Here is a 41,544-nt window from a genome sequence, read left to right as displayed (position 1 = left end):
GGCCTGCAGGAAACGCCTCAGCGATTTACAGCCGGACCAGGGTGTCGCTGTAAGCTATTCATTTTCCGGAAGCAACTTTTATCGCTTCCGGTTAATAAACTACATGAAATTCCTCAGTTAAGAGGGGAATGGAGGTCAGGCGATCGCGTTCTCTTCCAGCTGGCGCATAAAGTTACGCACCCAGTCCATACGGGTTTTGCGCTCCGTCAGCTCCTGGGTAAATTTCAGACGGGTTGGACCATCCAGACGGAAATGCTGCGGCTGTTTTTGCAGCAGGCCGATCAGCCACATCGGGTTGACGTGATTCTTCTCGGCGAATTCAATCACGCCGCCTTTTTCATTGCCTTCGAGCTTGCGGATCCCCAGCTTTTGCGCCTGCTGGCGCAACCTCGCGATATCCAGCAAATTTCTCGCCGGATCGGGCAGCAGGCCAAAGCGGTCAATCAGCTCCACCTTAATCTCTTCCAGCTCGTTCTCCTTCTTCGCGCTGGCGATGCGCTTGTAGAACGACAGTCGGGTATTCACGTCCGGAATAAAATCGTCCGGCAGCAGGGAAGGCATACGCAGCTCGACCTCGGTCTGCTGGCTGGTGAGATCTTCCAGCGACGGCTCGCGTCCGGCCTTCAGGGCATCAACCGCGTTTTCCAGCAGCTCCATATAGAGCGAGAAGCCGATGGTTTCCATGGAGCCGCTCTGGTCTTCACCCAGCAGCTCGCCGGCACCGCGGATCTCGAGATCGTGCGTGGCCAGCGCAAAGCCTGCGCCGAGGTCTTCCAGCGAGGCGATGGCTTCCAGACGCTTTTGCGCGTCGGTGGTCATCGCTTTCGGATGCGGCGTCAGTAGCCAGGCGTAGGCCTGATGGTGCGAACGCCCGACGCGGCCGCGCAGCTGGTGAAGCTGCGCCAGGCCAAAGTGATCCGCACGCTCAATGATGATGGTGTTTGCCGTCGGAATGTCGATCCCGGTTTCAATGATGGTGGTACACACCAGCACGTTAAAGCGCTGGTGGTGGAAGTCGTTCATTACCCGTTCCAGCTCGCGCTCGCGCATCTGCCCGTGACCGATAGCGATGCGCGCTTCCGGCACCAGCTCCGCCAGCCTGTCCGCCGCTTTCTGGATGTTTTCCACGTCATTGTAGAGATAGTAGACCTGACCTCCACGCAGCACCTCACGCAGAATGGCCTCCCGCACCACCAGATTATCGTACTCGCGGACAAAGGTTTTCACTGCCAGACGGCGCGCCGGCGGCGTAGCAATAATCGACAGATCGCGCATGCCGCTCATCGCCATGTTGAGTGTTCGCGGGATTGGCGTTGCGGTCAGGGTCAGGATATCGACGTCGGCGCGCATCGCTTTGATGCGCTCCTTATGACGTACCCCGAAGCGGTGCTCTTCGTCGACGATCAGTAGCCCCAGATCTTTCCACTTCACATCGCTTTGCAGCAGCTTGTGGGTGCCGATCAGAATATCGATTTTGCCTTCGCTTGCCTGTTCGAGGATCTGCGTCTGTTCTTTGGTACTGCGAAAACGCGAGAGCATCTCGATACGTACCGGCCAGTTGGCGAAACGGTCGCGGAAGTTGTCGAAGTGCTGCTGAGCGAGCAGGGTGGTCGGCACCAGCACCGCCACCTGCTTGTTGTTTTCCACCGCAAGGAAGGCGGCGCGCATCGCCACTTCGGTTTTACCGAAGCCGACGTCGCCGCAGACTAAGCGGTCCATAGCCAGCGGCTGGCACATGTCGCTCAGCACGGCGTTGATGGCCTGGGCCTGATCCGGCGTGGTTTCAAACGGGAAGCTGTCGCAGAACAGCTGGTACTGTTCTTTATCATGCTTAAAGGCAAAGCCCTGTTTAGCCGCGCGCTGGGCGTAGATATCCAGCAGCTCGGCCGCCACGTCGCGCACTTTTTCCGCCGCCTTCTGGCGCGCGCGCGCCCAGGCGTCGCCGCCCAGCTTGTGCAGCGGCGCATTCTCTTCGGCGCCGCCCGCGTAGCGGCTGATCAGATGCAGGGAGGAGACCGGGACATACAGTTTGGCGTCATTAGCATAGGTGAGCATCAGGTATTCACCTTTGATGCCGCCCGCTTCCAGCGTGGTCATCCCCTGATAGCGCCCAACGCCGTGCTCCAGGTGAACAATCGGCTGGCCCGGGTGCAGCTCGGCCAGGTTACGGATCAGCGTGTCCGGGTTGATGGTCCGACGGCTGTCCTGACGGCGGCGCGCGACGCGCTCGCCCAGCAGATCGCTTTCGCAAATCAGTGCCAGGTTGTTGAGCGTGTCGATGAACCCGTGCTCGGCGGCGCCAATCATCAGATAACGACCGTTTCCGGTCGCTTCGCTCAGGCGCAGGATGCGCTTCGGCGCCACCTTAATGCGTCCCAGCAGTTCACCTAACGCTTCACGGCGGCCTTCACTCTCAACGGAGAACACCACCGGGCCGGTGAAGGACTCCAGGAACTTGCGCAGATTATCCAGCGGGGATTTCTGCTGCGCCTGAACGGCCAGGTCCGGCAGCGTCCGGAAGGCGAGGTTGGTATTGGCGGCCTTATCGGCAAGCGAATCGGTTTTCAGCTGCATGCGCGGCCAGCGCTTCAGCTCGGCGTTGAGCTCGTCGGTGCGCAGCCACAGCGCTTCCGGCGGCAGCAGTGGACGCATAGGGTCAACGCCACGGTTTTCAAAGCGGGCGCGGGTTTCGCTCTCAAAGCGGCTGGCGCTGGCGTCGATATCCCCGGTGTTGACAATCAGCGTATTCGCCGGGAAGTAGCTGAACAGGGCAGGCAGCGGCTCGTTGAAGAACAGCGGCTGCCAGTATTCGATCCCGGCAGGAAGCGTGCCTTTACTGACCTGCTGATAAATATGTTCCGCGTCGCGCTTCACCTCGAACTTATCGCGCCACTGGCTGCGGAACAGCTCGATAGCGGTTTTGTCCGTGGGGAACTCATGCGCGGGCAGTAAATTGATGGACTCCACTTCTTCCAGCGTGCGCTGCGTGTCGGCGTCGAATACGCGCAGGCTGTCGATTTCATCATCAAAGAAATCCAGACGATACGGCTGGTCGCTGCCCATCGGGTAAAGGTCAAGCAGCGCGCCGCGGGTGGCGTATTCCCCGTGCTCCATCACCTGGTCGACGTGGCGATAGCCGGCACCGTCAAGCTGCGCGCGCAGGGCGTCACGGGACAGGCGCTGGCCTTTTTTCATCACCAGCGCGTGACCGTGCAGATAGCTGTGCGGACAGACGCGCTGCATCAGGGTGTTCACCGGCACAATCAGCACGCCGCGCTGCATGGTCGGCAGCTGATAGAGCGTCGACAGGCGCGAGGAGATGATCTCCTGATGCGGAGAGAAGCTGTCATACGGCAGCGTCTCCCAGTCGGCCAGGCTGAACACCAGGCTATCGGTGAACTGGCGAATTTCATCGTGCAGGCGCAGGGCGTTTTGCATATCCGGGGCAACCAGAATCACCGGGCCTGGATGACGCTCGGCGATTTCCGCCACCAGCGTGGCGCACGCCGCGCCCGTGAGTTCACCCAGCTGGCGCTGGTCGCCCGCTTTGACAGGCAAGGAATAACGATAGTGTTCAGGCATGGCTATGTCAGAGTCTCTTATGGATATACCAACAGTATTGGGGCATATCACTGATACGCAATGTCTTTATTATCCTCGATCGTTTTACATAAGCAAATCGTAACCGCACGGCAGGGCTAAACGCCCCCAAAACGGGGGCGGAGAGGGCATTAACGCGTTGAAGGTGACAGGGTCAGCGTAGACGGAGGAGAGAAGAAAACGTCCCCAAAAAGCGCGGTGGAGATCTTACGCACCCCGAGCCCGGCAAGGGTAAAGATAAACAGGCTGGCAAACGGATAGACCAGCACCAGGGTGAGCTCTGCCCAGACCGGCCACGAGGCAGCATTCATTTCGCCAATCAGGAACAGGCTAAAGGCCTCAATCAGGATGCGGTGGGTGGTATAAATCGCAATGGTATTTGAGCCAATCACGTTCAGCAGATTGTTTGGGTGAACGGCATAGCGCTGCTCAAGGCTGTAGAACAGCTTCATGATCAGCACAATCGACAGCAATGAGAGCAGCAGCGGAACGTTAGCAAACCACAGCACCACGGAGACGGCGGCGAAAGCCCCGGTTGCCAGCCAGATGCGGCGCAGGTTGACGCTTTTCATCCACGCCATCAGCTCTGCGCCATACCACGCGCCGAGGCTGTAGTAGATCATGTTGCGTACCACGCTGTTCATTCCCCACCACGGCAGCGGCAGGAAGTTAATCGCGATGCTTGCCAGCGCCAGCAGTCCCAGTACCGGCAGCTTCCAGCGGCTCAGCAGTTTACACAGCGTGAAGTAGACCACCAGAGCATACAGATACCACAAACTGGTGCTGGCGGTGATCATCCCCAGCACAAAGCCTGAGAACGAGTCGGCGTAGGCCGCGTTCGACGAGGTGGCAAGCTCACGCTCGGGCGCCAGCCAGGCGTTCAGGTGGGTCAACGCCTGCCATTGCAGGACGCCCCACAGCGCCAGGACCCAGACAATGCTCCAGATCCGTTTATCGAGACTGGTTCGCCAGTCCACTTCGTCAATATAACGACGGATCAGATAGCCGGAGATAAAGAAGAAGACCGGCATACGAAACGGTGCGAGATAGAGGTTAAAATAGACCCAGCATTTGGCGAGAAGGCCGGAGAGCGGGTGTTGTAGCCCGATCAGATGCGGATAAAACGTGATAACCGAATGATAGATAACCACCAGGCAGATACACAGCCCTTTTATCTGGTTAATCCATAATGCTTTTTGCTTCATTGTTCGCCACTACCTTATTGCCATAAACGAACGAGCAATTGTTGTAAAACGACACCAGGATGTAATGGGTAACAGTCTGTATCAGGAGGTTTTTCGGAAAAGGTGGAGGTTGCGAGGTGAGTATTCAGACAATAGCACCCTGATTTATCTGAATTTTTCGGAAAAATGATTACCAAAGCTTACTGTTTCAGTCATTTACGCTTAACGGATTCGCTTATATACTCGTGGGTCTGCTATCAGCAAACAGACGGATTTCATGTATCAACCTGTCGCACTCTTCATAGGCTTACGCTACATGCGTGGGCGCGCCGCGGACCGCTTCGGTCGCTTTGTCTCCTGGCTTTCGACTATTGGCATTACGCTTGGCGTGATGGCACTGGTGACGGTGCTTTCCGTCATGAATGGCTTTGAGCGCGAGCTGCAAAACAATATCCTGGGGCTGATGCCGCAGGCCGTTCTCTCATCCTCCAATGGTTCGGTTAACCCGCAACAGCTGCCGGAAAGCGCGGCGAAGTTACAGGGCGTCACGCGCGTAGCGCCGTTGACGACCGGCGACGTGGTGCTGCAAAGCGCCCGCAGCGTGGCGGTCGGCGTGATGCTGGGTATTGACCCGGCGCAAAACGATCCGCTGACGCCGTATCTGGTTAACGTGAAGCAGACCGATCTGGAAGCCGGGAAATACAACGTGATTCTGGGCGAACAGCTTGCCGGCCAGCTTGGCGTCAACCGTGGCGATCAGCTGCGCGTGATGGTGCCTTCTGCCAGCCAGTTTACGCCGATGGGGCGCCTGCCAAGCCAGCGCCTGTTCAACGTGATTGGTACCTTTGCCGCCAACAGCGAAGTCGATGGCTACCAGATGCTGGTGAACATTCAGGACGCTTCACGCCTGATGCGCTACCCGGCAGGGAATATCACCGGCTGGCGCCTGTGGCTCGATGCGCCGCTGAAGGTCGATACCCTCAGCCAGCAAAAACTGCCGGACGGCACCAAATGGCAGGACTGGCGCGAGCGCAAAGGCGAACTGTTCCAGGCCGTGCGGATGGAAAAAAACATGATGGGGCTGCTGCTGAGCCTGATCGTGGCCGTGGCCGCATTTAACATCATTACCTCGCTGGGCCTGATGGTGATGGAGAAGCAGGGCGAAGTCGCCATTCTGCAAACCCAGGGGCTCACGCCGCGCCAGATCATGGCGGTGTTTATGGTGCAGGGGGCCAGCGCAGGCATCATCGGCGCGCTGCTCGGCGCCGTGCTGGGGGCCTTGCTTGCCAGCCAGCTTAATAACTTAATGCCGATCATCGGCGCCCTGCTCGACGGCGCGGCGCTGCCGGTGGCTATCGAGCCGCTGCAGGTGGTCGGTATTGCGCTGGCCGCGATGGCCATTGCGCTGCTTTCTACGCTTTATCCTTCCTGGCGCGCTGCCGCCACTCAACCCGCTGAGGCTTTACGTTATGAATAAGATCCTGTTGCAATGCGACAACCTGTCCAAACGCTATCAGGAAGGCACTGTGCAAACCGACGTGCTGCACAATGTGAGCTTCAGCGTGGGCGAAGGCGAGATGATGGCGATTGTTGGCAGCTCCGGCTCGGGCAAAAGTACGCTGCTGCATCTGCTGGGCGGGCTGGATACGCCAACCGAAGGCGACGTGATTTTCTCCGGCCAGCCGATGAGCAAAATGTCCTCCGCGGCGAAGGCCGAGCTGCGCAACCGCGAGCTGGGCTTTATCTACCAGTTCCACCACCTGCTGCCGGATTTCACGGCGCTGGAAAACGTGGCGATGCCGCTGCTGATTGGTAAAAAGAAACCGGCAGAAATTAACGCCCGCGCCAGCGACATGCTGAAAGCGGTAGGCCTGGGCCATCGCGGTAACCATCGTCCCTCTGAGCTTTCCGGCGGCGAGCGCCAGCGCGTGGCGATTGCCCGCGCGCTGGTCAACAACCCGCGTCTGGTGCTGGCGGATGAGCCTACCGGTAACCTGGATGCCCGCAATGCGGACAGTATTTTCCAGCTTCTGGGCGAGCTGAACGCCTCGCAGGGCACCGCGTTTCTGGTCGTAACCCACGATCTGCAGCTGGCAAAACGCATGGGGCGTCAGCTTGAGATGCGCGACGGCCATCTGAACGCGGAACTGACCCTGATGGGAGCAGAGTAATGGCGTCACCGTTATCCTTACTCATCGGTTTACGTTTTAGCCGCGGCCGCCGTCGCGGCGGCATGGTGTCGCTGATCTCCGTCATCTCGACCATCGGCATTGCGCTCGGTGTGGCGGTGCTGATTGTGGGCCTGAGCGCCATGAACGGCTTTGAGCGCGAGCTGAATAACCGCATTCTGGCAGTGGTGCCGCACGGGGAGATCGAGCCGGTTAACCAGCCGTGGACGAACTGGAGCGATGCGCTCGCCAAAGTTGAAAAAGTGCCGGGCATCGTCGCGGCCGCGCCCTATATTAACTTTACCGGGCTGGTGGAGAGCGGGGTAAACCTGCGCGCCATTCAGGTGAAAGGGGTCAACCCCGTCCAGGAAGCGCGCCTCAGCGCGCTGCCAAACTATGTGCAGAACGGCGCGTGGGCCAACTTTAAGGCTGGCGAGCAGCAGATCATCATGGGTAAAGGCGTGGCCGATGCCCTGAAGGTGAAGCAGGGCGACTGGGTGTCGATCATGATCCCGAACGCCAGCGCCGACCACAAGCTGCAGCAGCCTAAGCGCGTGCGCCTGCACGTCACCGGTATTCTTCAGCTGAGCGGTCAGCTTGACCATAGTTTTGCGATGGTGCCGATGGAGGATGCGCGCCAGTATCTCGACATGGCTGACAGCGTGACGGGCATTGCCATTAAGGTGAACGACGTCTTTAACGCCAATAAGCTGGTACGCGACGCGGGCAGCGTGACCAATAACTATGTCTACATCAAAAGCTGGATCGGCACCTACGGATATATGTACCGTGATATCCAGATGATCCGCGCCATCATGTATCTGGCGATGGTGCTGGTGATTGGTGTGGCGTGCTTTAATATCGTCTCTACGCTGGTGATGGCGGTCAAGGACAAGAGCGGCGACATCGCCGTGCTGCGTACGCTGGGGGCGAAAGACGGTCTTATTCGCGCCATCTTCGTCTGGTACGGTTTGCTGGCGGGTCTGTTCGGCAGCCTGTGCGGCGTGGTGATTGGCGTGGTGGTTTCCCTGCAGCTGACCCCGATTATCAACGGGATCGAAAAGCTTATTGGTCACCAGTTCCTGTCGGGTGATATCTACTTTATTGACTTCCTGCCGTCTGAACTGCACTGGCTGGACGTTTTTTATGTGCTGGTTACAGCACTTTTACTGAGTCTGCTGGCAAGCTGGTACCCGGCGCGTCGCGCAAGCCGAATTGATCCGGCGAGGGTATTAAGTGGCCAGTAATTACGTCATGATCTAGCGGCTTTCTGGCCGCCAGGTTAAAAGAGGAATGCGTTATGTATTACGGATTTGATATTGGCGGCACCAAGATTGCGCTCGGCGCGTTTGATAAAGACCTCAAACTGCAGTGGGAAACCCGCGTTCCCACGCCGCGCGAAAGCTACGACGAATTTTTAACCGCGATTGCCGCGCTGGTGTCGCAGGCCGATGAACGCTTTGGCGGCAAAGGCAGCGTCGGCATCGGCATTCCGGGTATGCCCGAAACCGACGACGGCACGCTGTATGCCGCCAACGTGCCTGCCGCCAGCGGTAAACCGCTGCGCGCCGATCTCTCTGCTCTCCTTGAACGCGACGTGCGTTTAGACAATGATGCTAACTGCTTTGCGCTCTCCGAAGCCTGGGACGATGAGTTCCGTCAGTATCCGCTGGTGATGGGGCTGATCCTCGGTACCGGCGTCGGCGGGGGGATCGTCGTCAACGGTAAGCCAATCACCGGGCGCAGCTACATCACCGGCGAGTTTGGTCATATCCGCCTGCCGGTGGATGCTCTCGAGGTGGTGGGGCGCGATTTCCCGCTGACCCGCTGCGGCTGCGGCCAGCACGGCTGTATTGAGAACTACCTTTCCGGCCGCGGGTTTGCATGGCTTTACGAACACTTCTATCATCAGAAACTTGAGGCCCCTCAAATCATTACCCTGTGGGAGCAAGGGGATGCGCAGGCGCGTGAGCACGTCGAGCGCTATCTGGATCTGCTGGCGGTGTGTCTGGGAAATATTCTCACCATCGTCGACCCGGATCTGCTGGTGATCGGGGGAGGGCTGTCAAACTTTACCGCGATTACGGAACGGTTGTCCGGGCGTTTGCCCCGACATTTATTGCCGGTTGCCCGCGTGCCGCGTATTGAACGCGCGCGACACGGGGACGCAGGAGGCATGCGCGGAGCCGCATTCCTTCATCTCACCGATTAGTTTACGAGGTTTCTATGCTGTCGCGTCGCCAGGGTCGACTCAGCCGTTTTCGCAAAAACAAACGCCGCTTGCGTGAGCGCTTGCGCCAGCGGATCTTTTTCAGAGACAGAATGATGCCAGAAGCGATGGATAAACCCAGAGTGGTGGTGCTGACCGGGGCGGGGATCTCCGCCGAGTCAGGAATTCGAACCTTCCGCGCGGCGGACGGGCTGTGGGAAGAGCACCGCGTGGAGGATGTGGCCACGCCGGAAGGCTTTGCCCGCGATCCGGATCTCGTCCAGGCGTTTTACAACGCCCGCCGCCGTCAGCTTCAGCAGCCTGACGTTGCGCCGAATGCGGCGCATCTGGCGCTGGCGAAGCTGGAAGAGGCGCTCGGCGATCGTTTTCTGCTGGTAACGCAGAATATCGACAACCTGCACGAGCGGGCCGGTAACAAGAACATCATCCACATGCACGGCGAGCTGCTCAAGGTTCGCTGCGCCTGGAGCGGTCAGGTGCTGGACTGGCAAGAGGACGTGCTGCCTGAGGATAAGTGCCACTGCTGCCAGTTCCCGTCGCGCCTGCGTCCGCACGTGGTCTGGTTCGGTGAAATGCCGCTGGGAATGGATGATATCTACAGCGCGCTGGCGATGGCCGACGTATTTATCGCCATCGGCACATCCGGTCATGTTTACCCGGCGGCGGGGTTTGTCCACGAAGCGCGGCTGCACGGCGCGCATACGGTAGAACTCAATCTTGAGCCAAGCCAGGTGGGCAGCGAGTTTGAAGAGAAACACTACGGTCTGGCAAGCACGGTCGTCCCGGAGTTTGTCGACAAGCTGCTGAAAGGGCTGTAACGGCAATGGCGTGAAAAGGCACCCGTCCAGCGGGTGCCTTTTTATTTATGAATGGAAGAACGCCAGCGTCTTCTCGAGCGATTTAGCCTGCTCATCCAGCGAGAGCGCCGCCGCAGAGATCTGCTGAACCAGAGAGGCGTTCTGCTGGGTCGTGCTGTCCATCTGGTTAACGGCGGTGCTGACCTGGCTTATCCCGCGATTTTGCTCGTCCAGCGCCTGAACGATATCGTTGATGACCAGATGCACATGCGATACCGCTTCAATCACCTGTTTCATCATCACCCCGGTTTCATTGACCAGCTCAACGCCTTTGCTCACGCGCCCTGAGGACTCGGCAATCAGCTGAGAGATCTCTTTTGCCGCGTTAGCGCTTCGCTGGGCAAGATTGCGCACTTCCCCTGCGACGACCGCGAAGCCGCGCCCCTGTTCGCCAGCCCGTGCCGCTTCAACGGCAGCATTCAGCGCCAGGATATTGGTCTGGAAGGCGATGCCATCGACAATGCTGTTAATCTCGCCGATCTTACGCGCGCTCTCGTCAATCTCCCCGATCACCACGACCACGTCGTTTACCAGCGTTTCGCCATGCCCGGCGAGGCTTGCGGCGCGATCGGTCAGCGTGGTCGCCTTGTGGGCGTTGTCGGCGTTATTCTTCACCGTGACCGAAATCTCTTCCATGCTGGCTGCCGTTTCAACAATCGCAGCCGCCTGTTCCTCGGTTCGCGAGGCGAGGTCAAGGTTGCCCGCCGAAATTTCGCTGGTGCCGCCGTGCACGGAGTGGCTGGCTTCGCTGATATTGTCGACGATGCGCTTGAGCTGCATCTGCATGGTGTGCAGGGCATAAAAAATGCTGTGGGTATCTCCGGAACGAACCGGGATGGTGTTGTTCAGATCTCCCCGTGCAACGGCCAGGGCGATCCCGGCGGCCTCCGAAGGTTCGCCCCCAACCGGACGATCAACTTTACGGGTGAAGATCTGTGCCATGACCAGGCTAACCGCCACGATGCTTAACACCATCATGATGATGGCTTTCAGTAAAAATGCGCGCGCTTCGGCCATCACTTCGCTGACCGGCGTGATAATGGCGAGTTTCCACGGCGTCTGGCTGTTACCGACGGCGATGTCCTGCCAGGTGATGAACACGTCCTCCTTCAGCAGCGGATCGTTTACCCGGGTGACGTCATGACCGGCAATCTGACCGGCGTAAGGCTTGCCCGCCGCGCGCTTGTCCGGGCTGGACACCACGTTATTAGCTGCGGAGAGGAGCAGGGCGTAGCCTGTGCCGTTCCACGGTTTAATCGCGCCGATGGTCGATTGCAGCGTGGCGAGGGAGAAGTCAGAGGTGACCGAACCCAGAAACTGACCGTCGCGCATGATGGGGGCGGCAATCGAGGTGAGCATTACGTCCACGCCGTTGTAGGGATAGATATAGGGTTCGATGATCACATCTTTATGCCGTTGTTTCGGCAGCAGATAATAATCACCGCTGCCGGGCGTTTCGATGTCCGTCAGCAGGTGTAATGCCGGTTTGCCGGTGGCGTCCCGGTCAACGTAGCGGGCGTAGCGCCCGGCAGGATCTTCACCGCTCTGACCGGCCCAGACGGCATCTTTATCGTCGAACGCGTTAGGCTCAAAGGCCATCGACATGGAGAGAAACTGTGGGTGAGCCGAAAGGTAGTGGATGAGCAGCTGGTTCAGGCTCTGGCGTTCGGTCACGCCCGCCTCGCGCAGCGCCAGGGCGCTGTTGCCCATGTCCCGGGCGGCAGTCAGGGCAGAATCCAGCTGTTTGCTGACCAGCAACGCTTGCACCTCGGCAATCTGGCGGATATGTTTTTTGGCCAGAACCTCCTGCTGTGCCATCCACTGCCACATCATAAACCCGATCGTTGCCGTAAAGCCCACCGTTACGGTGAGGAAAATGGACAACAGCATCAACGTCTTGACGCTTATTTTTTTTCTTCGGACCATGGCGTCTTTCATTCTCATCTCCCGTAATATCGTGCATGTCGGGCAGGCACATATTCCTTATCGGATATTTTCTCCTCTTTCTGTAGAGCGCCAGGAATATTTAATTTAAATTTTGTTTCGTAAATCCAGTTAATTAGTGTGGATGCTTTTATTTTGTGCATTCAATCAAAATAGTGCTCGATAAAGCTCGTTATCGTCGTGTAGAAAGAGGATGCTAATTAATATAAAGTTGTAGAGGAGGATGGGATATGTACGGATTTATTGCGCGACAACCCATTTTTAACCCTGAGATGAAGACGGTGGCCTACGAGCTGCTCTTCAGAGATGGGATGACAAACCGTTTTCCGGATGTGTCGGCGGAATATGCCACCTCCAGGATGATCTCAGATCAGTTTTTATGCGTGCCGTCCCAGCGCATCGCCGGGGCACATACGTCGTTTATTAATTTCCCGTCGCGAATGGTCATAGACCGCAGTGGAGAAGCGCTGGATAAAGAAAGCGTTGTCATTGAGATCCTGGAAGATGCTGTGCCGGGAGCGGAGCTGTTGCAGGCTGTCAGGGAGATGAGTGCGGATGGTTATCAGTTTGCGCTTGATGATTTCACGCTTGCGCCAGAATGGGATGTTTTTTTACCCTATATTTCAATACTGAAGTTTGACGTCAGGAATTATACCTTAGCGCAAATTAAACAGTATCTGAAAGAGCGTAAACATTTAACCGGGCATATTAAATATCTCGCTGAAAAAATTGAGACTAAAGAGGAATTCAGCGAATACAGGGAAGAGGGATTCTCGCTGTTTCAGGGCTATTTTTTCTGCCGTCCGGAGGTTATTAAATATAAACGGCTATCGCAAAATCAGCTGGCGATTTTTCGGCTGCAAATGGAGGTCGGACGCAATAAACCCGATTTTCGGATCGTCGAGTCGTTGATTAAAACCGATCTCACGCTGTCCTATAAGATTATGCGCTACATGAAGCACACCGCATTTAAACATATCGGTGCCTGTAATTTCAGCAAGTTAACCCTGAGCGAAGTCCTCAGATACCTCGGGGAAAACCAGCTGAGACGGTTTGTTGCGGTCGTGGTCCTCGCCAGTGCGGGCAATGACACCGTCAGCGAGCTTTACCCGCTGAGCATGATGCGCGGCAAGTTCTGCGAACTGATCGCCGAGACGATGAACGAACCGATGCTGGCTGAAAATGCCTTCATGTGCGGCCTGTTTTCTCTGCTCGATACCCTCCTTGAGCTGCCGATGGCCGAGTTGATGAAGCAAATTGCGGTCCCGCAGAGCGTGAGCAATGCCCTGTGCCACCAGGAGGGACGGTTAGCCGATATGGTGAGCCTGTGCCGAAACTATGAACAGCAGCAGTGGGACGAGGCGACCCGGGTTCGTCAGGCGCTGGGTCTGTCGGATGAGGATGTGGTTGAGGCGATGAGAAAGGCGACAATCTGGGCAGGGGAGAATGCGGTCAGTTAATCCTCCTCACGCCGTCCGGGCGGCGTGAGGAAGAACGCGATACCGTTACCGGCCCGCTTTTAATTTCTGGTAATACTCTTCGTAGAGGCGGCTGGCGTCACCGACATCGTTCTGCCATTCACCTTTGCTGATGGTTTCGGCATCCGGATAGAGCGATTTATCGTTAGCTACCTCAGGCTTCAGCAGCTTGCGTGCGGCGAGGTTTGGCGTCGGGTAGCCAATCGTCTCGGCAACCTGTTTCGCTACGTCCGGACGCAGCAGGAAGTTAATCAGCTTGTGCGCCCCTTCAGCGTTTTTCGCGTTGGCGGGGATCGCAAGGCTGTCCATCCAGAAGATCCCGCCTTCTTTCGGCCAGACCACTTCAAGCGGCGTACCGGCCTGGCGGGCGACATACGCAGAGCCGTTCCACACCATCCCCAGATTCACTTCGCCTTCCATATACGGGTTTGCCGGGTTATCAGAGTTGAACGCCGCCACGTTAGGCATCAGCTTTTTCAGCTCGTTATACGCCGCTTCAATCTCTTTCGGATCCGTCGTGTTGCCCGAGTAGCCCAGCTTGCGCAGCGCGACCTGGAACACCTCACGCGCGTCGTCGGTTAACAGCAGGCTACCCTTGTACTCTGGTTTCCAGAGATCGGCCCAGCTTGTCACCGTTTTTGGATCGACGGCCTCGCTGTTCACGCCGATCGCGGTTGCCCCCCAGATATACGGAATGGAGTAGTCGTTATTCGGGTCGAACGGCTTGTTGAGCATCTCAGGATCGAGGTTTGCAAAATTGGTTAGCTTCGTTTTGTCGATCTTCTGGATCATGCCCTCTTTGCGCATTTTGTCGACAAAGTAGGTGGAAGGCACGACCAGATCGTACGCGCCGTCTTTGTAGGTTTTCAGCTTGGCGTACATGGTTTCATTCGACTCGTAGGTCGAGTAGATAACCTTGATGCCCGTTTCCTTTGTGAACTGTTCCAGCAGGCCCGGCGGCACGTACTCGGTCCAGTTGTAGAAGTAGAGCGTTTTGCTGTCATCAGCGTGCGCGGCACCCATGCCAAGCACCAGCGCCGCAGCGGCGAGCATTTTTTTCATTTCATTGTCCCCTGAGATTTTGTTTTATCACGAGCAATAACCTGGCTGGCAATCACCAGAACCAGCGAAAACACCAGCAGAATGGTCGCCAGCGCGTTCACCTCCGGTGAGACGCCGACTTTCACCATTGAATAGATCTTCAACGGCAGAATTTCATAGCTCGGACCGGTGACGAAGGAGGATACGACCACGTCATCCATCGACAGGGTGAAGCTAAGTAGCCATCCGGCCGCCACGGCGGGCATCGCCAGAGGCAGGATGATTTTGCGCAGGATGATCATCTCGCTGGCACCCAGATCTTTCGCCGCCTCCAGCATGCGCACGTCGAACCCTTTCAGGCGCGCGAAAACGGTCACCACCACAAACGGCAGGCAGAAGGTGATGTGCGAGAACAGCAGCGACCAGAAGCCAAGCTGTACGCCCAGCAGCATAAACAGCACCAGCAGCGAAATGGCCATCACGATGTCCGGCGACATCATCACCACAAACAGCATGCCGCTGACGAACGGTTTGCCGCGAAAGCGATAGCGGTAGAGCGCCACGGCGGTGAGCGAGCCAATCAGCGTCGCGAAGGTGGCGGAGAAGATCGCCATCGTCAGCGAGTGCTGCGCGGCCTGCAGCAGGCTATCGTTGTTCATCAGCAGGCTGTACCAGTTGGTGGTAAAGCCCTGCCAGTTAATCCCGAAGCGTGAGCTGTTAAACGAGTTCACGATCAAAATAACGATCGGGATATACAGGTAAGCGTAAATGGCGGTCATAAAACCGCCGCGAAGCAGTCGACCGATCATTCGAGTTCCACCTTCTTGTTCAGCAGCCGTGAAGCGCGCCAGTAGACCAGCAGCATCAGGCCCATGACCACCGTCAGCGTAATGCTCGTCGCGGACCCGAACGGCCAGTCGCGGATGTTCAGGAACTGGCTCTTGATTACGTTACCGATCAGCAGGTTTTTCGCGCCGCCCATCAGATCCGACACGTAGAACAAACCCATCGCCGGGAGCATTACCAGCAGACAGCCCGCGATAATGCCGGGCATGGTCAGCGGGATAATAATGCGGATGAAGGTCTGCAGCTTATTAGCGCCCAGATCTTTTGCCGCCTCCAGCAGCGGTTTATCCAGCTTCTCGATGCTGGAGTAGAGCGGCATCACCATAAACGGCAGCAGGATATAGACCAGGCCGACAATCACCGCGCTCGGGGTAAACATGATGCGGATCGGCGTATCAATCACTCCCAGCCACAGCAGAAACTCGTTGAGATAGCCTTTAGTGCTAAGGAAGATCTTCAGCCCGTAGATGCGGATTAACGAGTTGGTCCAGAAGGGAACAATCAGTAAAAACAGCAGCAGGGGCCGCACCTTTTGCGGCAGGCCCGCGAGGAACCATGCGAAAGGATACCCCAGCACCAGACAGGCAAGGGTGGCAATCAGCGCCATGTTGAGCGAGTGCAGCAGCACGTCAAAATAGAGCGGATCGAGCAGGCGCGCGTAGTTGTCCAGCGTAAAGACCAGCGAAACGAAGCTAGCGTCGTCGCGGGTCAGAAAGCTGGTGGCAACGATCATCAGGTTGGGCAAAAAGACAAACAGCACAAGCCAACCGACGATCGTGGCAATCACCACATTCTGGAATTTACTTGTGTTCTTCATCAGCCAGCACAACCTCCCAGCTTTCTACCCAGTTAATAACCATTTTCTGGTCGAGAGAGTGGTCGAAGTCAGGGTCGTCTTCGTTAAAGAACTCGCTGACCATCACCATTTTGCCGTTCTCCAGCTCGACAACGGACTCCAGCGTCATCCCTTTGTAGTTGCGCTCGCGGATATAGCCGATTAACCCTTCGGCCTCGGTATTGCCGTGAATTTCATCGACGCGCAGATCTTCCGGGCGCAGCAGAACGTTGAGCTTTTGTCCCTTTTCGACGGGGAAAGTCACCGTGATATTGCACTCGCGTCCTTCGACGCTGGCGCGCACGCGCTGGTCGTCCAGACGCTCAATCACCGTGGCGTCGAAGATATTGATCTCGCCAATGAAGCTGGCGACAAACAGATTCTTCGGCTCTTCGTAGATTTCGCGCGGCGTGCCGTCCTGCTCGATTTTGCCGTCGCGCATCACCACGATGCGGTCGGACATGGTCAGGGCCTCTTCCTGATCGTGGGTAACGAAGACAAAGGTAATGCCGAGCTTGCGCTGCAGGGCTTTTAGCTCATTCTGCATCTGCTTGCGCAGCTTGTAATCCAGCGCCGAGAGGGATTCATCCAGCAGGAGCAGGCGCGGCTTATTGACGACGGCGCGGGCGATGGCCACGCGCTGCTGCTGGCCGCCGGAAAGCTGATGGGGTTTACGCTGGGCAAACGTCTCAAGCTGCACCATGCGCAGGGCGTCGGTGACGCGCGGTTCGATCTCGTTCGCCGGCGTTTTTTGCATCCGCAGACCAAACGCCACGTTTTCAAACACGGTCATGTGCGGGAACAGGGCATAGCTCTGAAAGACGGTATTGACGTGGCGATCTTCGGCGGGAACCCGGGTGATGTCCTGGTTCTCAAGATGGATATGGCCGTTATCGACGCTTTCCAGCCCGGCGATAAGGCGCAGAACGGTTGTTTTGCCGCAGCCCGAGGGGCCAAGCAGCGTCAGAAACTCACCGTCATTGATGGTCAGAGTGAGGTCGGAAATAACGTCTTTACCATCAAAACTTTTACGAATTCGTTCCAGTTGCACCAGCGGTGAACGTGAACGGGGTTGTGTATTCAATTTTTGCGCTGTCCCATATAGACGCCTCAGGCAGCAGACTGAAGCGGGGTTTGTGTGTAACCACCTTGGTGACTCGTAATGAGGGCGGACATTCTACGGCAATCCCCTGCAATCGCCAATCCTTGCCACTGATTCATAAGCTACATTTACTAACGCATAACGATATAAACGGAAAATATTCTCGTTTGCGGGATAAAAGTGACCTGACGCAATATTTGCGTTTTGATGCTTATTGATAATGTTGTCACGAAAAGTGAGGGTGACTGCATGGATAAATTACTTGAGCGTTTTTTACAGTACGTTTCGCTGGATACCCAATCTAAGCCGGGTGTTCGCCAGGTGCCGAGCACCGAAGGCCAGTGGAAGTTGTTAAACCTGCTGAAAGAGCAGCTTGACGCCATGGGGCTGGTCAACGTCACGTTAAGCGAAAAAGGCACTGTGATGGGAACGCTGCCGGCGAATGTCCAGGGTGACATTCCGGCGATTGGCTTTATCTCCCATGTCGACACCTCTCCGGATTTTAGCGGCAAACATGTGAACCCGCAGATTGTGGAAAATTACCGCGGCGGCGACATTGCGCTGGGCATTGGTGACGAAGTGCTCTCGCCCGTAATGTTCCCCGTGCTGCACCAGCTGCTGGGCCAGACGCTGATCACCACCGACGGGAAGACGCTGCTGGGGGCAGATGACAAGGCGGGTATCGCGGAGATCATGACGGCGCTGGCGGTGCTGAAGGGCAAAAACATCCCGCACGGGGATATCCGCGTGGCCTTTACGCCGGATGAAGAGGTCGGCAAGGGCGCGAAGCATTTCGACGTGGAAGCCTTTAACGCGCAGTGGGCCTATACCGTCGACGGCGGCGGCGTCGGTGAACTGGAGTATGAAAACTTCAATGCCGCGTCCGTCACGATCAAAATTGTCGGCAACAACGTTCATCCTGGCTCGGCGAAAGGCGTTATGGTGAACGCGCTGTCGCTGGCGTCCAGAATTCATGCAGAAGTCCCGGCGGAAGAGAGCCCTGAACAGACCGAAGGGTATGAAGGTTTCTATCACCTGACCAGCATCAAAGGCACCGTGGACAGCGCGCAGATGCACTACATCATCCGCGATTTCGACCGCAAAGCCTTTGAGGCGCGCAAGCGCAAGATGATGGAGATCGCGAAGAAGGTCGGTAAAGGATTACACCCAGATTGCTATATTGAGCTGATCATTGAAGACAGCTATTACAACATGCGCGAGAAGGTGATGGCGCATCCGCATATTCTCGATATTGCCCAGCAGGCGATGCGCGACTGCGATATTGAACCGCAGCTGAAGCCGATTCGCGGCGGCACCGACGGTTCTCAGCTGTCGTTTATGGGGCTGCCGTGCCCGAACCTGTTTACCGGTGGCTACAACTACCATGGCAAGCATGAGTTTGTGACGCTGGAAGGGATGGAAAAAGCGGTGAAGGTGATAGTACGGATAGCGGAGTTGACCGCGAAGCGGTAAGAAAAAGCCCGGTGGCGAAGTGCTTACCGGGCATTAGAGCGACTCAGTCCTCAAAGAACCAGTACCCGCTGTTGACCAGCGCGGCCAGCATCGCGAGGAAGGAAGGATCTTCCAGCGCATCGCCAAAGGTGTCGGCAGTGAGCACCAGATGGCTGGCAATGGCTTCCAGCGCCGGGCGGTGCGGAGAGTCCAGCTTCTCGCCGTTGACGAACACCTCTTCACCAATGCGCAGCACGCGCAACCCGCCCAGACGCGTCAGCTTATCGCCCTGCTGAAGCGCATCATAAATCTCGTCAGCCTGATACGGCGGCTCCGGCGGCGCAACGTCCAGCTCATGACGAGACTGGCTGATAAACTCACCAAACCACTGTTTGAAGTGCTCCGGCTCGTTGATCAAATCCAGCATCATGCCGCGCAGCTTATCGAGTTCTTCTGGCAGAATATCCGCCGGATGCTCGCGCGCAGGCACATCAGGGTCGCTGTAACGATAGCTGCCCAGCTCGCGCTGCAGAACATAGTCGGCAAATCCGCTGATCATCTCGCGGCCGCTCGGCGCGCGGAACCCCACGGAATAGTTGAGTGAGTTTTCCAGGGAGTAGCCTTCGTGAGGGAATCCCGGCGGGATGTAGAGAATATCACCCGGCTCCAGCTCTTCGTCGATAATCCCTTCAAACGGGTCAACCTGAAGCAGGTCAGGATGCGGGCAGTGCTGCTTCATCGGCACTTTTTCGCCCACGCGCCAGCGGCGGCGGCCCGTACCCTGAATGATGAACACGTCGTACTGGTCAAGATGTGGACCTACGCCGCCGCCCGGCACGGAGAAGGAGATCATCAGATCGTCCATGCGCCAGTCGGGCAGGGCGCGGAACGGGCGCATTAATGCGGCAGTCGGCTCGTGCCAGTGGTTGACCGCCTGCACCAGCAGCGACCAGTTGTTTTCACCGAGGTGATCGTAGCTTTCGAAAGGTCCGTGGCTAACCTGCCATTTCCCGTCCTGGTGGCTGACCAGACGGCTGTCGACTTCGTTTTCCATAGCCAGACCTGCCAGCTCGTCAGGCGAGATAGGGTCGACAAAATTGCTGAATCCGCGTTTCAGAACCACCGGGCGTTTTTGCCAGTAACGTTCAATAAACTCGGGCCAGTTAAGCGTTAAGTGATAATCCATAATTTTTTTATTCCGCAGGCTCTTACTGACTCGGATTATAACGGAAGCTCAGTCCCCCGGCTGCGAGATCCTCGCATTTTTCACATAACGGGTTAACTATCGTTCAATGTGGGCTGCTGGCGACCAAAAATAACCTCCATTCTGGCGCCGCCCAGCAGGCTTTCACTGGTTTCTATTTTCCCGTCGTACTGGTCGACAATCTCACGGGCGACGGCCAATCCTACGCCCTGGCCAGGACGTAGCGTATCGGCGCGCTGACCGCGATCGAACACCACGTCACGCTTATTGCGCGGGATGCCCGGACCATCATCCTCAACGATAATATGCAGTTCGGTTTCCGTCTGACGCGCAGACACTTCCACGAACTCCAGGCAGTATTTGCAGGCGTTATCCAGCAGGTTACCCATCACTTCCATGAAGTCATTTTTTTCACCCACAAAGCTTATCTCTGGCGAGATATCGAGGCTGATGTTCACCCCTTTACGCTGATACACCTTGTTGAGGGCGGACGTGAGGTTATCCAGAAGCGGGGCTACCGGGTGCAGCTCGCGGCTCAGAAGCGCGCTGCCGGAACGCATGCTGGCGCGGTGCAGGTAATAGCCAATTTGCTGGGAAATACGGCTGATCTGCTCCAGCATCACCGGCTCGGCATCATCGACGCTCAGCTTCGAACTGCGCATTGAACGCAGGGTACTTTGCATGACGGCCAGCGGAGTTTTCAGGCTGTGGGTCAGGTCGGTAAGGGTGGTACGGTATTTATCGTAGCGTTCGCGTTCACTTTTAAGCAGGCGGTTGAGGTTACGCACCAGGCTGGTGAGCTCACGGGTGGTTTCCGGGTTCAGCTTCTCGCGATGATGTTCTTCCAGCTCACGAACCTCTTTCGCCAGTGATTCAATGGGGCGCAAGCTCCACCACGCCGCCACCCACAGCAGCGGGATCACCAGCAGGAGATTCGCAGCCAGAACGTAGATGAACCAGCTCCAGACCATATAAGAACGCTTCAGCTCGACCGGAATGGTGTCGATCACCACGATGGTCAGCTGCGGCATGTTCAGCGTCGCTGGATAGAGGTTAATCGCGACGGAGTGCGTCATCTCCGTCTCGGCGTTGTCGGCGCGGATCTCGTTCAGCTTTTGCTGCAGGGAGCGATCTTCATGGATCAGCGAGCTGGTGGTGTTGAGATCGGCTTCAATTTCGTGAAATCCGTTGGTTTTGAGCCATTCCGGACGAATGCTTTTGACCAGCCAGGGAATATCACGCTGCGCCCACAGTAATTTCCCCTTTTCGTTATAAATCAGGGCCAGCGTTGGACTCTGCTGGTTGAGGTTTTCCGGCATTTCGACGGTGATTTGGTTGTTTTCCCACTTCGCCAGGGTATAAAACAGATTGCTTTCGCCACGCAGCAGCCGAAAGGTGGTTTTATCAAAGCTGACGCTGTAGCCCACCAGGGCGACCATGCCGTAGGAGAGCGACAGCACCAGCACGACGGCAGCCGTGGCCAGTAAGAAACGAACCCGCAGCGAGAGGGGCAGTATGTGGCGTAAAATCCCTCTCATTTAGCGTAATTCGAACAGGTAGCCCTGGCCACGGACGGTGGTAATCACATCCTGCGGATACTGCGCCTGAATTTTCTTACGCAAACGCCCCATCAGCACGTCAATGGTATGGCTCTCGCGCAGTTCAGCATCAGGGTAAAGCTGGAGCATTAAGGAATCTTTGCTCACCACTTTGCCATTGTTACGGATCAGCGTTTCCATGATGGTGTATTCGAAGGCGGTGAGCTTAATCACTTCATCATTGATCGCTAATTCCCGGCGGGAGAGATCGACCTGGAATGGCGGGATGGAAATAACCTGTGAAGCCAGCCCGCTGTTGCGGCGTAACAGCGCCTGCATGCGCGCCGCCACCTCTTCAATATGAAACGGCTTGGTGACGTAATCGTCTGCACCCGCGCTGAGCACTTCAACCTTATCCTGCCAGCCTTCACGGGCGGTCAGAACCAGAACCGGCAGGGAGACATCGTGGCTGCGCCAGCGGCGAATTAGCGACAGACCGTCTTCGTCAGGCAACCCTAAATCGACAATGGCGATATCCGGCAGGTGTTCATTGAGATAATAATCGGCTTCTTTTGCATCTTCAGCATCGTCCACCTGATGTCCCATCTCCTGAAGCTGAACCTTCAGGTGATGGCGTAGTAATGCGTTATCCTCAACAACCAGTACGCGCATCATCTCTTCTCCCTAAAAAATTGGTATGAATAGTTTAACGCTGATTATGGAGTTTGAAACCAGCGCTATGAAATTAAATGACTTTTTTCATGCTCCCTATGCCTTGGGGGCGTCCTGGGGGCAAAGCTGTCGGCATCTGATTGTTCAGCATGTTGACCTGATCCTGGTTCATATCGCCAATCCACTTCGAATAAACCTCATACACCATACGAGCATCCTCATGGCCCATCTGGCTGGCGATAAAGGACGGGTTCGCGCCAGCCATAAGCGTCCAGCAGGCGTAAGTGTGCCGGGACTGATAAGGGTTTCTCTCACGAATACCTGAAAGTTTAGTTCCCTGTCGCCAGCCATACGAAATCGAATTTTTAGAAAAATAGCTCTCATTCACTGAAGATTTCTTTTCAGGCGAAAACACGAAACGCAGATTTTGTTGTTCGGTTTTGCCGATTTCGCGATGATGAAAAATAATCTTCTGGCGCGGGTTGTTGCCGGTGATTTCGTACTGCTCCAGCAGCGCATCATGCGCGGGCTTGAGCAACGTGATCGTTCTGATTCCCGCATCTGTTTTCGGCGGCACAAATACCCGTTTGTTTGTCAGACTCCTGGACACGTGAATCTCACCTTTTTTCAAATCAATGTCATCCCACGCCAGGGCGCAAATTTCGCCGGGCCTCATTCCCGTATGCACGGCAACGATGATGATCAAAGCCAGTTTGCGGGGAAGGGCTGCAATTAGCGCCTGGTACTCATGAAGTAGAAGCGGATCGGGGTCTGCCTTAGATAGCTTGAGCCTGGATACGCCCTCATAAGGAGCGTGTAATATAAACTTACTTCGATTAGCAAGCTTCAGCATTTCTGATAAAACAGCCATCTGTTTATTGACCGTTGAGGGCGCGCGCCCCTTTTTAACCAGGTTAGGCATAGAAGGGTTTAACACGCAGCCCGTCAGCAGCTCTTTGCGATAATGCAGTATGTCAGCGTGTTGAATATCAGCCAGGGGGGTATTTTCTCCCACTACACGCTTCAGGGTGTTAACTGCAGATGTGAGTGAATGCAGAGTAGCTCCTGACACCTCCAGTGCTTTTGTCTCGATGAAAAAATCGCTCAGCTCACTGAACGTCGCGATCCGCTTTGTTGATGAGAATTTTTTAAGGGCCTTTGACTCAGGGAAGCGCGCCGCATAGTCGAACTGGCCGAACTGGATCTCACTTACGATGACGGCGCGAAGGTTTCCCGCCTTCTTGATGTTGCTGCTGTTAACCACCCAGCCACGGAGAACTTCGCGGCAGCGAATGCCGCGATAGGTAAACGTGATCCTGATTTTTCCGTTATGAAGTTCAACGCCGGTTGGAAAGTTCATCATGCTTCCTGAATAAATCTATTAATCAGCGGAAAGTTGTACCAGACCAAAGCGCGTTTGCTTTCCCCACCGGGTACCGCGGGTACTCGCTTAAAATGAACCCCTTCAATCCAGCATCCGAGGCGATAAGCTTTTATTTGCCTGTCATCCAGCCCCGTTTTCTCAGTTAGCTTTCCCGCCACCATCCACTCTTCATCGAAAATGATTTGCGCCATGCTTAACTCCATGACGCCGCCACGATACCGTAGCGGCAGATAGTATATTGATTGTCAAAAATCACCGACCAAGGCCGGGGAGGCACTTAAGATGCCTGACACCGAGCATTGCCGTTGCCACGTAACTACGGGGGCGGTTAACAACCTCAACCGTAATTTTTCTCCCTTGGAACTTGATGGTGTAAAAAGTCTGTTTGTCGCTTCGACCATGCTCGCCGTATTTCTCAAAATGGCATTTGAGCGCTGCGGCGCATGCTGGCCCGCCGATGCTGTCTCCCTTGCTACGGTTAATCAGACGCACAGGAGTCTTCCTGATGGTTGATAACGCTGCGGGCAAGCCCGGCGGCCATAGCCGGTAATTCCTCATACTGATTGCAATATGCCGGGTTGGAACATAAGCCCTGCAGTGCTGCAATGGTCAGCTGCTGCAGGTAGGTAACAGAAGAAAGCGGAGCGTTTGTTTCAGGTGCTGGTTCAGGCCGTGCTTTCGGCTTTGCATTAACGGCCGGTGGATCGAGCACGACAGATTTTTGTGGTTCCGGACGGCGGTATTCAACGATCGCATCAAGCGCTATTTTCTGGCGTTCACTTTGATCATCAGACCATTTATCAAGGATGCAGGCTGCCACCATTTGAATTTCATCATTTTCAAGATCAGGAGAGAGGCAAAATTCAGTATCAGCAATATCTGTGATCATTAAATCTATGAGATGCGTGACCGGATGCCCTGTAAGCAATACATCACCTTCAGCTTCCTCAAGAGACAGTTCCCGGGTGCGACCCGACATCAGGTCGTTAAGGGCGCAGGCAATTTCGATTTCCCGCTCGCTCATTGCCGGACGATTTTCCGTTTTTTCGACCTCATTTGAGGGGGGATTATTAATCAGTGCATCAACAGAGAAGACTCCGCCGCCCAGGTTCTCCACCCGTGGTTGGTCACTCGCTTGCCCTTCTGGTGCTGGGTTCTGAGCGAATGCCTCGTTGAGTTCTTTGTCGAGCTGCGCAGCTTTGGCAGGGCAAACTGCTGGTAACTCAGTTTCGCCAGATAAAGACGGTTTGGTTTCATCATCTTCTTTCTTCTCCGAATTAGAGCGAGCTTTAGGGCGGCAGGCCAAATCAATCGTTTTCTGGTCAGGATGTGCATGATCAGATTCAACCAACTCGCGATTGATGTACTCACGCAATGCGATAGGATCCATCCAGAGGTCGTCCGGTGCGGATTTAATCAGAGCGATGATGGCAGCGCGGGAATAGTCCAGAATCCCGGGGGTAGAGCGTAATTTCTTCCACCAGGCAGTGAAGCGGGTGTCCTGCTCAGCTTCGGCCATGGCCTTGCCAGGAATGAAAAATTTGTTTGGAATTGAGTAAATATCGATTTCGTCGAAGGTGCTCAGAATCGCAACAGCAACCTCTATCTTGAGCGTGGACAGGTTGTGTACCAGATCCGGGCTGCGGTCTGTCTTGTTGCCGCCTCCTAAGGTTGAACTGGTGTCTGTGCGATTTTCTACGGTAGTGGTGGCAGCCTGCGGGCGCTTATCTGCTGGGGTATCAATCCATTTAGCGATCTGCTTTTTGATATCCGGCCACTGTGCTGAATCTTTTGTGTTCTCACGTACCCATACGAGCAGTTGCTCCTGCCGTTCCGGCGCCAGCGCCAGCGCGCGGGTTTCTTTTGCCAGCGCTTCTGCAAGCTCGCGGGCAAAGCTGGGTTCATCATCATTCTTTAGATCGACGATCTGGCCGTACTGCGCTGTAGTGATGCCCGGGACCGGGCCGAACAGTGCGAGGCACGCTGCTCGTGATGCCTGATCGAGCAGCGCAACAGTTTTAATTTCTTCCTGTGCCTTGTTGTCGTCCCATTCCGTTTTTTCTTCGGATTCTGGCTGTGGTGCCGCAGCTGGTTCACCTGCATTCACATTCCAGATAGCAACGGTATCGAAAAATTCAGGAGAGAAAACATCAAGCTCAGGGCAGGGTAACTCTTCGCGGTGCTCCCAGATTTTTACCTTAAAGTAATCATCAATATGTTCTGGATGTTCGGCCGCCAGCCTGCCGAAAATAACAGCTTCAGCGATGGCTTTTGTGGCCGCATTGACAGCAGTAGCAAGTGGCTTTAAATCTGGGTGTTTTTTCAATGCTTTATCTTTTGGGAAATAAGCACCGCCGAAAACTTTCAATTCAACAGACATAAGGACCTCGATTAATATTTAGAAAATGAATTTGAACGAAATGTTTTGCGAGTAACACGCCTAATGCTTTTTAACGCGTTACGTCTTTCTCTTTTTTCATTGCATTGCTTACATAAATAAATCGTGCGCTTAAAGGGGTATATGTCTGTTTTCCTTTCATGCATTTCCGATTTTTTATATTCGTGACAGCAAACAGCGCAATGACAAATGATGTCATCCATATCAGTTAAGTTGTTGACGTTTGTGATCGTAATAAGACATGCCACAAGCGTTCTGCGCTTCTGCGAAGTTCACAGACAGTAAGCTAATGTGCTTAACAGCACAAACCGGACAATGAAATTCACCGAGCACGTAGCCGCCGTCAAGCACAACGGTTACAGGGCCTGAGGATGGCAAATGAACCACGCCCGAAATAACACCATTAATATTAAACGTCGCGATTTCTTTATTTACGATTGCGAGACCCATTTCAATAGTTGTTAATTTTACTTTCATTTTGCATTCCTTAATTTATGGTGCGGAATTACCTGCCGTTTAAGGTATATGTATCTGAATGTGGAAGTGTTATATATCTGCTAAATAAAAACGCTTATTTAGTTTGTGGAAAATTAAGAGTTAAGGGTTCCCTTTTTGAGCCAGTAAATAACAGAACTGGCGGATTCTGGCTGTAATCCAGTTAAGACGAACGGCCTGCTGTCTTACCGGTTTGCGTGCGAAATCAATCATCATAGGACTCCAGTTCGCCAGAGAGAACGCCTCGGATTTTCTGAATCTCGCTACGTGCAGCATCTCGCTGTTGATGCATGAATTGCTTAACAAGAGATAAAGCCTCTAAGACCACTTCTTGATCCGGGCTCTTCATGTGTTCTGCTGCAGAAATTACTGCTACACGAGCTAATTCAAGGTTTTCGAGACCCGAGAGAACATCAGATTCGATACTTGCGAATCCTGCGTACTTAGTTGCTAGTTTCAGTGCGTTTTTCATATCACCCTCGTTTGCCTTATCGCCGGCCAGCGGAACGTTTACCTGTCGCACCTGTTGTGCTTCGATGAGTAGAGAATACAACATAAAGTAGATGTGTCAACACTAAAAGTAGAAAATAAGGAGGTGTTTGCTACATAAGGTAGTGTGTGAGGGCGTAAAAAAACCCGGCATGTACCGGGTTCTTATGGAATTATATTATTTTTGGGGGGTGTTTGCGTACTTCAGGAAGAAATCATAAAGCTGTTTATACCGCATTTCGAAAGCCAGTAGCATGTTTTTGGCTTCGACACTAGGGAACTGACGAAACACTCTAACCAATCGCTTTTCATCTTCGCTTAACTCTCTGAATTCCGCATCACTGTCCACATTTGGTTCTGATGCATGGAAGCCGGAAAACTCAGTCTCCGGGAGAATACCTGTCGCGCTGTCGCCCTCGCCGTAGTCAAGCCAGGCCGCTTGGACATTCAGCCAGTCAGCTATCTTTTGCAATTTCTCATCGCGTGGCTTGGCCGTGCCCAGCGTATAACGACGGGCCATTTCGTATGTGACATCGCAAGCCAGGCTTAAATCCTTTACAGAACGGCGCTGTCTGCGCATTTCTTCGGTCAGCCGGTTAGCGAAATCCTGATGTTTATTCGCTTTTTCTACCATAGGTAGAAGAGTAAGGCACGGCGCGTTCATAGTCATTTCTATTTTTCGTAGTTGTATTTTCTACTTTATGTAGTATATTGCAGTCATCGACTTATTCTGGAGAACACGATGACTACTTCATACAAGAACATAACCGAAAAGGCAGTGAGGTCGATTGGCTCTGTTTCGGCCGTCGCCCGCAAATTCAACTTTAAGTCCTCACAGTCAGTTGCCAACTGGATTATCCGAAACCGAGTTCCAAGTGAGCGAGTTATCAAGCTCTGTGAATTTGGCGGCTGGACAGTAACCCCGCACGAGTTACGTCCTGATTTGCATCCAACCCCTACCAGTGGAATTCCTGTTCAGGATATCCCACGCGCGCAGAAGGAGTCTGACTGATGGAAATCAAAAAGCTGGCATGCGAGTTGGAGTCCTGGGCGCAGGAAAAGGGCTGGAAGACGGTCACGCAGCTGATAACGCCGCATCACTTCGGCGATCTGCTTCAGCCATTGGATAACGTGACGGACCCAGATGAGTACGCGCGCCGACTGCACAACAACAAGCAGATAATTCAGCGCGCGTTCCGTAACGATACGCCGAATTATCTCAAGCAGGCGCAAGCGCTGAGCTATGCCATCCGCACCGCCATTGATAACGAACTGGAGCAGAAGGACTGCATGCTCTACCGGGCTGCCAGGGTTAACAAAGAGTGTATCGAAGCCACCAACGCGGTATTCACCGGCAAACCGCAACCGATTATCAGGCGGGAGACTCTGGAAGCGATTGATGCGCTGGCGCAGATGGCTGGTGTGAAAGTCCAGATCATGAACTGTCATCGCGCGGCATAAGGGTCAGTGAAGCCATGAATCCATCTGACATCATTCGCGGGTTCGGTCGTCCGGTTGCGTATTACCCGGCGCTGGCCGAACACCTCGGCGGCGTTAGTGCCACCGTTCTGTTTTGCCAGATGACCTACTGGATGGACAAGCTCACCTCCGATCTGGGTGTGCATAAAACCTCAGAGGAAATCCAGGCGGAAACCGGTCTGAGTTACGAAGAGCAACTGACGGCACGGAAAAAGCTTAAACGCCTTGGGGTTCTGGTAGAAACCCACAAGCGGCTTGAGCACCGGATTTACTTCAAAGTCAACTTCGAGCGCGTGGATCAGGTATTGACGCAAGTTGTTGATAATAAACCAAATGGACAAAACCCATTTCGGGAGCAGGGGAAAGCCCAATCCGGTAACAAGGAAATGCCTTGTTCGGGAACTGGGGAAAGCCCAGCCCGCGGAGACGGCAAAGCCCATTTCGATCCTACAGAGATTACTACAGAGATTACTACAGAGACTACTACAGAGAATAAAAACACTTCTTGTCCGGACGCTTCGCTGTCGGACGAACAACTGACCAAAGAGGCGTTTTTAAATCGTCATCCAGAGGCCGTGGTTGCACATGCAGGAAAACGACAGTGGGGAAGCAAGGAAGATCTGACCTGCGCTCAGTGGATGTGGAGCCGCATCGTCAAGCTTTATGAAAAAGCCGCTGAGACAGACGGGGAACTGGTGCGTCCTAAAGAACCAAACTGGGCAGCATGGTCCAACGAAATCCGGTTGATGTGTGCCGTTGACGGCAGGACGCATAAGCAAATTTGCGAAATGTTTTCGCGTGTACAGCGTGATCCGTTCTGGTGCCGCAACGTGATGTCACCATCAAAACTGCGCGAAAAATGGGATGACCTGGTTCTTCGCCTACCGTCGCCGGGAGCGGCGCAACACCAGGCTGGTGGTCGGGATATTAATCACATTTCCCGCCCGGATAACACAGTTCCGCCAGGATTCAGGGGGTAAGCATGCAAAACGCAGGTTCGATTCTCGATCGCCTTCGCCGTGTTATTCCGGCAGGCATTGAACCCAAATTCAAAAGCGCAGCTGAGCTGATGGCCTGGCAGCGCGAAGAAGGGCAAAAGCGCGCAGCGGAGATCGACAAGATCAACCAGCAGGCGCGGGCAGAGAAAATTTTCGGGCGATCCGGAATCCAGAACCTGCACCGCAGTTGTAGCTTCGCGAACTACACGGTGGAGGGCGACGGCCAGCGGCATGCTCTGAGTATGGCAAAGAGCTATGCGCAAAATTTTGGTACCGGGTTCGCCAGTTTCGTTTTCACCGGAAAGCCTGGTACCGGGAAAAACCACCTCTCAGCGGCGATCGGAAATTATCTGCTGAAACAGGGCCGAACGGTTCTGATTGTGACGGTGCCGGATCTGACCTTACGCGCCCGGGCCTGCTACGACGAAGGGCAGTCTGAAGCCGCGTTGCTGGATGACCTCTGCAAAGTGGATCTGCTGGTGCTCGACGAAGTCGGCATTCAGCGCGATAGCCGCGGCGAGAAAGTTTTATTGAACCAGATTATCGATCGCCGCCTGGCCGCAATGCGCCCGGTTGGCGTTCTGACCAACCTGAATTACGACGCGCTGGTAGAGACCCTGGGGGCAAGGGTTATCGATCGCCTGCGCATGGATAACGGCATTTGGGTGAACTTTGACTGGGAGAGCTATCGCGGAAACGTTAGCCACCTGAGACCTGTTAAGTGAATTTTAAGGAGAAAATTATGGAAACCGTACTTGATGCACTGAAAGCCATGAAAAAAGCGACATATCGCGAGGTTGCTGCCCGTCTGGATATCGAGCCCGTTGAAGCGCTGAACATGCTGCGCGAGCAGAAAGAGCAGGGACTGTGTGATTTTGTGGATGGCGGCTGGTTCCTCGGTACCGCGACAGAGCAGAAGCCGAAGCGTATCAGACCCAAGCAGCAGTCGCCGCTGGTTGATAGGGTGCTGTCAGCAATGCAGGGGCAGGGGGCCATGACCGCCAATCAGGTCGCAGAAAAACTGGGTAAAGGTTCGCGAGCCCTGAATGCTTCGCTGGGTGCAATGTGCAAGGACGGTCTGGTCCTGCGCCATGTTGACGGTAAAAACATCACCTGGAGCCTGGCGGGTGAACCGGCAATAAAGCCAGAGCAGCAGGAGCCAGCACCAGAGGTTAGCGAGCAAGCAGCGGCGCCAGCCTGCAAATCCACCGCCGAAATTATTCAAGATATCCCGACTTTCGCCAGCCGCCCGGATGATCTGATTATTCCGTCATCGCGTTATATCTCGACCGAAATCCGCCGCACAAAAGCGAAGCTGGCAAATCTGCAGCGTCTTCAGGGTGCCGTTCGCGAGCTGCGCCGCCACAAGAATCTGCTGGAGGGGCTGGGGAATGACTGATTTACCTAACTGCCCGAACTGTGGGTTGAAACCGGCCATGAAATTACGCAGCCGCGGCATGAACTGGGGTTCGGCAGAGGTACGCTGTTCGAACGGTTGTCCAGGTATACGCGCCGGGTTCTCATTTCCGCCAGATCACGAGGCTCAAGCCCGTAAAATCCTGTGCGAAAAATGGAAAAAGCTGGTGGAGGATAAAGCCCAATGAGCAACGCTATCGACTCGCACCTGACCGATGCGGTGATCAATGCAGCTTTCGAAAACACTAATTTCGGACGCACTGATTTCCGGACCATCCTGGCTGAAACAGTAATGAAACGTGCTGCCGGGTATCACTCTGGCTGGACTGCAACAACTATCTGCATGGGACTTGGGCTACTCGGTAAACAGGAACGGCCAACTAAGCTTGGCCTGACTTTCGCTTTCCATCACTACTACAAACCATTTGTTCGTGAAGCGCTGATGCCGGATAGCAGCCTTGAAATATGGCAAAAACTTGGAGCCCAGGAGGCCGCCCAATGAGCAACATCGACAAACAGGCTCACCAGGTGAGCAGATATGACCTAGTTAGTGGATACATGCAGAAGTGGCCTGATGGTGAGTTCGTTTATCACTCCGACTATCAGGCGCTGCTGGATGAGCTGGAAGCCAAGGACAAGCGGATTGCAGAGCTGCAGGCGAGCCACGGCAACCTTCGTGAGGCAATGGCTGGCATTCACAACACAATCACTGGCGGAGGAGCACATACGCCGCTGGCAGCCATTCTGAATGCATCCAAACGCGCATACGAAGAGTCAGCTGCCGCAGCCGGTAAAGGAGATGCATCATGAAAACTTTAGCCATTGGCTGGCTCAACAAATGCCGTTGCGGCAACAAATCACACACGGTAAAGACCGCTCGCGGAAATAATGCCGGTTTGTGGGATGACGATGCCGTTAAGTGCAATTCTTGCGGTCGTGGCGGCGTCATTCAGGTCTGTGAGGGACAGGCGCGAGTTTTATGGGAAACCGATGAAGAGATGGCTGAGAACAAGCCCATGAGCACTATTACCAAAGAATGGCTGCAGAAAGCAATTAGCCAGCACGAAGCCACCCGCGATGAAATCCCGTTCGGCCTGGATGAAGAGGACAGAAACACGCTGGCCGCCGAGCTATCGCGACGGCTTGAGCAGATGGCAGTCGAAGCCGAGAAGCATGAAGGCGGTGCAGCATGACAATCGAAAAACAGAGGTTGCGTGAAGAGTTATCTAACCCGGCAATCGGTAGTAATGCACACCTGAGAAAGTTAGCGCTGGCGCTACTGGATGAGCTGGAATCCGCAGAGAAGCAGTCAGCAGTGCGATTAGAGGCGCTAGATAATCGCATCGCTGAGCTAAATACAATGAGGTATCGGATTAAAACCCTTAACGGCACAGTAGATATCGTTGATGGGCAGCGTGACCGATGGATGGAACGTTGTAAAGATGCAGAAGCGAAGCTGGAAGCCGCAGAGAAGCGGATTGCAGAGCTTGAGCGCGACGAAACATAGTTAATCAAAGAGCGAGACAGCGCGGAGAAGGCGCTCGCTGATATGTATGAGGTCGCCATGGGTGAGCGCCCTGAATGGAGCAACCTATTCGGATACGCTGAAGCTATTGATGATGTTGCCCAGCACACCAATCTTCTCGATCTCGCGGCTGTTACCGGGAAAGGAGAGTGAGCATGGCTAAATTTACAGACGTACACGACCTGTTAACTGCTTATCAAAAACAGGCGCGTAAAGTACCCGCAAAGGGCGTTTATGCATCAAAACAGCGGCGTGAGGAAGTACAGGCGGCGCACGCAAGAAAGGTAATTCGTCAGCGCAAACGCTCTGTTGGGAAGTCCAATAAATTAGGGGGCCGTCGCCGGGCTGAAGTGTTGGCGGCGCTAATTTGCGAGATGAATTTTTGGGCTCTGGTGTGTCGATCTAACCGTCAGCAGATGAATAAGGAATAAACGATGGGCATTATTACCACAGAGCGCCTGACAAAAATCCTCTCTGAAACCCAGGCGGTAATTAGCGAATGTAACGCGCGTGGTGTTCATGGGTCCGTAGAGGTGAATGCCCGGTTGTTTGAAAATGTGTTGATGGAGTTATTGCGACAGCGCGCCGCCATGGGAAAAACCGAACCGCGCAAAGCCGTTCGCAGCGATCACGCTGAATGGTCACAGTCGACGTTTGGCGACGTAGGTCCTGTCGGTCCTCTTAAGCACCTCTCGAAAGAAGCTTTGGAGGCAGCAGCTGAGCCTGAGGATCTCAGTGAGTGGGCTGATATGCAATTCCTGTTATGGGATGCTCAGCGCCGCGCAGGTATCAGCGACGAACAAATAACGCAGGCGATGATTGATAAGCTGGCATTGAATAAGACTCGTCAATGGCCTGAACCGAAAGACGGTGAGCCACGGTTACACATCAAAGCAGCATCGCCGCAGGAGGTGAAAACGTGTACCTGATGGAGCTTTTATCAGGGGCAGTATGGCTGGTAGTTTTAATCCTGCTGGTGGTGCTGGCTATGAGAAGAATTGATTATTGATTAAGCACTTACCCGCTTAGGCGGGTTTTTTATGAATGAGATTACTAGTGTAAGTGTATTTTTTTTACTAAAAAGGTTTAATTAATTTTTGTGTGTGGTAAAGTTAAGACACTAGATTATAAGCGCCCCATCAGACCCGCCCTGAGCGAGTCTGTTAAAACCAACCAATCGAGGATTAAATCATGGCACTCACTGAATTCGGTAAGGCCGTCAGAAAAGCGAGGATAGATACTGGCAGCACACTTTTAACTATGTCCCAGGAACTGGATACAACACCTGCGTTTCTCAGTGGTTTAGAGACTGGTAGCAAAAAAATACCTCAGAAGTGGATTAAGAAGATTGATTCTTACTTCAAATCTAAAGGTATAGAACTTAAAGGATTGCAGGAACTTGCTGCGGTTGCGAACGATTCTGTTCCGGTAAATGGATTATCTCAGCAGCAGAAAATGCTGGTGGCGGGCTTTGCTAAGTCGCAATTCACACCAGAACAGTTAAAGAGCTTTGCAGATTTACTGCAAAAGATTAATAACAATGAGGGTTGATTATGTACCAGATGAGAGGAAACAGGGTGTCGCCGATGCAAGAAGAAGAAATAGCCTACAGAGCTATCAACTTCTGTAATGCCATTGGCCTAACAACCTCAAAGCGCAGAAGAAAGCGATATGACATGTTTTTCGAAAGCCTGTCAATTTATGGGGTAACTCTCGATGTTATGGAAGATAAAGATTGGGAGGCCCTGACGTACGATCTAACAATCGGACATTGTGACCCTGCCTCTCTAACCATTACTGTGCCCAATAAGATTTATGTAAATGCCTGCCTAGGGGAAGAGCACGCTCTCGCTGTTATTTTCCATGAACTAGGGCATTTGCTTCTTGGGCACAAACCGGTTTTACACTTCTCAGCTAAAGAACCAACCCGTGTTGAGGATGCTGAATGGCAAGCAGACACATTTGCAGATATCGCGCTGGAAGCTATTGGCGTGAGAACACAACAGATGTCATTCGACTTTTACATGTAAAAAGCCCTGCGCTAACAGGGCTTTCAGGGGCGGAAAGTGCGCTAACACGTTCCGTTGAGTATGGAGGCAATCCAACCACGACACTCTTCTTAGACAGCCGAAGTGTAGTGGTTCTCCTAACAAAGTGCAACCTGTGTGGATTTACAGGTAAGCAGGGAAACCGAAGCTATGGCTATGGGCACCTGTCGCAAATGTGGTTGTCCGTGTGAGATCATTTTCCGCTACTCTGTTTGTGTAGATGGTGTGATGCGTCATGCGAAAAAAGGGAAACCTTTCCCGATTCCACTTTGCAGCTGCAGCGGAAAGCATGCAGCGTGAGATAAAGTACTGACAAACCCGCTTCGGCGGGTTTTTTTATGCCAATACCAAAAACCCTTTAACGTTTCGTGCTGTTAGTAAGCGCCCCGTCAGCGACGTCTGTCGACGAACCTTTAATCCGGCGATGATAGAGTCCACTTAATTTTTAATGGACTCTATCACAAATGACAGAACCGACAGCCCCACGCCAGCGGGCAACCTACTCCATGCCGTTCAAACTCGACCTGGTTCAGCGATCACTGCAACCCGGTGCCTGTGTGGCACAACTCGCCCGCCAGAACGGGATTAATGACAACCTGCTGTTCACCTGGCGTCAGCGCTATCGTCATCTGGTTGATGCGCCATCTGATGAGCATCCGGCACCAGCCATTATCCGTGACGATATCGTTCCTGTTGTGACCGCCGAATACTCTCAACCCGTGCTGCCCGCTGTCCCGGCATCATCAGCACAGAGCCTGCCACCGGATACCGGGCAACGCTGTGAGGTCAGCATCGGCCGTGCACGCCTGAAGCTGTCCGGCAATCTCACCCCGGCCATGCTGTCGGCACTGGTTCGCGAACTGAAGAGAGGTGGCTGATGATATCCCTTCCTACAGGTTCCCGCATCTGGCTGGTGACGGGCGTTACGGACATGAGAAACGGCTTCAACGGCCTGGCCTCCCGCGTGCAGAATGTCCTCAACGATGACCCGTTCAGCGGCCACCTGTTCATCTTCCGGGGGCGCCGTGGTGATATGGTAAAGCTGTTGTGGTCCGATGAGGATGGTCTGTGCCTGTTCATCAAACGTCTTGAGCGTGGACACTTCGTCTGGCCCGCTGTCAGCGACGGGAAGATCCACCTGACCCCGGCGCAACTGGCTATGCTGCTGGAAGGCCTCAACTGGAAACATCCGCAGTCATCACAACGTCCTGGCCTGCGGGTGTAACTTGTTGTAATGTCGGGTGTATGAAAAATGAACTCCCTGACGATATCGACCAGTTAAAAGCCCTGCTGCGTAAACAGCGGACGATGCTGAACGACCAGCAGACCCGCTTGCGTCAGTATGCAGGCCAGCTGGCGGGTTATGAGCAGGAAATCAACCGTCTGAAAGCGCAACTGGATAAACTGCGGAGAATGTTGTTCGGTCAGAGTTCGGAAAAGAGCCGTAATAAGCTGGAAAACAAAATCCGCCAGGCAGAGAAACGGCTGGCAGAGCTGGAAAACCGTCTGGAGGCGGCAAAAAACGGCCTGAACGACGACAAACCGGTCCAGGATGCGCCAACAGATGCTGAGGTTGCGCCACAAACGACGCCAGAAAACCCCGCCCGCAACACCTCCCGAAAACCGCTGCCAGCCGACCTGCCACGGGAAACACAGACTCTCCAGCCAGCGGACAGCGTCTGCCCGTCCTGTGGTGGAGAGCTGAAGGTGATGGGCGAAACCATCTCTGAGCAACTGGAGATCATCAACACCGCCTTTAAAGTCATCGAAACGGTCCGTCCAAAACTGGCGTGCAGCCGGTGCGACGTTATCGTGCAGGCGCCACTCCCGGCCAAACCAGTAGAAGGCAGTCGTGTGGGCAGCAGCCTGCTGGCCCGTATCCTGGTCGGAAAATATGTGGAGCATACGCCGCTGTACCGACAGTCTGAAATCTACGCCCGTCATGGACTGACGCTGAGTCGTAACACGATGGTCCGCTGGGTCGCGATGATGGGCAACCGGCTTCGTCCGCTGTATGAGGCACTCAACCAGTACGTTCTGCAGGCTGGCAAGGTGCACACGGATGACACGCCGGTCAGGGTGCTGGAGCCAGGGAGTGGTAAAACGCGAACCGGTCGCTTGTGGGTCTACGTCCGGGATGACCGCAACGGCGGGGCGGCAGAACCGCCAGCTGTCTGGTTCTCGTACTCAGCAGACCGGAAGGGAGAACACCCGCAGCGGCATCTCTGTGGGTACAGAGGCGTGCTTCAGGCCGATGCGTACGGCGCTTACGACGCGCTGTATGAGTCCGGGCACATCAGAGAAGCGGCGTGCATGGCGCATGCCAGACGAAAAATCCATGACGAGCATGTGCGGCGACCAACAGCGATGACGGGTGAAGCGCTGAAACGGATAGCCGCGCTGTACATTATCGAAGCCGAAATCCGTGGGCTCCCGCCGGGTGAGCGACTGACAGCCAGAAAGGAGCGGACGGTCCCGCTGATGCAGTCGTTGTATGACTGGGTACAGGAGCAGATGAAAACGCTGTCGGAACACGCTGAGATGGCGAAGGCGTTCGCGTACATGCTGAAACAATGGGATGCGCTGAACGAATACTGCCGCAACGGTCAGGTAGAGATCGACAATAACATCGGTGAAAACGCGTTGCGCTCAGTGGCAGTTGGCAGAAAAAATTATCTGTTCTTCGGCTCTGATAACGGCGGTGAGGCCGCGGCGGTCATCTACAGCCTGGTTGGCACCTGCAAGCTGAACGGCGTGGAGCCGGAAGGCTGGCTGCGTGATGTTATAAGCAAGATCAACGCCTGGCCTTCAAACCGGCTACATGAACTGCTGCCCTGGAACCTCTCTTCTGTAAAATAATCCTTACGACCACGCTCAGGACGGAGCGCTTACTGCTGTTAAGCCGTTGATCAATTTTATGCATGAGTGTACTGTATAAATATACAGTTTATTTGCAGGGGGGGTTATTATGGGGTTTCCATCACCAGCAGCAGACTACGCAGAACAGACGCTCACTATCACCAGCCTTTGCGGCAATGACGGGAATTGCCGCACCATCGAAACATCCGCCGGTTACGCGATCATAAACGTCGCCAGAAAGCCGGAAGTGGGTGACACAGTCTTGGTTTCGTTCTGCGGCAGTCTGGATTTCGCAAAAGTGCAGGGGAAAGCGCTGATCACTCAGGATGGTGAGGCTATTGAGGGCGACGCGCTGGATGATGCGACTGTAATGGGCGTGGTAACGCACTTATTGAATCGCGTAACAGATACAGACAACAGACCGGTGATATAAGCGCCATGATTCCTGTGCAATAAGAACCGATCGGTTATACAGATCAATTACTGTTAATTGATCTATCTAACCTATTAGACGTTCGATGGAAGGGCTGCTTAAGTTACGTTCAGCGCGCAGGGAGAAAAAGGGACGGCCCCGATTTATCGTGGGATAGCTGATTTGAATAGGATTTTTCGTTATGAATGAGCAAGAATTAATCGCTGCCGTTCGCCCAGCTGGACGCTATGAAGTGGTGAGCCATGAGGATGGCTCCTTTGTTGTGATTCCAGTGCCTGCTGAAGCAATGCTGATTACCCGGGAAGCACTGAGACAATGCCTTGAGCGCTTCCGCAACCCTGACAACTGATTTATAATAATCAAGCTGGTCTGAACAACCAGCGCCTGTCGCACCATCACCGGAGAAAAGTGATGGCGCAAATAACTACCTCGAATTACTCACACCGCCAGTCTATGTGCGGTGTTTCTGCTTATGCTGGTGGTCCAGCATGAAGAAAGCAGATAGCCTCCATCTTTCGCGTGTGGCCGCACTGGGCTGCATCGTGTGCAGAAACCAGAACCTGGGCGAGACGCCCGCGGAAATCCACCACATCCGAACCGGACAGGGCACAAGCCAGCGCGCTGAGCATCGGAAATCAATTCCCCTGTGCCATATGCATCATCGCAACGGCGGTTATGGTGTGGCGATTCACGCTGGCCGCCGCGCCTGGGAAATGAAGCACGGTACCGAAGCAGAGCTGCTGGTGCAGGTTCTCTATTTGCTGGGAGAGCCTGCCGATGAATAAGCCAGTCAGTTACGGCTCAGTGTGCAGCGGCATCGAGGCCGCCAGCGTGGCATGGCATTGCCTGGGCTGGCAGCCAGCATGGTTCGCTGAGATAGAAAAATTCCCCTCCGCTGTTCTGGCGTACCGTTGGCCGGACGTCAGCAACCTGGGCGACATGACGCAAATCGCCGCGGCAATCCGTGCCGGAAAAATCGAAGCGCCTGATGTGCTGGTGGGGGGCACCCCTTGCCAGGCGTTCAGCGTTGCGGGTTTACGTAATGGGCTTGCCGGCGAAAGCTGCGCGCTGGAATCACCAGGGAAGCGATGGTCAAACGCTGGTTATGTGCTGGGACCAGAAAGAGCTATTGCCTGGCGAGTGCTCGACGCTCAATTTTTCGGAGTGGCCCAACGACGCAGACGTGTGTTTGTTGTCGCAACAGCTCGAGGGGATATCGATCCCGCAAAAATTCTTTTTGAGTCCGAAGGCCTGCGCCGGAATTCTCCGCCGAGCAGAAAAACGAGGCAAATCCTTACCTCAGATGCTGGCTATCGCGTTGCTAACGGTAGTCACTGGGATGGGGAGCATAATCCACATCCAACGCTGAATCAGTCATTCAATACTGGCGGGATCGGTGCGAGTAATCAGGAATTATTCAGTCAACGCGGCAGTGGGATCGTTGGGGCATTCCGCATGCGAGCTTTCGGCGATTACGCAAGCGACGAGACAGCATCAACAGTTAAAGCTCGCGATCACAAAGATGCGACCGATTTAGCTGTGACTTACTCTGACGTCAGCAGGACTCTGCTGGCTAAATCCAATGACAGCATGGATGAGACGCTTCAAACTTACGCCATTCATGGTACTCAGGATCCAGATACCCTCGCAGATATGGCTCACACCCTGGGCCGCAATCACGGTCAGGAAAACGCGGTTATCGCGTTCAGCTCTAAGGATAGCGGTCATGATGCCTCAGCAGAAGTTTCGCCGACCCTAAGGGCAGGGAATAGCAAGGTCAGCAACCAGAATGCTGGATCACCACCAGCGGTTGCTTATTGCATCCCTGGAAACTGGATAGGCCGCGCGCCTCACAATGGCGGAAACTCAACAGAGTCGCTGCACCAGATTTCACCTTGCCTTACCGCTACGGATCATCATGGAGTGGTTTATGCTTTTGTAGAAAATACGCAAGGTCAGGTAAGGCTGCAGGATGGAGATGGGCAAATTACAGGTCCGCTATCAACTGGCGGCGGCAAGCCAGGGCAGGGCTATCCAGCAATAGCTTACGCATTCAAGGGAGGCCAGGGAGCAAAAGCTCATGGAATAGGTTATGCCTGCGAACAGGCACCTACGCTTACCAGCGCAAATAGTGGGAGCAATCAGGCTCCTGCAATCATGCAAAACATGGCCGTTCGCCGTCTGACTCCTGTCGAGTGCGAACGCCTGCAGGGCTTCCCCGATAACCACACCCTGATCCCCACACAAAAACGTAAGCAGCTCACCGCTGAAGAATATGCCTACCTGCGCCACCACCGGCCAGAACTGACTGCAGAGCAGGCTTTCCTCCTGGCCGCTGATGGACCGCGCTATAAAGCGATCGGAAATTCAATGGCGGTACCGGTGATGCGCTGGATCGGCTCCCGCATACAGGAGGCGCTGCGTGCCTAAATACATCATCACCCCAGTGGGAAAACCCCGCATGACCCGCGCTGATAAGTGGAAGCAGCGCGCGCCGGTGATGCGTTATCGCATGTTTTGCGATGAAGCCCGCCTGCATGGAATCCGGGTGCCGGAGAACGGCGCCCATATCACCTTCGTTTTGCCGATGCCCCAGAGCTGGAGCAAGAAAAAGCGCGCGTCTATGGACGGCCAGCCACACCAGCAAAAGCCCGATCTGGACAACTTAACAAAATCTCTGTTGGACGCCTTGTTTGAGGATGACTCCCACATTTGGGACGCCCGGACATCAAAAATATGGGGCGAAACCGGAATGATATTTATCGAGGATATGAAATGACGCCACGCCAGAAACGCCAGTATCTTGAAGGGCTGGGAAAAACAGCAATGGCACCACGTAAGAGCTGGCTGGGAAAAAGTATTCTCCTGAATGATGTTCAGTCCGGCTGGATAAAATCTCTGCTTACAGTGTGGGGTGAATGCGTACGCGGTGGCACAGCACCGGCGAAACCATGCGGGCACTCATGCTGGAACGTAATCAGAGGAAAGAACTGGTCAGACAAAGCCCTTGAGCGGTTTACTGCAGCGCTGAACCAGGCGAGAGAAGAAGGATTTCGCGGTGAGCTGGCAATGAAACGGGCGCGCGCCATTCTTTGGCCGGAGCCGCCGACCAGCATTATTGACGAGGCTATAAGTAGTGATGACGGTGAATTTATGGAGGGCGTAGTGCTGCAGGCGTTCGACCTGAAGGATCCGGTTTACATCGTTGGCCGCCAGTATTACACCACCAGGAAAAAAATCTCTGACATCACCAGGGAACTGCAAACCCTGGCCCCATGGCTAACCGAATCGGAAGCCAGAAAGCGGGTGCGCTGGTGCCTGGAGATATTCAGGGCAAAGGTTTTTCTGTCGGCGAGGACCAGCCCGAAAGAAGATTCATGATCAGTTTTGTATTAGCAAAAAGTGCTATTTATTCTGAATGATGTTGAAAACGGGCCAGAAAATCAGATAATCTATTCATGCTTGGCAGAGCTGCGCCACGATGGCAGCGATGTAAAGCGACAATTTGAAAAAACTTTAAACCCCGCCTGCCGGGGTTTTTTGTTATCCGGCGATACGACAGGGGTATTCGCGAAGGTGCATTGCACCAGTACCCCTGTCATATGGTCGGATTTCATAAGACCTTAATGTTGCAAGGGTAGTTTCGTTTATGTATTATCTCGCTCCCGGCCCTTTAGCTCAGTTGGTTAGAGCGTGCGACTCATAATCGCCCGGTCGCTGGTTCGAGCCCAGCAAGGGCCACCAAACCGCCACTAGCTCATCGGGAAGAGCGACAACCTTGGTGTTGTAGTACGGGGGGCGAGGCTCCGGTGGCGGACCATGCCGACTTAGCTCAGTAGGTAGAGCAACTGACTTGTAATCAGTAGGTC

At 54.5% G+C, this 41,544-nt stretch carries 45 protein-coding genes, 1 tRNA gene and 3 pseudogenes; 31 read left to right on the top strand and 18 right to left on the bottom strand.

Annotated elements, in window-relative coordinates:
• Positions 1 to 135 precede the first annotated feature (135 nt).
• Together mfd and ADJ24_RS03970 are read right to left on the bottom strand one after the other, a co-directional pair.
• Positions 136 to 3,582 (bottom strand): transcription-repair coupling factor, encoded by a 3,447-nt coding sequence (gene mfd, locus ADJ24_RS03975; protein ID WP_023311167.1) that lies wholly within the window; start codon positions 3,580 to 3,582, stop codon positions 136 to 138.
• Between the two features lie 149 nt (positions 3,583 to 3,731).
• Positions 3,732 to 4,805 carry an acyltransferase family protein gene (locus ADJ24_RS03970; RefSeq protein ID WP_023311168.1) on the bottom strand — a complete coding sequence of 358 codons (1,074 nt, stop codon included), beginning with the start codon at positions 4,803 to 4,805 and terminating at the stop codon, positions 3,732 to 3,734.
• A gap of 256 nt (positions 4,806 to 5,061) precedes the next feature.
• Here ADJ24_RS03970 and lolC point away from each other — a divergent pair, with 256 nt between their 5' ends.
• The 5 genes from lolC to cobB are packed head-to-tail and all read left to right on the top strand — an operon-like array spanning position 5,062 to position 10,000.
• Positions 5,062 to 6,261, top strand: a complete 1,200-nt coding sequence (gene lolC, locus ADJ24_RS03965; RefSeq protein WP_032668182.1) for a lipoprotein-releasing ABC transporter permease subunit LolC — start codon at positions 5,062 to 5,064, stop codon at positions 6,259 to 6,261.
• Positions 6,254 to 6,955 carry a lipoprotein-releasing ABC transporter ATP-binding protein LolD gene (gene lolD, locus ADJ24_RS03960; RefSeq protein ID WP_010429765.1) on the top strand — a complete coding sequence of 234 codons (702 nt, stop codon included), beginning with the start codon at positions 6,254 to 6,256 and terminating at the stop codon, positions 6,953 to 6,955. Before lolC ends, lolD begins: the two co-directional genes overlap by 8 nt.
• Positions 6,955 to 8,199: a lipoprotein-releasing ABC transporter permease subunit LolE gene (gene lolE, locus ADJ24_RS03955; RefSeq protein WP_023311170.1), complete on the top strand. Its 1,245-nt coding sequence runs from the start codon at positions 6,955 to 6,957 to the stop codon at positions 8,197 to 8,199. The genes lolD and lolE overlap by 1 nt, the downstream gene beginning before the upstream one ends.
• 53 nt (positions 8,200 to 8,252) lie before the next feature.
• A complete protein-coding gene (gene nagK, locus ADJ24_RS03950) occupies positions 8,253 to 9,164 on the top strand; it encodes an N-acetylglucosamine kinase (RefSeq protein ID WP_023311171.1) in 912 nt (303 codons plus the stop codon).
• A 14-nt stretch (positions 9,165 to 9,178) separates the two neighbouring features.
• Complete coding sequence (cobB, locus tag ADJ24_RS03945) at positions 9,179 to 10,000, top strand: Sir2 family NAD+-dependent deacetylase (protein WP_023311172.1); 822 nt, start codon at positions 9,179 to 9,181, stop codon at positions 9,998 to 10,000.
• Positions 10,001 to 10,045: 45 nt separating this feature from the next.
• On the opposite strand, the gene ADJ24_RS03940 is transcribed toward cobB, so the two are convergent.
• Positions 10,046 to 11,977: a methyl-accepting chemotaxis protein gene (locus ADJ24_RS03940; protein WP_023311173.1), complete on the bottom strand. Its 1,932-nt coding sequence runs from the start codon at positions 11,975 to 11,977 to the stop codon at positions 10,046 to 10,048.
• A 236-nt stretch (positions 11,978 to 12,213) separates the two neighbouring features.
• On the opposite strand from ADJ24_RS03940, the gene ADJ24_RS03935 reads away from it, so the two are divergent.
• Positions 12,214 to 13,443 carry an EAL and HDOD domain-containing protein gene (locus tag ADJ24_RS03935; RefSeq protein WP_023311174.1) on the top strand — a complete coding sequence of 410 codons (1,230 nt, stop codon included), beginning with the start codon at positions 12,214 to 12,216 and terminating at the stop codon, positions 13,441 to 13,443.
• A gap of 45 nt (positions 13,444 to 13,488) precedes the next feature.
• Here ADJ24_RS03935 and potD read toward each other — a convergent pair whose 3' ends face one another.
• The 4 genes from potD to potA are packed head-to-tail and all read right to left on the bottom strand — an operon-like array spanning position 13,489 to position 17,297.
• Complete coding sequence (potD, locus tag ADJ24_RS03930) at positions 13,489 to 14,523, bottom strand: spermidine/putrescine ABC transporter substrate-binding protein PotD (RefSeq protein ID WP_023311175.1); 1,035 nt, start codon at positions 14,521 to 14,523, stop codon at positions 13,489 to 13,491.
• Entirely contained in the window at positions 14,520 to 15,311 is a 792-nt protein-coding gene (potC, locus tag ADJ24_RS03925) for a spermidine/putrescine ABC transporter permease PotC (protein WP_023311176.1), read from the bottom strand. The genes potD and potC overlap by 4 nt, the downstream gene beginning before the upstream one ends.
• The gene (gene potB / locus ADJ24_RS03920) at positions 15,308 to 16,165 is read right to left on the bottom strand and encodes a spermidine/putrescine ABC transporter permease PotB (RefSeq protein WP_023311177.1); all 858 of its coding nucleotides are present in this window, start codon (positions 16,163 to 16,165) and stop codon (positions 15,308 to 15,310) included. The genes potC and potB overlap by 4 nt, the downstream gene beginning before the upstream one ends.
• The gene (gene potA, locus ADJ24_RS03915; RefSeq protein WP_187393578.1) at positions 16,149 to 17,297 is read right to left on the bottom strand and encodes a spermidine/putrescine ABC transporter ATP-binding protein PotA; all 1,149 of its coding nucleotides are present in this window, start codon (positions 17,295 to 17,297) and stop codon (positions 16,149 to 16,151) included. The genes potB and potA overlap by 17 nt, the downstream gene beginning before the upstream one ends.
• Positions 17,298 to 17,534: 237 nt before the next feature.
• Between potA and pepT the strand changes: the two genes are divergently transcribed.
• Complete coding sequence (gene pepT / locus ADJ24_RS03910; protein WP_023311179.1) at positions 17,535 to 18,758, top strand: peptidase T; 1,224 nt, start codon at positions 17,535 to 17,537, stop codon at positions 18,756 to 18,758.
• A 43-nt stretch (positions 18,759 to 18,801) separates the two neighbouring features.
• Here the strand turns inward: pepT and ADJ24_RS03905 are convergent, their stop codons facing one another.
• The 11 genes and pseudogenes from ADJ24_RS03905 to ADJ24_RS03860 all read right to left on the bottom strand — a co-directional run bounded on the left by ADJ24_RS03905 (position 18,802) and on the right by ADJ24_RS03860 (position 27,587).
• Positions 18,802 to 19,923: a cupin domain-containing protein gene (locus ADJ24_RS03905; protein ID WP_023311180.1), complete on the bottom strand. Its 1,122-nt coding sequence runs from the start codon at positions 19,921 to 19,923 to the stop codon at positions 18,802 to 18,804.
• Between the two features lie 92 nt (positions 19,924 to 20,015).
• The gene (gene phoQ / locus ADJ24_RS03900; RefSeq protein ID WP_023311181.1) at positions 20,016 to 21,479 is read right to left on the bottom strand and encodes a two-component system sensor histidine kinase PhoQ; all 1,464 of its coding nucleotides are present in this window, start codon (positions 21,477 to 21,479) and stop codon (positions 20,016 to 20,018) included.
• The gene (gene phoP, locus ADJ24_RS03895; RefSeq protein ID WP_028019015.1) at positions 21,480 to 22,151 is read right to left on the bottom strand and encodes a two-component system response regulator PhoP; all 672 of its coding nucleotides are present in this window, start codon (positions 22,149 to 22,151) and stop codon (positions 21,480 to 21,482) included. It lies immediately after the preceding gene.
• 73 nt (positions 22,152 to 22,224) lie between these two features.
• A complete protein-coding gene (locus ADJ24_RS03890; protein ID WP_048702206.1) occupies positions 22,225 to 23,511 on the bottom strand; it encodes a site-specific integrase in 1,287 nt (428 codons plus the stop codon).
• Entirely contained in the window at positions 23,511 to 23,726 is a 216-nt protein-coding gene (gene xisR, locus ADJ24_RS03885; RefSeq protein WP_010429804.1) for an excisionase family protein, read from the bottom strand. The genes ADJ24_RS03890 and xisR overlap by 1 nt, the downstream gene beginning before the upstream one ends.
• Positions 23,727 to 23,787: 61 nt before the next feature.
• A complete protein-coding gene (locus tag ADJ24_RS03880; protein WP_048702204.1) occupies positions 23,788 to 24,027 on the bottom strand; it encodes a DUF4060 family protein in 240 nt (79 codons plus the stop codon).
• Positions 24,014 to 25,915, bottom strand: coding sequence for a hypothetical protein (locus tag ADJ24_RS03875; RefSeq protein ID WP_048702202.1), 1,902 nt, complete (start codon positions 25,913 to 25,915; stop codon positions 24,014 to 24,016). Before ADJ24_RS03875 ends, ADJ24_RS03880 begins: the two co-directional genes overlap by 14 nt.
• A 222-nt stretch (positions 25,916 to 26,137) precedes the next feature.
• Positions 26,138 to 26,410, bottom strand: a complete 273-nt coding sequence (locus tag ADJ24_RS03870; protein WP_048702200.1) for a hypothetical protein — start codon at positions 26,408 to 26,410, stop codon at positions 26,138 to 26,140.
• Between the two features lie 120 nt (positions 26,411 to 26,530).
• Positions 26,531 to 26,641, bottom strand: a pseudogene (locus tag ADJ24_RS25475) (hypothetical protein); the annotation flags it as partial.
• Positions 26,634 to 26,900 carry a hypothetical protein gene (locus ADJ24_RS03865; protein WP_096151521.1) on the bottom strand — a complete coding sequence of 89 codons (267 nt, stop codon included), beginning with the start codon at positions 26,898 to 26,900 and terminating at the stop codon, positions 26,634 to 26,636. The gene ADJ24_RS03865 and the pseudogene ADJ24_RS25475, both read right to left, overlap by 8 nt.
• A gap of 195 nt (positions 26,901 to 27,095) precedes the next feature.
• Positions 27,096 to 27,587, bottom strand: coding sequence for a helix-turn-helix domain-containing protein (locus tag ADJ24_RS03860; protein WP_048702197.1), 492 nt, complete (start codon positions 27,585 to 27,587; stop codon positions 27,096 to 27,098).
• Positions 27,588 to 27,659: 72 nt separating this feature from the next.
• On the opposite strand from ADJ24_RS03860, the gene ADJ24_RS03855 reads away from it, so the two are divergent.
• From ADJ24_RS03855 to ADJ24_RS03745, 24 genes and pseudogenes are all read left to right on the top strand, one after another.
• Positions 27,660 to 27,929, top strand: a complete 270-nt coding sequence (locus ADJ24_RS03855; RefSeq protein ID WP_032663354.1) for a transcriptional regulator — start codon at positions 27,660 to 27,662, stop codon at positions 27,927 to 27,929.
• A complete protein-coding gene (locus tag ADJ24_RS03850) occupies positions 27,929 to 28,378 on the top strand; it encodes a toxin YdaT family protein (RefSeq protein WP_048702195.1) in 450 nt (149 codons plus the stop codon). Before ADJ24_RS03855 ends, ADJ24_RS03850 begins: the two co-directional genes overlap by 1 nt.
• 14 nt (positions 28,379 to 28,392) lie before the next feature.
• A complete protein-coding gene (locus ADJ24_RS25735; protein ID WP_053085146.1) occupies positions 28,393 to 29,376 on the top strand; it encodes a hypothetical protein in 984 nt (327 codons plus the stop codon).
• A gap of 2 nt (positions 29,377 to 29,378) precedes the next feature.
• Positions 29,379 to 30,119 (top strand): ATP-binding protein, encoded by a 741-nt coding sequence (locus ADJ24_RS03840; protein WP_048702194.1) that lies wholly within the window; start codon positions 29,379 to 29,381, stop codon positions 30,117 to 30,119.
• 17 nt (positions 30,120 to 30,136) lie between these two features.
• Positions 30,137 to 30,793 (top strand): DUF1627 domain-containing protein, encoded by a 657-nt coding sequence (locus tag ADJ24_RS03835; RefSeq protein ID WP_048702192.1) that lies wholly within the window; start codon positions 30,137 to 30,139, stop codon positions 30,791 to 30,793.
• Positions 30,786 to 30,998: a hypothetical protein gene (locus ADJ24_RS03830; protein ID WP_048702190.1), complete on the top strand. Its 213-nt coding sequence runs from the start codon at positions 30,786 to 30,788 to the stop codon at positions 30,996 to 30,998. The genes ADJ24_RS03835 and ADJ24_RS03830 overlap by 8 nt, the downstream gene beginning before the upstream one ends.
• Positions 30,995 to 31,312, top strand: coding sequence for a hypothetical protein (locus ADJ24_RS23390; RefSeq protein ID WP_053085145.1), 318 nt, complete (start codon positions 30,995 to 30,997; stop codon positions 31,310 to 31,312). The genes ADJ24_RS03830 and ADJ24_RS23390 overlap by 4 nt, the downstream gene beginning before the upstream one ends.
• Positions 31,309 to 31,620, top strand: a complete 312-nt coding sequence (locus tag ADJ24_RS25730) for a hypothetical protein (RefSeq protein WP_053085144.1) — start codon at positions 31,309 to 31,311, stop codon at positions 31,618 to 31,620. The genes ADJ24_RS23390 and ADJ24_RS25730 overlap by 4 nt, the downstream gene beginning before the upstream one ends.
• Positions 31,617 to 32,003 (top strand): DUF1382 family protein, encoded by a 387-nt coding sequence (locus ADJ24_RS25465; protein ID WP_048702187.1) that lies wholly within the window; start codon positions 31,617 to 31,619, stop codon positions 32,001 to 32,003. Before ADJ24_RS25730 ends, ADJ24_RS25465 begins: the two co-directional genes overlap by 4 nt.
• A complete protein-coding gene (locus tag ADJ24_RS25460) occupies positions 32,000 to 32,317 on the top strand; it encodes a hypothetical protein (protein ID WP_048702185.1) in 318 nt (105 codons plus the stop codon). Before ADJ24_RS25465 ends, ADJ24_RS25460 begins: the two co-directional genes overlap by 4 nt.
• A gap of 173 nt (positions 32,318 to 32,490) precedes the next feature.
• Complete coding sequence (locus tag ADJ24_RS03805) at positions 32,491 to 32,766, top strand: hypothetical protein (RefSeq protein ID WP_048702184.1); 276 nt, start codon at positions 32,491 to 32,493, stop codon at positions 32,764 to 32,766.
• Between the two features lie 177 nt (positions 32,767 to 32,943).
• Positions 32,944 to 33,228: pseudogene (locus ADJ24_RS25455) on the top strand (dATP/dGTP pyrophosphohydrolase domain-containing protein); the annotation flags it as partial.
• A gap of 298 nt (positions 33,229 to 33,526) precedes the next feature.
• Entirely contained in the window at positions 33,527 to 33,886 is a 360-nt protein-coding gene (locus tag ADJ24_RS03795; RefSeq protein ID WP_032663365.1) for a helix-turn-helix domain-containing protein, read from the top strand.
• A 35-nt stretch (positions 33,887 to 33,921) separates the two neighbouring features.
• Complete coding sequence (locus ADJ24_RS03790) at positions 33,922 to 34,365, top strand: ImmA/IrrE family metallo-endopeptidase (protein WP_223256814.1); 444 nt, start codon at positions 33,922 to 33,924, stop codon at positions 34,363 to 34,365.
• Positions 34,366 to 34,895: 530 nt separating this feature from the next.
• Positions 34,896 to 35,261 (top strand): annotated as a pseudogene (locus ADJ24_RS03785) (transposase); the annotation flags it as partial.
• Positions 35,261 to 35,608, top strand: coding sequence for an IS66 family insertion sequence element accessory protein TnpB (gene tnpB / locus ADJ24_RS03780; RefSeq protein WP_048702180.1), 348 nt, complete (start codon positions 35,261 to 35,263; stop codon positions 35,606 to 35,608). The pseudogene ADJ24_RS03785 and the gene tnpB, both read left to right, overlap by 1 nt.
• A 20-nt stretch (positions 35,609 to 35,628) precedes the next feature.
• Positions 35,629 to 37,242 carry an IS66 family transposase gene (gene tnpC, locus ADJ24_RS03775; protein WP_048702178.1) on the top strand — a complete coding sequence of 538 codons (1,614 nt, stop codon included), beginning with the start codon at positions 35,629 to 35,631 and terminating at the stop codon, positions 37,240 to 37,242.
• A 109-nt stretch (positions 37,243 to 37,351) separates the two neighbouring features.
• On the top strand, positions 37,352 to 37,675 hold the full coding sequence (locus ADJ24_RS24775) for a hypothetical protein (protein WP_048702177.1): 324 nt from the start codon (positions 37,352 to 37,354) through the stop codon (positions 37,673 to 37,675).
• 181 nt (positions 37,676 to 37,856) lie between these two features.
• The gene (locus ADJ24_RS25325; RefSeq protein ID WP_169815240.1) at positions 37,857 to 38,024 is read left to right on the top strand and encodes a hypothetical protein; all 168 of its coding nucleotides are present in this window, start codon (positions 37,857 to 37,859) and stop codon (positions 38,022 to 38,024) included.
• Between the two features lie 139 nt (positions 38,025 to 38,163).
• Complete coding sequence (locus ADJ24_RS03765) at positions 38,164 to 38,460, top strand: Ref family recombination enhancement nuclease (protein ID WP_048702176.1); 297 nt, start codon at positions 38,164 to 38,166, stop codon at positions 38,458 to 38,460.
• A complete protein-coding gene (locus ADJ24_RS23380; RefSeq protein WP_053085143.1) occupies positions 38,453 to 40,105 on the top strand; it encodes a DNA cytosine methyltransferase in 1,653 nt (550 codons plus the stop codon). The genes ADJ24_RS03765 and ADJ24_RS23380 overlap by 8 nt, the downstream gene beginning before the upstream one ends.
• A complete protein-coding gene (locus tag ADJ24_RS03755) occupies positions 40,098 to 40,454 on the top strand; it encodes a RusA family crossover junction endodeoxyribonuclease (protein ID WP_048702174.1) in 357 nt (118 codons plus the stop codon). The genes ADJ24_RS23380 and ADJ24_RS03755 overlap by 8 nt, the downstream gene beginning before the upstream one ends.
• The gene (locus tag ADJ24_RS03750) at positions 40,451 to 41,056 is read left to right on the top strand and encodes a hypothetical protein (protein WP_048702171.1); all 606 of its coding nucleotides are present in this window, start codon (positions 40,451 to 40,453) and stop codon (positions 41,054 to 41,056) included. The genes ADJ24_RS03755 and ADJ24_RS03750 overlap by 4 nt, the downstream gene beginning before the upstream one ends.
• Before the next feature lie 286 nt (positions 41,057 to 41,342).
• A tRNA-Ile gene (locus ADJ24_RS03745) sits at positions 41,343 to 41,419 on the top strand.
• Positions 41,420 to 41,544 lie beyond the last annotated feature (125 nt).

This window comes from Enterobacter sp. 940_PEND (assembly GCF_001059415.1).
In the GTDB taxonomy this organism is placed as follows: Bacteria; Pseudomonadota; Gammaproteobacteria; order Enterobacterales; family Enterobacteriaceae; genus Enterobacter; species Enterobacter cloacae_M.
Note: the sequence above shows the minus strand (reverse complement) of the source record. Positions and strands in the feature narration are given on the sequence as shown.

Bases quoted from the DNA above. Each gene is read 5' to 3' on its own strand.
- ADJ24_RS03870 (WP_048702200.1), bottom strand. From the start codon at position 26,410: ATGAAAGTAAAATTAACAACTATTGAAATGGGTCTCGCAATCGTAAAT.
- lolC (WP_032668182.1), top strand. From the start codon at position 5,062: ATGTATCAACCTGTCGCACTCTTCATAGGCTTACGCTACATGCGTGGG.
- ADJ24_RS03865 (WP_096151521.1), bottom strand. From the start codon at position 26,900: ATGAAAAACGCACTGAAACTAGCAACTAAGTACGCAGGATTCGCAAGT.
- ADJ24_RS03790 (WP_223256814.1), top strand. From the start codon at position 33,922: ATGCAAGAAGAAGAAATAGCCTACAGAGCTATCAACTTCTGTAATGCC.
- ADJ24_RS25460 (WP_048702185.1), top strand. From the start codon at position 32,000: ATGACAATCGAAAAACAGAGGTTGCGTGAAGAGTTATCTAACCCGGCA.
- lolE (WP_023311170.1), top strand. From the start codon at position 6,955: ATGGCGTCACCGTTATCCTTACTCATCGGTTTACGTTTTAGCCGCGGC.
- mfd (WP_023311167.1), bottom strand. From the start codon at position 3,582: ATGCCTGAACACTATCGTTATTCCTTGCCTGTCAAAGCGGGCGACCAG.
- ADJ24_RS03905 (WP_023311180.1), bottom strand. From the start codon at position 19,923: ATGGATTATCACTTAACGCTTAACTGGCCCGAGTTTATTGAACGTTAC.
- ADJ24_RS03750 (WP_048702171.1), top strand. From the start codon at position 40,451: ATGACGCCACGCCAGAAACGCCAGTATCTTGAAGGGCTGGGAAAAACA.
- tnpB (WP_048702180.1), top strand. From the start codon at position 35,261: ATGATATCCCTTCCTACAGGTTCCCGCATCTGGCTGGTGACGGGCGTT.
- ADJ24_RS03805 (WP_048702184.1), top strand. From the start codon at position 32,491: ATGGCTAAATTTACAGACGTACACGACCTGTTAACTGCTTATCAAAAA.
- ADJ24_RS25730 (WP_053085144.1), top strand. From the start codon at position 31,309: ATGAGCAACATCGACAAACAGGCTCACCAGGTGAGCAGATATGACCTA.
- xisR (WP_010429804.1), bottom strand. From the start codon at position 23,726: ATGGCGCAAATCATTTTCGATGAAGAGTGGATGGTGGCGGGAAAGCTA.
- ADJ24_RS03795 (WP_032663365.1), top strand. From the start codon at position 33,527: ATGGCACTCACTGAATTCGGTAAGGCCGTCAGAAAAGCGAGGATAGAT.
- phoQ (WP_023311181.1), bottom strand. From the start codon at position 21,479: ATGAGAGGGATTTTACGCCACATACTGCCCCTCTCGCTGCGGGTTCGT.
- ADJ24_RS03830 (WP_048702190.1), top strand. From the start codon at position 30,786: ATGACTGATTTACCTAACTGCCCGAACTGTGGGTTGAAACCGGCCATG.
- ADJ24_RS03835 (WP_048702192.1), top strand. From the start codon at position 30,137: ATGGAAACCGTACTTGATGCACTGAAAGCCATGAAAAAAGCGACATAT.
- lolD (WP_010429765.1), top strand. From the start codon at position 6,254: ATGAATAAGATCCTGTTGCAATGCGACAACCTGTCCAAACGCTATCAG.
- pepT (WP_023311179.1), top strand. From the start codon at position 17,535: ATGGATAAATTACTTGAGCGTTTTTTACAGTACGTTTCGCTGGATACC.
- ADJ24_RS03890 (WP_048702206.1), bottom strand. From the start codon at position 23,511: ATGAACTTTCCAACCGGCGTTGAACTTCATAACGGAAAAATCAGGATC.
- nagK (WP_023311171.1), top strand. From the start codon at position 8,253: ATGTATTACGGATTTGATATTGGCGGCACCAAGATTGCGCTCGGCGCG.
- ADJ24_RS25465 (WP_048702187.1), top strand. From the start codon at position 31,617: ATGAAAACTTTAGCCATTGGCTGGCTCAACAAATGCCGTTGCGGCAAC.
- ADJ24_RS03860 (WP_048702197.1), bottom strand. From the start codon at position 27,587: ATGACTATGAACGCGCCGTGCCTTACTCTTCTACCTATGGTAGAAAAA.
- ADJ24_RS23380 (WP_053085143.1), top strand. From the start codon at position 38,453: ATGAATAAGCCAGTCAGTTACGGCTCAGTGTGCAGCGGCATCGAGGCC.
- ADJ24_RS25325 (WP_169815240.1), top strand. From the start codon at position 37,857: ATGAATGAGCAAGAATTAATCGCTGCCGTTCGCCCAGCTGGACGCTAT.
- ADJ24_RS03970 (WP_023311168.1), bottom strand. From the start codon at position 4,805: ATGAAGCAAAAAGCATTATGGATTAACCAGATAAAAGGGCTGTGTATC.
- ADJ24_RS03840 (WP_048702194.1), top strand. From the start codon at position 29,379: ATGCAAAACGCAGGTTCGATTCTCGATCGCCTTCGCCGTGTTATTCCG.
- potC (WP_023311176.1), bottom strand. From the start codon at position 15,311: ATGATCGGTCGACTGCTTCGCGGCGGTTTTATGACCGCCATTTACGCT.
- potD (WP_023311175.1), bottom strand. From the start codon at position 14,523: ATGAAAAAAATGCTCGCCGCTGCGGCGCTGGTGCTTGGCATGGGTGCC.
- ADJ24_RS23390 (WP_053085145.1), top strand. From the start codon at position 30,995: ATGAGCAACGCTATCGACTCGCACCTGACCGATGCGGTGATCAATGCA.
- ADJ24_RS03855 (WP_032663354.1), top strand. From the start codon at position 27,660: ATGACTACTTCATACAAGAACATAACCGAAAAGGCAGTGAGGTCGATT.
- phoP (WP_028019015.1), bottom strand. From the start codon at position 22,151: ATGCGCGTACTGGTTGTTGAGGATAACGCATTACTACGCCATCACCTG.
- potB (WP_023311177.1), bottom strand. From the start codon at position 16,165: ATGAAGAACACAAGTAAATTCCAGAATGTGGTGATTGCCACGATCGTC.
- ADJ24_RS03940 (WP_023311173.1), bottom strand. From the start codon at position 11,977: ATGAAAGACGCCATGGTCCGAAGAAAAAAAATAAGCGTCAAGACGTTG.
- cobB (WP_023311172.1), top strand. From the start codon at position 9,179: ATGCTGTCGCGTCGCCAGGGTCGACTCAGCCGTTTTCGCAAAAACAAA.
- ADJ24_RS25735 (WP_053085146.1), top strand. From the start codon at position 28,393: ATGAATCCATCTGACATCATTCGCGGGTTCGGTCGTCCGGTTGCGTAT.
- ADJ24_RS03765 (WP_048702176.1), top strand. From the start codon at position 38,164: ATGAAGAAAGCAGATAGCCTCCATCTTTCGCGTGTGGCCGCACTGGGC.
- ADJ24_RS24775 (WP_048702177.1), top strand. From the start codon at position 37,352: ATGGGGTTTCCATCACCAGCAGCAGACTACGCAGAACAGACGCTCACT.
- ADJ24_RS03875 (WP_048702202.1), bottom strand. From the start codon at position 25,915: ATGTCTGTTGAATTGAAAGTTTTCGGCGGTGCTTATTTCCCAAAAGAT.
- tnpC (WP_048702178.1), top strand. From the start codon at position 35,629: ATGAAAAATGAACTCCCTGACGATATCGACCAGTTAAAAGCCCTGCTG.
- ADJ24_RS03850 (WP_048702195.1), top strand. From the start codon at position 27,929: ATGGAAATCAAAAAGCTGGCATGCGAGTTGGAGTCCTGGGCGCAGGAA.
- ADJ24_RS03935 (WP_023311174.1), top strand. From the start codon at position 12,214: ATGTACGGATTTATTGCGCGACAACCCATTTTTAACCCTGAGATGAAG.